The sequence below is a fragment of the Halomonas sp. SL18_1 genome, from assembly GCF_055755715.1.
On the sequence record NZ_JBVTRK010000001.1, the window covers coordinates 564677 to 621583 of the forward strand.

Below are 56907 nucleotides of genomic sequence, written 5' to 3' on the forward strand. Positions count from 1 at the left end.
CGGCGTGGCCAATCGCACCCTGATCTTCGCCATGCCTGGCTCGCCCAAGGCCTGCGCCACCGCCTGGGACGGCATCCTGGAAAGCCAGCTCGATGCCCGTACCCGGCCCTGCAACTTTGTCGCCATGGTCCTGCCCGAGGCGTCCGGCTGCGACTCCCGCGACCCGGAGACGGCGCCTGACCATGGTCAAGGAGTGCGCGCATGAGCTGTGCCAGCCTTGCCAAGGGACTGCTCGATCTGGAGGAGGCGCGAACGCGAATCATCGCCGCGGCCAGGCCGCTGACCGGGGAGGAGCGCCTGCCCCTGGAGCGGGCCGCCGGACGGGTGCTGGCCGGTGACCTGGTAGCGCGGCTCGATATGCCGGGCATCGACAACAGCGCCATGGACGGCTACGCCCTGCACCTGGCCGAGCTGAGCGAAGCGGGGCTGCCGGTGGTCATGCGGGTGCCGGCGGGCGCCGGTGCCCAGCGGCTTCCCGAAGGGGGCTGTGCGCGGATCTTCACCGGCGCGCCGGTGCCCGAGGGGGCCGACTGCGTGGTCCCCCAGGAGCGGGTGCGGCTGGATGACGACGGGCGGATGCACGTGGTGGGCGAGGCCAGGCCCGGGGCCAATATTCGTCGCCGCGGTGAGGAGTACCGGGTCGGCGACACCCTGCTGCCGGCCGGGACGGCGCTGAATGCGCCGGCGCTGGCGATGCTGGCCAGCCAGGGCATTGCCGAGGTGCCGGTGTTGCCGCGTTTGACGGTGGCGCTGATATCCACCGGCGATGAGCTGATTGAACCAGGGATACCCTACGAAACCGGTCAAGTATACAATAGCAACCGGGTGATGTTGCAGGCACTGCTGGAACAGGCCGGCTGTGACGTGCTGGATCTCGGCATCATCGCCGATACGCCCGAGGCGTTGCACGACGCCTTCATCGCCGCCCGCGATGGGGCGGATCTGGTGATCTGCACCGGCGGGGTCTCGGTGGGCGAGGAGGATCACGTGCGTCCGGTGCTGGAGCGCCTGGGTGGGCTGGACTTCCACGGCGTGGCCATGAAGCCGGGCAAGCCGTTTGCCTTCGGCCATTTGGACGATGGAACGCCGGACGGCGTGCCGCTGATCGGCCTGCCGGGTAACCCGGTGGCCTCCCTGGTGGGCTGGCAGCTGCTGGCCAGGCCCTTCGTGCAGGGCTGCCAGGGGCGTGAGGTATCACCGCTGCAGCAGTTCGCCGTGCGCGCGGGGTTTTCCCGGCGGGCGAGTCCCGGGCGGCGAGAGCTGCTGCGGGTGGTACTCGACTGGCGGGGCGGCCAGCCGGTCGCTCTGCTGGCCGGCGGCCAGGGGTCGCACATGCTGCGGGCCGCCAGCCAGGCACACGGCTATCTGATGATGGTCGCTGACAAAGACGTGGAGGAAGGTCATGACTACCCCTATCTGCCCGCCGGACAGTTCGTCGGCTGACCTGCTGTTCAAGCCCAAGCAGCTGCGCGAGCTGGTGCTGGGCATCCCCTGGCTGGGTCAGCTCGAGGACGACGAGGTCGAGTCGCTGCTGGAAGACTCCGAACTTCTCGAGCTGAAGAACCGCGAGTGGCTGTTTCGCCAGGACGCCCCGGCCTACTGGCTGTATATCGTCATCAACGGCGCCGTGCGCCTGACCCGCTCTGCCGGCGATGGCCGGCTGGCGACCATCCGCTGCGTGGAGCGCGGCGGTACTCTCGGCGAGCTGAGCATGGTCTCCAGCGCCGGGGTCTATCTCTATTCGGCCGAGGCGCTGCGGCGCACCCATGTGCTGGCGATTCCCGCCTCGCGCTGCCGGGAGATCATGGATCGTCAGCCCGCCTGCCGCGCCGAGTTCATGAGCCGGCTGGCGCTGGAGCTCACCGAGCGCCTCGAGGACCTGGCGCTGCTGACCCAGGCCGATGCCATGTCACGGCTGGTCAGCTATATCCTGCGCCAGCTGCCCTCGGGCCGCGCCAAGGGGCCCCGGGTGGTGCGTCTCTCCATCCCCAAGCGCTGGCTGGCCTCCCAGCTGGCGATGACGCCGGAGACCCTGTCGCGCCTGCTGGCCAAGCTGCGCGACAGTGGCGCCATCAATATCGATCGCCAACGGCTGACCGTGCTCGACGAACAGAAGCTGCGCGACGCCATGGTCACCGACGACTGACGCCACGCGGCGACAGCGCGCTACGCAACACTGCAACCGGGAGGCACCTATGCCCCGAACCGCTGACAAACCGCGCACCCTGGTCTACTCCTGCTCGGGCTGTTCGGACGTGGCCCAGCTTGCCAACGATGTGGCGCTGCGCCTCGACCACGGCGGCGTCGCGGAGATGTCGTGCATCGCCGGCGTCGGCGGCGGGGTGCCGGGGCTGGTCAAGGTCGCCCGCTCCGGGCGCCCCATCGTCGCCATCGACGGCTGCCCGATGCACTGCGTCAGCCACTGCCTGGACAGGGCCGGCGTCACCGCCACCGAACACGTCAAACTCTACAAGCGCGGCCTGCGCAAGCGCCGCGGCCAGCGCTACGGCGAGGACGTCGTGGCCGAGGTGGCCGAGGATGTCGGCGAGCTGATCGCTCGACTGCCCCTGCATGCCGGCGCTAGCGTGGAGGCGCGTCGATGACCGCGCTGATCGACGGCTTCGGCCGCACCGTCCGCTACGTTCGCCTCTCGGTCACCGATCGCTGCGACTTCCGCTGCGTTTACTGCATGGCCGAGGAGATGACCTTCCTGCCCCGCGCCCAGGTGCTCACCCTGGAGGAGATGGCCACCCTGTGCCGGGCCTTCGTCGAACTCGGGGTGGAAAAGATTCGCCTCACCGGCGGCGAGCCGCTGGTCAAGCGGGGCATCGAGACCCTGGTCGCCGAGGTGGGCACGCTGCCGGGGCTTTCCGACTTCGCCATGACCACCAACGGCGCCGGCCTGGTCAAGCACGCCCGCGCCCTGTATGAGGGTGGGCTCAAGCGTCTCAACGTCAGCCTCGACACCCTGGACCCGGCGCGCTTCCGCGCCCTGACCCGCACCGGCGAGCTGGCCAAGGTGATCGACGGCATCCGCGCGGCCCGGGAGGCCGGGTTCGCGCGCATCAAGCTCAACGCGGTGATCCTCAAGGGGCGTAACGACGATGAGGTCCTCGACCTGGTCGAGTTCGCCCGCCGGGAGCGGGTCGACATCAGCTTTATCGAGGAGATGCCGCTGGGCCAGGCCATCGGCCACGACCGCGCCACCACCTTCTGCTCCAGTGACGCGGTGCGCGCCATCATCGAGACCCGCCACGCCCTGGTGCCCACCACCGAGACGACGCTCGGGCCGTCGCGCTACTTCCGCATGGCCGACAGCGACTCGCGGATCGGCTTCATCTCGCCCCACAGTCACAATTTCTGCGACGCCTGCAATCGGGTGCGGGTCACCGCCGAGGGGCGCCTGCTGCTCTGCCTGGGCAACGAGCACTCGGTGGACCTGCGCGCGGTGCTGCGCCGCCACCCCGGCGACAGCGAGCGCCTGAAAGAGGCCATCGTTGCCGCCATGGCGAAGAAGCCTGAGCGCCACCACTTCACCACCGATGGCGATGTCCAGGTGGTGCGCTTTATGAACATGACGGGGGGGTAGGCGAGACGCCTACTCACCGATCAGCCTCCTCAGCTCTTCCAGAAAGCCCTCCAACACCAGGTTGGGCTGGGCCCCCTTGCGGGTGATGGCGCTGTAGTGGGTGTCATAGCGCCACCGCTCGGGATCCAGGGCGCGCATCCGACCGTCACGGACCCAGCGTTCGGCGTAGTGGGTGGGCAGATAGCCGAGATAGCGGCCGGAGAGGATCAGGAAGGCCACCCCCTCGCGGTCGCTGGCCGAGGCGGCGGTCCTGAGGGGCTCGTGAACGCCCTTGATCTCGGGGGTCTGGGCATAGGCGGGAACCACGGCATCGTGGCTGGCCAGCGCCGCCTCGTCCACTTTCTCCACCGCGAACAGCGGGTGCTCATCCGAGCAGTAGAGCCGTGATGCCTCCTCGTAGAGGGAGAGGTAGTTGAGCCCCGGCAGGACCTTGAGGTCCGGGACGACGCCGGTATGCAGGCGTCCATCCAGCACCGCCAGCTCGATATCGCTTGGCGGGATCATGCGAATATTGATGCGCACCTCGGGCCCGCGCTCTTTCAGAGCACTCAAGGCGTGGGTGATATGCATCTCGGGCATGGTTACCAGGTTGTCGGTGATGCCGATATTGAGTTCGCCCTTGAGCTGGGCGTGCAGCGCATTGACTCGAGTGCGAAAGCCTTCCACCGCGGCGAGTAGCTGAAGCGTCGACTCATAGACCTCGGCGCCCTCATCGGTCAGTGAGAAGCCGCTGCGGCCGCGCTGGCAGAGGCGCAGCCCCAGGCGCGTCTCCAGGTCGTTCATGGCCATGCTGATGGCGGCCCGGCTGATGCCCAGCTCCACCTCGGCGGCGGAGAAACCGCCGCACTCCACCACCTTGCGGTAGATACGCAGCAGACGCAGATCGGCGTCGCCCAGCTGCCCCATCGTGACCCCCTTGCCCATGCCCCGCTCCCGGCCAGAAAATTAACCCTGAGTTTACATGAAAGTAAGTTTTTAAAAATTTAACTGACTCATGGGGCCGCCTAGCCTGTGGCTATCAGCACCGCGAAGCGACCCGCCGCGGCATATCCACAATGACAAGCTTATGCGAGGCCCTACCATGACCGCCCAGGCATTTCCCTATGCGGCCGGCTTGAGTGCCGATCAGTTGGACGCCTACTGGATGCCCTATACCGGCAACCGCCAGTTCAAGCGCGACCCGCGCATCATCGTCGGCGCCCAGGGCAGCTATCTGATCGATTCGGAGGGGCGCCGGGTCTTCGATGGCCTCTCGGGCCTCTGGACCTGCGGTGCCGGCCACTCGCGACCCGAGATCGCCGACGCCGTGAGTCGTCAGCTGCGCGAGCTCGACTATGCGCCGGCCTTCCAGTTCGGTCACCCCAAGGCCTTCGAACTGGCCCACCGCCTGCGTGAGCTGACGCCAGCGGGGCTCGATCATGCCTTCTTCACCGGCTCCGGCTCCGAGAGCGCCGACACCTCCCTGAAGATCGCCCGCGCCTACTGGCGCAAGAAGGGCAAGCCCACCAAGACCAAGCTGATCGGGCGCGCCAAGGGCTATCACGGGGTCAACTTCGGCGGCATCAGCCTGGGTGGCATTGGCGCCAACCGCGCCCTGTTCGGCCAGGGCGTCGATGCCGACCACCTGCCCCACACCCTGATGGCCGAGAACGCCTTCACCCGCGGGATGCCCGAGCGCGGCGCCGAGAAGGCCGAGGAGCTGTTGGAGCTGATCGCCCTGCACGACGCTTCCAACATTGCGGCGGTAATCGTCGAGCCCCTGGCCGGCTCCGCCGGGGTGATTCCGCCGCCGGTCGGCTACCTGCAGCGGCTGCGCGAGATCTGCGATGCGCACGATATCCTGCTGATCTTCGACGAGGTGATCACCGCCTTCGGGCGCATGGGGGCCATGACCGGCGCCGAGGCCTTCGGCGTGGTCCCCGACATGATGAACTTCGCCAAACAGCTGACCAACGGCGCCGTGCCCATGGGCGGGGTGATGGTCAAGGGCGAGATCTACCACACCTTCATGGAGCAGGGCGGCCCCGACTACATGCTCGAACTCCCCCACGGCTACACCTACTCCGGCCACCCGGCGGCCTGCGCCGCGGCCCTGGCCTCGCTCGACATCCTCGAGCAGGAGCAGCTCATCGAGCGCGTACGCCAGATGAGCCCGCTCTTCGAGGAAGCGCTGCACGGCCTCAAGGGCAGCCGCTATATCAGCGACATTCGCAACTACGGGCTCGCCGGGGCGCTGACCATCGAGGCCTATCCCGGCGAGCCGGCCCGCCGGCCCTTCGAGATCGCCATGAAGTGCTGGGAGAAAGGCTTCTACGTACGCTACGGCGGCGACACCATCCAGCTCGGCCTGCCCTTTATCGTCGAGCGCGAAGAGATCGACCGCCTCGTCAACGCCTTGGGCGAATCCATCGGCGAACTGGACTGAATTCCCCCTGTAACCGAGCTATCAAGAGGAACCCAATGACAACACTCGGCCATCTGATCAACGGCGCACGCGTCGACCGCGAAGGACGCTCCCAGGAGCTCTTCAATCCATCCACCGGCGAGGTCAAGGGGCGGGTAAGCCTGGCGTCCAAGGCCACCGTGGAGGAGGCCATCGCCGCCGCTCAGGCCGCCTTCCCGGCCTGGCGCGATACGCCGCCGGCCAAGCGGGCCAGGGTGATGTTCCGCTTCAAGCAGCTGCTCGAGGAGCGTGCCGACGAGATCGTGCGCCTGGTCGGCGAAGAACACGGCAAGATCGTTCACGACGCCCAGGGCGAGCTGGCCCGCGGCATCGAGAACGTGGAGTACGCCTGCGGCGCCCCCGAGCTGCTCAAGGGGGAGCACAGCAAGAACACCGGCCCCGGCATCGACTCCTGGAGCGAGTTTCAGCCTCTGGGCGTGGTGGCCGGCATCACTCCCTTCAACTTCCCCGCCATGGTGCCGCTGTGGATGTATCCCATGGCCATCGCCTGCGGCAACACCTTCGTGCTCAAGCCCTCCGAGCGCGACCCCTCCTCGGCCCTGTTCGTGGCCGAGCTGGCGTTAGAGGCGGGGCTTCCCGCCGGGGTGCTCAACGTGGTCAACGGCGACAAGGAGGCCGTGGACACCTTGCTCGATGACCCCCGTGTCCAGGCCGTCAGCTTCGTCGGCTCCACGCCCATCGCGGAAACCACCTATTCCCGCGCCAGCGCCAACGGCAAGCGCTGCCAGGCCCTGGGCGGCGCCAAGAACCACGCCATCGTGATGCCCGACGCTGACATGGACAACGTGGTCAGCTCCCTGAACGGGGCCGCCTTCGGCTCCTCCGGCGAGCGCTGCATGGCGCTTTCGGTGGCGGTGGCGGTGGGCGACGAAGCCGCCGACACCCTGATCGCCAAGATGCAGGAGCAGATGACCTCCCTCAAGGTCGGCCCTTTCCACGATGCCGGGAACGACTTCGGGCCGGTGATCACCCAGGCCCACCAGGAGAAGGTGTGCGGCTACATCGACAGCGCCGAGCAGCAGGGGGCCAGCATCGTGGTGGATGGTCGCGGCGTGCAGGTCCCCGGCCATGAAGGGGGCTTCTATGTGGGCGGTACCCTCATCGACCGCGTGACGCCCGAGATGACCTGCTACCGGGAGGAGATCTTCGGCCCGGTGCTGCTGGTGGTGCGAGTGGACACCATGGAGCAGGCGATGCGGCTGATCGATGACCACGAGTACGGCAACGGCACCTGTATCTACACCCGCGACGGCGAGGCGGCACGCTACTTCAGCGACCGCATCCAGGTGGGCATGGTGGGCATCAATGTGCCGCTGCCGGTACCGGTTTCCTATCATAGCTTCGGTGGCTGGAAGCGCTCGCTGTTCGGCGACCTCTCCGCCTATGGCCCCGATTCGGTGCGCTTCTATACCCGACGCAAGACCATCACCCAGCGCTGGCCCTCGGCCGGCGTACGCGAGGGGGCGCAGTTCTCCTTCCCCTCATGAGCAGCCGAGCGGGAACGTAAAGCAGTCATCAGCGGGCGCCCAGAAGGGCGCCCGCGGTGTTAGCGTGTCAGTCATCAGCACCACCGTGCGGCAGTTGGGGTGCCGGGCGTCATCCCGGCACCTGTGCGATCAGCTCGTGGGAGAGGGCATGTCTGGCAGGAGGTCCTCCAGCAACTGCGCGGCATGAAGGACCTTGAGATCCTGAAAGCGTGGGCCAACCAGATGCAGGCCGACCGGCAAGCCTTGGGCATCCAGGCCGCAGGGCAGCGAGGCTGCAGGCTGTTGCGTCAGGTTGAAGGGGTAGCTGAAGGGTGTCCAGTCCATCCATTCACGATAATGACCACCTGGTGGGACGTTATGCCCCGCCTCGAACGGGGCGATGGGCATGGTGGGCGTTACCAGCAGGTCATAGCGCTCATGGAATCCCTGCATCTTCGCGATGAGTTGCTCCCTGGCGCGGCAAGCGGTGAGGTAGTCGCGCAATGGAATCGCGGCACCTCGCCGGGCGATAGCCAGAAAGTCCGGATCCAGCAGTGACTGCTGGGCACTATCCAGGCGCTCCAGTACCTGGCTCGCACCGGCAAACCAGAGGGTATTGAAGACCTCCAGCGGAGAGTCGAAACCTGGGCCCACCTCTTCGATCGTGGCGCCCAGCGCCTGCAGCGCTTCCACGGCTTCCCTGACGCGGGCCGCAATGTCCGGCGCGACATCCACATAGCCCAAGTCGGGGCTAAAGGCGATTCTCCATCCTGCCAGCGAGTCGGGAGGCGGGCTCAGCCAGTCATCGGCGCGCGGGTTGCCCAGGTAGCCGTCTCGGGTATCGGGTTGAGCCATGACACTGAGCATCAGGGCGCTGTCGGCGGCGGTACGGGTCATCGGGCCCAAGTGTGAGAGCGGCCCCATGACGCTGGCCGGCCACTGGGGCACCCATCCAAAGGTCGGCTTGAGGCCGAAGGTGCCGGTGAAGCTGCAGGGGATGCGAATCGAACCGCCCGCGTCGCTGCCCTGGTGGAGAAGGCCGAGGTTGAGCGCTGCCGCTGCCGCAGCGCCGCCCGAGGAGCCGCCTGGCGTCAGGCGGTGATCCCAGGGGTTGCGGGTGACACCGTGAAGGGGGTTGTCTGTCACGCCCTTCCAGCCAAACTCCGGCGAAGTGGTCTTGCCGATAATCACCGCGCCGGCTTCACGCAGGTGGCCGCTGATTGGGGCATCGGTCTCCCAGGGGCCGTCCGGGCTGCTGGTGGCTGAGCCGAATCGGGTCGGCAAGCCAGCTGTCAGCGTCAGATCCTTGATGGTGGTGGGGATGCCGTCGAGAGGGCCGCTGGGCGTGCCGGCCTGCCAGCGTGACTCGGAAGCGCGAGCAGCGGCTAGTGCGCCCGCTTCGTCTACATGGGCGAAAGCGTTGACGGCGGGGTTGTCGCGGCGGAGGCGCGCCAGGCAGTCCTTGGTCAGTTCCACCGGCGAAAGTTCTCGGTGGCGAAACAAGCTGAGCGCTTCAACGGCGCTCAGGTCGGCGAGTTGTGTCGGAAGGGCGGTCATGGTCATCGCATTTCACTCCACGGCTTCGCCTGCGATTCCGGCCTGCTCCAGCATGGCGTGAAGCAGCACGTTGCAGCCGTCATTCAAGTCGCTAGCCTTGGCATTCTCGATTTCGTTGTGACTGATGCCGTTTTCGCAGGGGACGAAGATCATGCCAGCCTGGGTGACACGCCCCATGAAGATGGCATCGTGACCGGCACCGCTGACGATATCCATGTGCGCACAGCCGATGGCTTCGGCAGCACGACGTACCGCCCCCACGCAGCTGTCGGCAAAGTGTTCCGGTAAGAAATCCGCCGTAGGCGTCAGCTCGAACGCCAAGCCATGGCGTTGGCTCGTCTCCTGGATCACCTGGTGGAGTTCCTCGGCCATGGCGGTGAGCCTCTCGCTCTCGAAGTGGCGCAGGTCAATCGTCATCGTTACCTGGCCGGGTATGACGTTGCGCGAGCCTGGGTGCAGGTTGACGACCCCGACCGTGCCACGGCCGTGGGGCTGATGCGCGTTGGCAATGCGGTTGACCGCTTGGGTAATGTCAGCTGCCCCGACCATCGCATCGCGGCGCAGCGGCATCGGGGTCGGGCCAGCATGGGCCTCCAGCCCGGTCAGGGTAAGGTCAAACCACTTCTGGCCTAGGGCCCCCACGACGACTCCTACGGTGTTGCCGGTGTCTTCCAGAAGCGGTCCTTGCTCGATATGGCACTCGAAATATGCCTTGATGTGGTCAGGAGTGACGCAATCTTCCCCTCGGTAGCCAATGGCCTCAAGGGCGTCACCGGCGCTGATGTTCTCCGCATCGGTGCGGGCCAGCATCTCCTCCAATGCTAGTTGGCCGGTGAAGGCCCCGGAGCCCATCATGCAGGGCGCGAAACGGCACCCCTCTTCATTGCTCCAGGCGACGACCTCTATGGGGGATCGTGTTTGGATATCATGTTGATTCAGGGTGCGAATCACCTCCAAGCCGGCCAGCACCCCGTAAACGCCGTCGAACTTGCCGCCGGTGGGCTGGCTGTCGAGGTGGCTGCCGGTCATGACGGCTGGGCTGTCGGGCTCCTGGCCTTCTCGGCGAGCAAAGATATTGCCAATGGCATCAATCCGGATGGTGCACCCCTCGGCGCGGCACCACTCGATAAACAGGTCTCGTGACAGGCGGTCAAGGTCGGTGAAGGCCTGGCGGTTCACGCCCCCCTTTGGGGTGGCGCCAATCTTGGCCATTTCCATGAGTGCCTGCCAGAGGCGTTCACGGTCGGTACGTAGCTCGGTAGCGGGGCGCAGAACGTTAGCAATCGTCATGAGTCGCCTCTTTGTGATTGTGTGATAGGCACGGCTTGTCGCGCTGTGCTCAGCGGGCTTGCTTGATAAGATGCAGCAGTGGTGAGTCTTGCTCTGCGTCGAACAAGGTTTCCTGGGAGATCAGCATCTGGTCGGCCATTTCGGCCTCCAGGGCTGACATATGGGCCTCGGCATCCCGCATGTGCTCATCCATCAGCTGGCGAACCCGCTCCTTGTCCTCATCGCGGTACGCCTCGACCAGCTCACGGTGGTAGCGGTGGTTGGCCTCGTCGAACTGCTTGCGCTCCGGTATATAGGCCTTCTTGACTACCACCAAGTCGCGGAGCATGTCGTTGAGAAAACGACACATGAAGGCGAGCAGCGGGTTGGGGCAGGCCTTGGCCAGCAGGTTGTGAAACTCCAGCTCGAGAAAGCGCTGGCGTCGCTGATCTTCCTCGCCTGGATGATGGCATTCGCAGGCGTCGATATTGACGGCAAGGCTCTCCAGCGCCTCGGGACTTAGCTTCCCCACGACGGAGACCGCCAGTTCCACCTCCAGCAGGCGACGCAGCTGATAGACCTGGTGGCCATCTAATGAGCGGAAGTGCAGGAAATTGCGCAGCATGCGGCTGGCTGGTTCCATGCTCGGGGTATGTAAGATTGCCCCGCCGCCCGGCCCCGTTTTCAGGGTCACTAGCCCTTCGACCTCGAGGATCTTCAGGGCCTCGCGCACCGTGCCTTTGGCACAGCCGTAGAGTTCCATGAGGGTCTTTTCGTTGGGAAGGCGGTCGCCTTCGGTCATTCCCTCGGTCGCGATCCAGCGCTTGATATCGTCGCTGATCAGCTCAGCCAGCTTCTGTCGACGACGCGGTGTCGGGGTCTGGACCATGGATGGTTCCTTGTAAAAATGGGGCCTGCTGGGCAGGCCCCGTGAGATGGATCAGCGCGCCGTAGCCGCCTCGCCAACAGGCTGGGAGGCGCCCTCCAGACGCTCCGGGTGATATTCAGCGTCGTACTCTTGACGAGCCAGGGCAAAGCGCTCTACTACCTCGTGATCCTTCCGCTTGAGCACCAGGCTCAGACCAACGAAGAGCCCACCGTTGAGTAGCAGTCCCCAGATGCCGGCATGCAGTCCCAGCGGGTTACTGACGGTAGGACCATAGGTAAGCACCAGCACACAGAGTACGCCTGTCAGCAGGCCCCAGAAGGCTGCCATCGGATGGGCGCGACGCCAGGTGATGGCACCGATAGTCGGCACAATCAGCTGGGCGGTGCCCGCCAGGGCGGCGATGCCGATGGTCACCAGCAAGCCAGGCACGGTCAGGGCCAGGATATAGGCGGCCAGCGAGAAACCGACCAGCGACAGACGGCCGATGGTCACGATGCGTGCCTGGCTCGCCTTGCGGTTCACATAGCGCTGGTAGATATCCATGGTGACCACGGTAGAGACTGCGTGAATCTGCGAGTTGGCGGTGGACATGGCGGCGGCGGCACCGGCAGCCATGATCAGTGAAGCGAGCAGATATGGCGCATAGTTCATCAGCATGACAGGCAAGATCTGGTCGGCATTCTCAAGGCCTGGTTCGAGAATCACGCCGGTGTAGCCGGTCAGCACGGAGCCGAAGTAGGCGAAGGCCGCCAGCCCCAGCAGGAAGGGCATCAGGTTGAACAGACGGCCGCTTTTCACCGAGTACATGCGCAGCCAGATCTGTGGTCCCATGAAAGCCCCGATGGCCACGATCACGAATAGCGAGAACCACATGCTGTAGCCCATGTTGCCGTTCGGTCCCGGCATGGTCAGGTGGTCGGGTGAACTCTGCTGAAGCTGTGCGAACAGCGCCGCTGGCCCCCCCACTTGCAGCGAGATGTAGTAGCCGGCAAACATCATGCCGAAGAACAGTAGCGCACCGTAGATCACATCGGTCCAGGCGATTGCACGGATGCCGCCAATCCACACGTAGACGATGATGATGAAGTAGAACAGCAGGGCCGCCAGCCAGAAGGGAACGACGCCACCCGAGGCAACCTCAATCAGGTAGGCACCGCCGGTCAACTGGATCTGCAGATAGGGCACCGTAAACACCAGCGTGATCAGGACGACCAGAATACGCAGTGCTTCGCTGTTATAGAAGTCACCCATCAGATCGGACGGGGTGAGGTAGTTGAAGCGCTTGCCCAGGAACCACACGCGCTTGCCGACCCAATAGTACATGAAGCCGAACAACAGGTTCCATGCGAGTGCGGTTAGGTAGACGGGGCCGCTGGTATAGAACGTTGCGTTCGAGCCCAGAAAGGCAAAGGCGCTCCACCAGGTAGCAGCCACCGTGAAGAATACGGCGATGCTGCCCATGGCTCGACCCTGCACGAAGAAATCTTCGCTGGTGTCCTGAGACTTCCTTGCGGACACAACCCCCACGAGCAAGGGGATGATCATGAACGCTGCGATGATGAAGATGCTACCAGTCATGGTGTGGCCTCCTTAACGGCTGCGCTGGGTGGCGGGCACGCTGCCGCTTCCCCAGTTGGTCAGGTAAGCCACAAGGAACAGACCGGTGAGGAAGCTCCACCAGACGAGGTTCCAGACGAACAGAAACGGTACGCCCATGATCATGGGGTCGACCTTGTTGGCAATCATGATCATCGGGCTTTCGAGCATCAAGAAGCCCAGTAGCATGCCACCGTATATGGCAAGTTTGCGTGGAGGAAGGGTCTTTCTCATCGTTACATCCCCTTATTGTGGTTGGTGGGGCGGTCGCTCCTCCTGGTCGATGCCAGGAGGGGAGGTGCTCGTGCTGGCGAGCCAACAATTATTATATTTATGCGAATAAATAGACCATAGAAGCCGCCCTCCAAACCTGTCAAGCAATCTTCCCAGGGCGGGAGAGTACCGGTGGGGGCATAAGTGGAAGATGGGATTCGGGTGGCCTTTAAAAGTCCTTCGTTAGTCGTTTGATTTTATGGGTTTTTTGGTCGGGGAGGAGTTGTTGGTCGTCCCCCGTCTGAGCAGGCTCTTAATTCTGTTTAAGGGTCTGCCGGGCTCCTCTTTCAGGTTGTCGAAGTGCTCGCGCATGGCATCGATATGTTCGGCTTCTTGAGTGCAGGGCAGTGCCCGGTATTGTCCGGCCATCACCCCATCTACCGCCGCCTGATGTGGCCGCTCGGGCAGGACAGTCCTGGCAGCCATGGACATTTTTCGCCTTATGGATACTGTTGACGCCTGATGGGGAGTGTTTGTCGTTTTATGTGTTAAAAAAGTCGTCTAGTGTATGGTTATCTCCTCAGCGTCGGGCAGGATGTCGGCACTGTCGCTTCATAGGAGATACCCATGACCGATTCGCAAGGGCCTGTTCCCGGCGCCGAGGCTGACTCCCATCGCTACTATGCGCTGGTGGAGCAGCAGGGCCTGTTTCGTGGCAGCCACCGCGGCATGACGCTCTGGGCCGCCGGCATCATTCTCGCCTTCGTGCTCTTCTCGGCGCTGGACACCGAGCTTGCCGGCAGCGTCTTCGGCACCGCCAGGGCCTGGATCGAGAGCACCTTCAGCTGGTACTACATCATCACCCTGGTGTTTCTCATCGCCGTCTGCTTCGGCCTGCTGCTCAGCCCCTTCGGGCGCATCCGCCTGGGCGACGATGACAGCCGCCCGGAGTTCTCCACCTTCGCCTGGATCGCCATGCTGTTCTCGGCGGGCATCGGCATCGGCATCCTGTTCTTCGGCGTCGCCGAGCCGCTCTTCTACCTGGATGACCGCGGCGCCTTCGGCTACCCCAACAGCCCCTATGCCGACCTGGCCGGGGCCACCGAGATCGGCCACGAGCGTGCGGTGACCGCGCTCTCGGTGACCTATTTCCACTGGGGGCTGCACGGCTGGGCCGTCTACGTGCTGGTGGGGCTGTCGCTGGCCTACTTCGCCTACCGCAAGAAGCTGCCGCTGGCGCTGCGCTCCTCGCTCTACCCCTTCATCGGCAAGCGCATCTATGGCCCCATCGGCCACCTGGTGGACCTGCTGGCGGTCTTCGGGGCGGTGTTTGGCGTGGCCACCTCCCTGGGCCTGGGGGTGAGCCAGATCGCCACCGGCCTGGAGCGGCTGTTCGGCATCGATCCGGGCAACCCGACCCAGCTGACGCTGATCGCCGGCATCAGCGCCCTGTCGATCCTGTCGGCGGTCTCCGGGGTGGGTCGGGGCATCAAATATCTCTCGCAGTGGAACATCGTGATGTCGCTGCTGCTGCTCGGCTTCTTCCTGTTCGGCGGCCCCACCGCCTGGCTGCTGGGCATGTTCGGCGAGTCGCTGGGCCACTACCTGGGCAACTTCGTGCAGATGGGGCTGTGGTTCCCCCAGGAGGAGGGGGCGGCCCAGTGGCAGGGTGACTGGACCATCTTCTACTGGGGCTGGTGGCTGGCCTGGGCTCCCTTCGTGGGGCTGTTCATCGCCCGTATTTCCCGGGGCCGCACCCTGCGCGAGTTCATGCTCTGCGTGATGCTGATTCCCACCCTGATCATCATCGGCTGGCTCAGCGTATTCGGCGGCGTGGCCATTCACCAGGAGCTGACCGCCAAGGGCGGCGCCGGCAGCGCCGGGCTGATCGAGCTGGTGCGCAACTGGAACCTGCCGGCGGCGCTCTACGCCACCATCGACGGGATCAGCGCCACCCCCTGGCTCTCCTGGGCGGTGTCGGCCCTGGCCACCTTGCTGCTGGCCAGCTGGTTCATCACCTCCTCGGACTCGGGTACGCTGGTGATCACCACCATCCTGTCCCTGGGCAACGATGATCCGTCCAAGCCGATGCGCATCTTCTGGGGGGCGGTGATCGGTGCGGTGGCCGCGGTGCTGCTGGTCGCCGGCGGCCTGGGGGCGCTGCAGACGGCGTCGATCGCCGCGGCGCTGCCGCTCAGCGTGGTGATCATCCTGATGACGCTGGGGATCCTCAAGTCGCTGTTCCAGAATCCCGCGGCGGTGCGTCTGCCCGCCGGGGCGGGAGCCTCCCGCAAGGTCGGTTGAGGAGACGTCGATGCGCCTGGAGTACCGGGGCCCACTGCCCGAACGGGTCGGCTTTCTGCTGGTGCCGCGCTTTTCGATGATGGCGTTCTTTGCCGCGGTGGAGCCGCTGCGCATCGCCAACCGCATCAGCGGCCGACCGCTGTTCGACTGGACCCTGATCAGCGAGGACGGTGGGCCGGTCACCGCCTCCAACGGCATGACCCTGCTCGCCGACCAGGCCATCGGCGAGGTGCATCACCTGCCCTCGCTGGCGGTGTGCAGCGGCTTCGAGCCCGAGGCTCATCTGAGCCGGCCGCTGATGGCCTGGCTGCATCGCCTGGACCAGGCCGGCTGCACCCTGGGCGGGCTCGACACCGGCGGCTTCCTGCTCGCCGCCGCAGGCCTGCTCGAGGGGGAGCGGGTCACCCTGCACTGGGAGAGCCTGCCTGCCTTCCAGGAGCGTTTTCCCGGCATCGAGACCTCCGATGAGCTCTTCGAGCTGGGCGAGCGGCGCTTCTCCTGCGCCGGCGGGGCGGCGGCCATGGACATGGCCCTGGAAGTGATCGCCCGGCGCCACGGCGCCCGCCTGGCCATCGACGTCTCCGAGCAGCTGATCCACGAGCGCATCCGCACCCGCGGCGATCAGCAGCGCATGACCTTGGCCCGGCGGCTGGGCACCCACAACCGCCGCCTGGTAGAGGCGGTGGCGCTGATGGAGCAGCATCTGGAAGCGCCGCTGCCGCTGGCCGAGGTGGCCAGCCGCAGCGGCGTCTCGCTGCGCCAGCTGCAGCGTCTCTTCGAGCAGCACCTGGGCACCTCGCCGCGTCAGTGGTACCTGCAGCAGCGCCTGGCGCGGGCCTGGCGGCTGCTCACCGAGACCGACCTGGACGTGCTCTCGGTGGGGCTGGCCTGCGGCTTCTCCTCCAGCTCCAGCTTCGCCCGTGCCTTTCGTGGCCAGTACGGTCAGTCGCCGCGCCAGGCGCGGCGCAGCGATGGCAGCGGGTAGAGCACGCCGCCGGTGTCTGACCGCAACGACGAGGGAGGTGGCCGGGTCACCGTGTCAGGCGCGCTGCCAGCCAGGGAAGCAGGCTGGCGATGGCGATAAAACGAAACAGGTGGTGGAAAACCACGAAGGCCGGGTCGACGTCCAGCGCGGCGGCGAGCAGGACCACCTCCGACAGTCCGCCCGGCACGAAGGCGAGAAAGAGGGCGGCGGTATCGTGCGCGGTGACCCGCGACATCAGCAGGGTCATGGCCAGGGCCAGCAGCAGGGTGATCAGCATCGCCACCAGGCCGTGGCCCAGCATGATGCGGGTATCGCGCAGCGAGAGGCCGACGAAGTAGGCGCCCAGCGAGGTGCCCAGGCAGAACTGGACCACCAGCAGCGACGCCGGGGGCATCTCCATCGCCGGCTGTCCCAGCAGTTGCACCAAGCCCACACCGAGGATCGGGCCGACCAGGATGGGGAGCGGCAGCCGCAGTTGGCCGGCCAGCCACCAGCCCGCGGCCCCGGCCGCCAGGGTCACCAGCAGTGCCTGGGGGTCGGGCAGTGTCAGGCCGAGCCCGATCTGACGGACGGTAGCGTCGCCGTCGGGCTCACGGGGAAGGAACTGGGTCAGCAGCAGCGGGACCAGATAGATCACCGCGATGATGCGGCTGATCTGGCCCAGCAGCACCTGCCGGCGGTCGGCGCCATGGGCGTCGCAGGTCAGCAGCACCACCGACTGCGCGCCGGGTACGGCCGCGAACATCGCCGTAGGCCGGTCGAGTCCTGCCCGCCGTTCGAAATAGCGGGTATTCACGAAGGTGGTCACCGCTACCAGCAGCAGCATACCCGCCAGGGTTAGCGGCCAGCGGCGCGCTTCGGCCAGCAGCTCGGCGTCGACAGAGCTGCCTACGTGCAGACCCAGCAGGGCCAGGGCCACCGGCTTGAGCCAGGCGGGCGGAAGGTGGGGCCAGCCCAGGGCGCCGGCCAGCAGCACGGCGGTGAGGCTGCCCAGCAGCCAGGGCAGTGGCACGCCGAGCAGCGCAAAGGCCGCTGCGCCCAGGGCGGCAAACAGCAGGGTCACGGCTGCCATGCTCAACGTTTGGCATCGTCATCGGCGGCGCCTTGGCTATCCTGTTCGTGGGCCATGGCCTCGAGCCGCTCCGAGAAGCGCATGCGGTAGGAGAGCACCAGCACCAGCACGGCGAGCCCCATCAGGATAAGGCTCAGCGGACTGTTGAGCAGGCCGCCCAGCCAGTCGCCGCCGCTGATCAGCACCGCCCGGCGCATGCTCTCCTCGAGCATGGGGGCGATCAGGAAGGTGATGATCAGCGGCGCCTCGGGGATACCGAAGCGGCGCATGAAGAAGCCGACGAAGCCGAAGAACAGCATGACCCCCACGTCGTAGGGGTTGCCCTGGGTGGCAAAGCTGCCGATCACCGCCAGCACCATGATGGTCGGCACCAGCACCGGCTTGGGCAGTCCGCCCAGCTTGGCATAGAAGAAGGCGAACCCCCGCCCGATCACCAGATTGAAGAGGTTGGCCAGGATCAGGATGGTGAAGAGGGCATAGATGACATCGGCATGCAGTTCGAACATGCGCGGGCTGGGCGTAATGCCCTGCAGCAGCAGGGCACCGCCGATCAGCGCCGCGGTAGCGCTACCCGGGATGCCGAAGGCCAGCAGCGGGACCAGGGTGGGGCCGGCGGTGGCGTTGTTGCCGGACTCGGCGGCGGCCACGCCCCCCATCACCCCGGTACCGAGCCGCTTGTGGGGCAGTAGGCGCTTGGCGATCCCGTAGGCGAGGAACGAGGCCACCGTGGCGCCCAGCCCCGGGAGCATGCCGACAAAACTGCCGACGCCCAGGCCGATGCTCATCTCGCGCCAGTTGCTCAGGTATTCGCGAAAGGTCAGGGTGTCTTCCTTGTTGCTGAACAGGTCGTTCATCTTGCGCTCGACCTTGTGGCCCAGGCGCGACTCATGGATCAGCTCGACGGCCTGCTCCAACATGCGGCTCATGGCGAACAGGCCGATGATCAGTGGCACCAGGCTAATGCCGTCGCGCAGCCAGGCCAGGCCGAAGGTGTTGCGTGAAGCGCCGCCCATGGGGTCGGAGCCGATGGTGCCGATATAGAGCCCGATGGCGGCGGCGAACAGGCCTTTGGCCACGTGCTTGCCCGAGAGGGCCCCCAGTAGGGCGATGGCCACCACCATCAGCCAGGTGCGCTCGGCGGGGCCGAACTGCAGCGCCGCCAGTGCCATCATCGGGGCGATCAGGATCACCAGCACGTCGGAGAGGGAGTCGGCGGTCACCGAGGAGTAGAGCGACGTCAGCAGCGCCTTGCGTCCCTGGCCCTTCTGGGTCATGCGGTAGCCATCGAAGACCGTGGCGGCGGAGTCCGGTGCGCCGGGGGTGGCGAAGCTGATGGCCGAGATCGAGCCGCCGAACAGTGCGCCCTTGTAGAGGCCGATGACCAGGCCGAGGGCCCCGGTGATGTCCAGGGTGAAGGTCAGCGGCAGCATCAGGGCGACCCCGGTGGAGGTAGTCAGGCCGGGTATCGCGCCCAGGCCCACCCCGACGAACACGCCGATGGTCAGCCACATCAGGGTGTTCCAGTTGAGCACCAGGTATAGGGCCTCGATAAAGGCATCGGGTTGAAACATGGATCGGCTCCGTCGGGGCGGCCCCTTGGCTGCCGGAGATCAGATCAACAGCGGCAGGAAGGCGCCGGGGAGGCGGATACCCAGCAGCGTGAACACGGCCAGGATGATCAGCGCGATGGCGGCGGCCAGACCCGCCGCGAGGTACCAGGGGCGAAGCCCCAGCAGCAGCATCATCAGCGCCAGGAACAGGGCGATGGGCAGCAGCATGCCCAGCGGTTCCATCAGCGCATACATGGCCAGGGCGGCGGCGCTGAGCACCACTGCCCAGAGCAGGTCGCGCCAATCCAGCGTGGCGATTTCTTCGACCACGGTGTGGCGCCACCGGTCGAGGGTGAGCGCCAGGGCGGTCACCAGCATGGCGGCAAGCCCCAGCCCAGGAAAAAAGCCGAGGATGAACCCATCACGCTGTTCGCGGTGATACCAGTCCTGCTGCCAGAGATAGGCGAACAGCAGGGCAACGGCGATCGCAATGCCGAGCCCCACCGCCTGGTTGGTACGCCACCATCCTGCCGGCGCCCGGCGGCTTGGCTTGCGCTGCATGGCGTGGCTCCCGAAAGTGCGGCAGAGACTCACCCGGGGTCACTGCCGCGTTACCTTGGATCAGTCGAGTAGATCGATGGCGGTGCGCATGCGCTCGACCAGCCGAACGTAATCCTCGTTGGCTTCGGGGAAGCCCATGAAGATGACCTCCTCCCCATTCGGTCGAGCATGGCGGGAACGCTCTCGTCCTCGGTCAGCAGCGTTTCCAGCCGGCGCGAGAACTCGGCGACGACTTCGTCGGGGGTATCGGGATGAAAGCCGATCGGGCGCGGGAAGCGCATGCCCTCAAAGTCGAAATCGGCGGCGATGGGGACATTGCCACCCAGCTGCTCCTCGACGTCCTCGGGCAGCGCAATATCGCTGGTATTCATTACCACGGTGCCGCTTTCAGGGACGATACCGAGCGCCGTAGACGCGGTGGCCGCGAGCAGGTCGACATGACCGCCCAGAAAGTCGCTGACCGCTTCGCCGGTGGAGCTGTAGGGCACATAGACGGCCTCGAGACCGGCCTGGTCGAAGATATTGGCCACCCCGGCCAGCAGGGCGTTGGTACCGGCGATCACCACCGGGCTATCCTCGGCGGCCGCCTTGAGCCCTTCCCAGTCCGCCATGGGGCTGTCGTTGCTGGCAACGATCAAGGAGCGAAAGGCAGAAATATACGCGGCTGCCTTGAAGTCCAGGGGGTCGACCAGCGGGTCGTCTTCCATCAGCGCCGTCATCACCGGCGTCGGGCTGGAAAGCATGGCGGTGTAGCCATCGGCGGGCTGATCCAGAAGGTATTCCCAGGCGAGGGTGGCGCCGACGCCGGGGCGATTCTGCAGATTCCAGCCGACGCCGAAATGCTCCTGGGCGCCGGTAGAAATGGTGCGTGCCCAGGCGTCGCTGCCTCCCCCGGCACCAAACGGGATGATGAAGTCGATATCGCGCTCGGGCCAGTTGCCGTGGCCATCGGCCTGGGCCATGGGAGAAAGCGCCAGGCCGGAGGCCGCCAGGGCGAGCAGGCCGGTGCGCAGCAGTGACGAAAAGCGCGTGGCGTAAGCAGGCATGATCTTCTCCGTTTCTTGTCGATTGGAGGGCCCTGCCGTTCGTACAGGCAAACGGCAGCGGCTGCCTGCTTCAGGCTAGTCAGCCACGCAGGGGTTGGCCAACTCTCGTCGAGTCATGCGCTATTCATCGCCTTGCCTACCGATGGTGCGTTGGTGGCGATCTCCGGCCAAGCCGGGCAGGGTAGCGCACCCCCGCCGCGCAGGCAGCAGGGGCGCGGAGGCGGCTAGCGCCGGATGCCGATGGTGCGCCCGGCGAGCTCCGGCCAGGCGTCCGTCTCGACGTGGGGCAGGGCGGCCAGTGCCTCGGCCACCGGCGCCGGGAAGGCGTCGGGGCGGCCGCTCTCCCGGTTCATGCCCATCAGCATCTGCTCGCTGGTGGCCAGCAGGTTACGCTCCGCGTCGAACAGCTCGAAGAAGAGGTGCAGGCGCTTGGCGTCGCGGTCCAGCAGGGTCACCGTCACCTCGAGCGGCTGGTCCTCGTGGGCCTCGCGGCGGTAGCAGAGGTGGGTCTCCAGGGTATAGATCGTATAGCCGTGGCGGCGGCGCCCCTCGGCGTCCAGGCCGATCCGGTCCATCAGCGCCTCCACCGCCAGGGAGAAGACCCTGGCGTACTCGGCGTCGTTCATATGGCCGTTGTAGTCGACCCACTCCGGGGCGACACGGGTCTCCAGAATTACCATCAGATGCGTCCCTCCAGGCCTTCCGCTTCCGGCCAGTATTTCTGCACCAGGTCCAGCAGTTCAACCAGGAAGTCGTCCCGGCGACGGTCGAGTTCGCTGACGGACCGGCCGGCGGCCTGGTGGTCGCAGCCCTCCACCACTTTGTCGATCAGCTCCTCGGTGAGCTCGGGGGCCTCGAGCTTGGTCCAGGGGAGCTTCAGGGCGGGGCCAAACTGCTCCAGCATATGGCGCATGCCCGACTCGCCGCCGGCCAGGTGGAAGGTGAGGAAGGTGCCCATCAGCGACCAGCGCAGGCCGCAGCCGTAGACCACCGCGGCGTCCACCTCCTCGGTGGTGGCCACGCCGTCGTTGACCAGGTGCAGGGCCTCGCGCCACAGCGCCTCCATCAGCCGGTCGGCGATATGCCCCTCGATCTCCCGGCGCACCACCAGTGGGCGCATCTCGAGGGCCTGGTAGAGCCCCCGGGCCCGCTCGGTCTGCTCAACGGCCGTGGCCTCGCCGCCGACGAGTTCGACCAGCGGCAGCAGGTAGACCGGGTTGAAGGGGTGGGCGACGATCACCCGCCCCGGCGCCTTGGTGCAGTCCCGCTGCAGGTCGCTGGGCTTAAAGCCGGACGTCGACGAACCGATGATCACCGCCGGTGCTGCCGCGGCGTCCAGGGCGGCAAGGATCTCGCGCTTGAGGTCCAGCCGCTCCGGGACGTTCTCCTGGATCAGGTCGGCGCCGGCCACGGCAGCCTCGAGGCTGTCGACGAAGGTGAGCCGCGCGGGGCTGGCGCTCTCCGCCAGGCCCAGGCGCTCCAGAGACGGCCAGGCGTTGTCGACGAAGGCGCGGGTGCGCGCCGGTGCCTCCGGGGCCGGGTCGAAGGCCACCACGTCCCAGCCTCGGGCCAGGGCCCGGGCGATCCAGCCGTTGCCGATCACCCCGGTGCCGATCACAGAGAGCTTGCGGCTCATGCCTCACCTCCGGCGACTTCTCCAGAATCCGGCCGGTGCGCGGGTCGCGCAGCTCCAGGTGGGCGCGGGTCTCGGCGGGGTCATCACCCGGGCGCCGAGGTTCTCGATCAGGCCGGCGGCGTGCTCCACCAGCTGGGCGTTGGTGGCCAGCACGCCCTTCTTCAGATAGAGGTTGTCCTCCAGGCCGACCCGGGCATGGCCGCCCAGCAGCACCGCCTGGGCGGCCATGGGCATCTGGTGGCGACCGATGCCGAAGGCCGCCCAGTTGGCGTTCGCCGGCAGCTTGTTGCGCATGGCCAGCAGGGTCTCGGTGTCCGCCTCGGCGCCCCAGGGAATGCCCAGGCAGAGCTGGTAGAGGGGGTCGCCATCGATCAGGCCCTCCTGCTGCAGCTGGCGGGCGAACCACACATGGCCGAGGTCGAAGCACTCCAGCTCCGGCTTCACGCCGGCGGCCTGCACCAGCCGGGCATGCTCGCGCAGCCAGTCGGCGGGGTTCACGTAGACCATGTCGCCGAAGTTGAGGCTGCCGCAGTCCAGGGTGCAGAGCTCGGGCAAGAGCTCCCCCACGGGTTCGTGGCGCTCGGCCGGGGTCTGGATATCGGTGCCCGGGCCGCCGCGGGTGGGGTCCTCGGCGTCGGGGATCCAGTCGCCGCCGCCGCCGGCGGTGATGTTCATGACGATATCCGCGTCCGCCTCGCGCACGCGCTCCATCACCTCGCGGAAGTGCTCGAGTGAATGGCTGACCGCGCCGGTCTCGGGGTCGCGCACGTGGATATGCGCCACGCTGGCCCCGGCCTTGGCGGCGGCGATGCAGTCTTCGGCGATCTGCTTCGGCGTGACCGGCACATGGGGGCTCTTGGCGGTGGTGTCGCCAGCGCCGGTTACGGCGCAGGTGAGGATGACGTTGCGGTTCATGGTCGGCTCCTGTCGTTCAAGGGCGTGACGTCAGGAGCAGTGTGGGGGAGAGGCAGCGGCGACAGTTGACGACAGGCGACGTCGTGTCGTCGTGGGGCGACGTGTCCCACTACCTCTGCCCGGCGGTGTAGGGCTGTTGGGGCTTGGTCACGGCCGGTGGTCGTCCGGGTTCCGGTTGCGTGCACCCGGTGTGGCCTGGGGCGGCTCATCCAGGGGAGCCGGCCCCTGGGCCCGGTGCCGCTGGGGGCGGCTGGCCCGCCCCGACCGTGGGGGGTGAACCCCCACGGCCGCCGCCGGTAAACATGCGGTAGAGCCGCATCAGGCGGCGCATACGCAGCAGGGTGAAGAGCAGTCGCATCATGGTTCTTTGCCTCCGGCAGTGAGGATCAGGGGGGACGCGCTCTGGTTTTGGATCGGCCACCAGTCGGTCCCTGAGCATATAGCAGTGAGCCTCGCCCAGATCGCCGGCATCCTCAAGGGTCAGCTCGCCATCGGACAGCGCGTACGCCAGTGACGCTGACCACATCGTCCGCAGGGCGGTGAAAGAACACCCCCTGTTTGATCTCCAGCTGTTCGCCGTCGTCGATGTAGTGCGAGCCGTCTTCAACATGTTTTCTGTAGTAGGGGCCCCGGGAGCTCGATGGGGTATGCTGGCGGTCTGGAATCAAACCTTCGGGCGGTAATCCGATGTCAGCCGTAACACTCAATTGCTCCTCACAAGGCGAGCCCCTCTCCGTGGGCTTCGTCCTGCTGCACCGTTTTACGCTGCTGCCCTTCGCTGCCTTCGTCGACTGCCTGCGCCTGGCCGCCGACGAGGGCGACCGCAGCCGCCAGCTGCGCTGCCACTGGACCTTCATGACCAGCGTCGGCCAGGAGGCCCACTCCAGCTGCGGCGCCACCGTCTCCCCCTGCCAGTGCTATCGAAACCCCACGGCGTTCGACTATATCGTGGTGATCGGCGGGGTGCAGGACGAGCGGGATCGGCCCGACACCGCCGCCCTGGCCTACCTGCGCCAGGCGGCGAGTGCCGGAGTGCCGCTGGTGGGGCTCTGCACCGGTGTCTTCGCCCTGATCCAGGCGGGGGTGATGAAGGAGCGTCGCTGCTGCGTCAGCTGGTATCACCATCGCGACATGGTGCAGCGCTTCCCCACCATCCAGCCGGTGGCCGACCGCCTGTTCGTCGACGACGGCGACCGGCTCACCTGTGCCGGCGGGGCGGCGGCGGCCGACCTGGCGGCCTATCTGGTCGAGCGCCACCTGGGCAAGGCCTGGGCGATGAAGAGCCTGAACATCATGCTGCTCGACGAGGCGCGGACGGGGCCCACCCCCAGCCCCAGCCGGTGGTCTTCGGCAAGATCGAGGATCGCCTGGTGCGCCGCGCCATCACCGTGCTGGAGCAGCATCTGGGGAGGCGATCTCGATGGAGGCGCTGGCGGAGCGGGTCGGTACCTCGCGCCGCAACCTGGAGCGCCGCTTTCGCGAGACCCTGGGGGTGGGGCCCCGGAAGTTCGCCCGCGACCTGCGCCTGCGCTACGGGGTGTGGCTGCTCCACTACACCGGCAAGAGCATCACCGAGATCGGCGAGCGCTGCGGCTTCGCCGATACCGCCCACTTCTCACGCCACTTCCGCAGCGCCTTCGGCATGACGCCGTCGGAGATGCGCAAGCGTGTCGCCGAGCCGGGCGGCGACCGGGTCGACCCCTTCTTCCTGCATGTCGAGAGCCTGCCGGGGCAGTGAGCGCTAGGTTTTGTCCGAAAAGTCGGCGAGCGAAGGCCAGACAAGGCAAAAATCGGCGTGAAGACGGACCGGGCTCGCGTTCGAGTTTACGTGGTGTAAATGAGTACTTTGATCGGACTCGCGCACGAGCCGATTTTTAACGCCGTATGGTCGAGCGCAGCCAGTTTTCAGACAGAGCCTTGTGTCTCTCCGGGCTTGTTGATTAGCTACCAGCAGGCCTGGCATCAGGGTGAGCATCCACAGAGCCTGAGGCGCAACAGCCTGGGATTTAGATTATGCCCCCTGATGCCCTCTATCTCGATAGCTTGAATGGTATCCAAGCCCCTCCCAACCCGGAGTGAGGCTGCACGAACAAGGAAAGGCGACGAGAGCATGGCAGTGATCGGTATCGACGTCAGCAAGCAGAAGATCGACTGCGCCTGGCTGCGCGATGTGGCGAGCGGCAAGGTCAAGACCCGTGTATTCCCTAATCGTCGGCAGGACTTTCCTCGCTTGCTTGAATGGCTCGAACACCAGACCGGGGAGCCACAGGATCAGTTGCATGTGTTGATGGAGGCCACCGGCATCTATCACGAAACGCTCGCGTATTGGCTGCATGCTGCCGGCATCCAGGTTTATGTCCTCAACCCCGCGCAGGTGCGCGACTTCTCCCGAAGCCTGGGAGTACGCGGCAAAACGGATAAGAAGGACAGTGTGGTGCTGGCACGCTATGGCGCGACGCAACGACCTGAGGCTTGGAAGCCGGAGCCCGAGGAAGTGCGCAAGCTCAAGGCGCTGGCAGCGAGACTCGACGCGCTGGACAAGGACATCCAGCGTGAGCGAAACCGGCGCGAGAAAGCCGAGTTCGCCATGGCAAGCGATATCCTCCGCTCGATCGATGACATCCTGTTGGCATTGACTCGTGAGCGGGATCGCCTCCAACAGGAGATCGATGACCACCTCGATCAGCACCCTGGCTTGAAGCAGGATCGCGCCTTGTTGCAAACAATTCCCGGCATTGGCCCTGCGGTATCTCTCCGACTGTTGGCGATGCTGCGTAGCCGCGCTTTCGAAAGCGCCCGCCAGGCCGCGGCGTTTGCGGGGCTTGTGCCTGTTAGTTGGGAATCGGGCAGCTCCGTACGTGGGCGGCCTCGCTTGTCGAAAGCCGGCAATCCGAAACTGAGGCAGAGCCTGTACATGGCAGCCGTTGTCGGGCTGAGGCGGAATCCGGATATCTCCGCGCTATACCAGCGGCTTACAACAAACGGCAAGAGCAAAATGGCGGCCTTGGGGGCGGCGATGCGGAAGCTAATCCACATCGCCTACGGTGTCCTCAAGACCCAGACCGAATATCGGCCACAAACCGCCTGATGGAATGTTTGTGGCCGGTTAGGAGAGATGGTATCTAAACGAGCAGCCGGCTCGACATCTGGAAGCGGGAAGTCTGGTGACGCAATGGCGCCTGCCGCGGGACCACCCCGCGGCAGGCGTGCCACTCGAAGAGAAGAGCCGCTCCTCCTAGCGGATAAAGCCCAGCTGGCGCGGCAGGAACAGCGAGAGCTCCGGCACGAAGGTGGTGATCAGCATCACCGGGATGCCCACCACGGCGATCAGCATCAGCGCCGGCGAGAAGGTCTTGTGGATGGAGACCCGGCCGATGCGACAGGCCATGTAGAGGATCGGCGCCACCGGCGGGCTGTTGGCGCCGATCACCACCGAGCAGGCGACGATGGAGGCGTAGTGCACCGGGTGCACCCCGGTCTCCACCATCAGCGGCAGGAACAGCGGCGCGATCACCACGGTCACCGAGACGTCGTCGAGCATGGCTCCGGCCAGGATCAGGAAGGCGTTCACCGCGATCAGGATCAGCAGCGGGTCGCTGATCAGCAGGGTGATCAGCTCGGTGAGCTCCTGGGGCACCCGCTCGGCGGCCAGGATCCGCCCGATCATGAAGGAGAAGAGCAGGATCAGGATGATCGAGCCGGTGGTCTCCGAGGCGGCGATCACGCTGCGGTAGAAGCCCTTGAGGGTCTGGTCCCGGTAGATCAGGAAGCCCACGACGATGGCCGCGAAGGCCGCCACCGCCGCCGCCTCGGTGGGCGTGAAGACCCCACCGTAGATGCCGCCGAGGATGATCACCGGCAGGCAGAGCGCCGGGAAGGCGTTGAGGCTCGCCCGGGTTCGCGACACCGGCTTGGTACCGCTGAGCCCCCTTGCCCCGCCACCTCCTGGAAGAGGCGCCCGCAGGCAAAGCGATTGACCAGGATCAGGCCGACGATCAGCAGCAGCGCCGGCCCCACGGTGGCGGCGAAGAGCGCGGCCACCGACTGGCGGGTCACCACCGCGAAGAGGATCATGGTGATGGAGGGCGGGATCAGGATCCCCAGCAGCGAGGAGATGCCCAGCAGGGCCGAGGAGTAGCCCCGTGGGTAGCCGCGCTGCTCCAGCGGGCCGACCATGATGGTGCCGATGGAGGCCACCGCCGCGGTGGCGGTGCCAGCAATCGCCCCGAAGATTCCCGAGGCCAATACCAGGGAGGCCCCCATGCCGCCGCGCCGGCGCCCCACCAGGGTCTCGATGAACACCACCAGGCGTGCCGCGATGCCGCCGCTCTGCATCAGATAGCCGGTCAGCACGAAGAGCGGCAGGGCGATGAGGATCACCGAGTCCACCGAGCGGAAGCCCTGCATCATCAGGGTATTGAAATTAGCGTCATAGACCAGCGCCAGATAGGCCAGCACCCCGGCGAAGGACCAGGCGATCGGCACCCCCAGCCCCATCAGCACTACCAGCAGCCCGATCGCGAATAGACCCGCCATCAGCCTTCTCCTTCACTGGCCAGGGGGGCAGTGGCGCCGGGCTCGGTGAACTGACGCAAGCCGCCGACGATATCGCGCAGGGCATAGCAGAAGCAGCCGATGCTCGCGACCATGATCGAGGCCTGGGAGATCCACAGCGGAATGCCCAGCTCCGGGGTGCGCTGAGGGCGCACCATGCCCAAGCGAGCATCCGGTAGGCCCAGTAGACAAAGCAGGCGCTGATCACCGCCACGATGCAGGCGACCAGCAGCCTGTGCACGGCCCGCGTGCGGGAATCGCGGATCTGCAGCTCGAGGAAATCCACCACCAGATGCTCGTTACGCCGACTGGCGATCAATGCCCCGCTCATGTAGAGCCACATGCCGGCCAGCATGACCAGCTCGAGCGTGCCGACCAGCGACCAGCCGAACACATAGCGCGCCAGGATCAAAAAAATCATCAGCCCGACCACCAGCAGGCTGGCGGCGAAGGCAACGAGGTCGAGCACCCCGCCGATCACCCGATCCAGCTTCGACCAAAACCCGTTCATTGCTCCCCCTTGGTATCCCCGTGATGCCTTGCCCGGTCCCCCGGGACAGAAACGTCGCGTCCCGACAGACCACCCCCACCGGGGGCCTGTCGGGACAACGGCGACGCGGAACGGTTACAGCGGCGAGGCGTTGGCGCGAATCACCTCGACGATCTCCTCGCCGAGCTCGCGCGCCATCAGCGGCCAGACCTCTTCCCGGGCTCGCTGGGCGAACTCACGCAGTTGATCATCGGCAAGCTCGAAGTACTGCATGCCATCGGCCTGGGCCTTGGCGATGTAGTACTCATCCTGCTCCTGGGCAGCCACGAATTGCTGGTTCATGATCTCCTCGGCCGCCTCGGCCACCACCTGCTGGTGCGCCTCGGGAAGCGACTCGTAGACATCCAGGTTCATGGTCAGGATGCCGGTCATGAAGAAGTGCTTGGTGTGGACGTAATAGTCGAGGATGTCGCGGAAATATTCGTAGGGCCAATAGATGACGTTGCCGGCCTCGCCATCCACCACGCCGGTCTGCAGGGCGGTGTAGACCTCGCCCCAGTCAATGGCGGCGGTGCGATAGCCCAGCGCCTGCATGGTCTGGGGGGCGGGGAAGACCGTCATGGTGCGCACCATCAGGTCGCCGGTCTCTTCCATGGTCAGGGCGTATTTTCCCGGGACGCCACGCCGTTGAAGCCTTCCGGCCAGGGCCCGAAGAACTTCAAGCCGATATCAGCGTAGATATCGCCGAGCAGCTCGTTGACCCAGCCGCCCGGGCTGTAGGCGTCGAAAGCTTCGTCCCAGGAGAGGGTCATGTAGGGGGTGTAGATCACCCCGATGCGCCGATCGTAGGAAGTCATCGGCCAGTTGAGCATCATGTGGACATCGCCCGATACCAGCAGATCGAAGACCTCCTGCTGCCCGCCCAGCTCGTTCTGGAAGAAGACATTGACCTGGATCTCGCCGTCGGACTTCTCCTCGATCAGCTGCGCCCAGCGCTCCAGGGCATCGCCGGCGGGCGAGCCCTTGGTCCCGGAGTCGGTGGCCAGGCGCAGGGTAGTGGCACTGGCGGAGAAGGAAGCCCCCAGCAGCAGGGCGGCTGACAGGGCGGTGACGACGGGGAGCGTGGCTCCCTTGCGGCGCTCGAATGTCATGACAGGCTCTCTCGATTGTTGTGGTTGGCCTGCTCTGTTTATCCCCGGCGCCGGCAGCGGTCAAATGCCATGCCCATGGCGCAAAATTGGGCGATTCAGCCATTCAATGACAACAATTAAGTAAAAATACTCGATTATAATTGAAAAAAAGGAATTAATATCTCCTTACGACCAGCAAGCTAGCACACGCCCTGTTCGCGCCGAATTCGAGGATGTCGCCCCTGCTTTTCCAAAGGTCGCATCGAGATAGGGTTCTCTCCTGCCCAAGACGGTACAGCGGAAAAATTGATCTGGATCATTGAAACCAGGCCGACTTTTCGGTAATGCCCCGCGCCTGGATAGGGACTGAAGTCGCTTGGGACGCCAGCAAAAAAACCCCGGCCGAAGCCGGGTAGAGAGAATCAGGAGTGGTCTCAGCGCGCGCCGGCCAGGGCCAGGTCCAGCTGTTCCTCGCGCAGGCCCTTGACCAGGCTGAAGGCCATCACCAGCAGCACCAGGGTGAAGGGCAGGCCGGTGGCCACGGCACCGGCCTGCAGGGCGCCGAGTGCGGTGCTGCCGCCGCCGTAGAGGAGCACCCCGGCGATCACCCCGACCAGGGTGGCCCAGAAGACCCGCTGACCCTTGGGCGCGTCGGTCTTGCCGCCGGCGGTGATCTTGTCGATCACCAGGGATCCCGAATCCGAGGAGGTGATGAAGAAGATCAGCACCAGCAGGATCGCCAGGGAGGACGTGAGGGTGGTCAGCGGCAGCTGTTCGAGCATCTGAAACATCGCCAGGGAGACGTCGCCGATGCCGTTCGCCAGCTCGCCGACCCCGGCCGCCGACTGGCGCAGGGCGGTGCCGCCGAAGGCGCTCATCCAGACGATGGTGACCAGGGTCGGCACCACCAGCACGGCGGTGAGGAACTCACGCACGGTGCGACCCCGGGAGACCCGGGCGATGAACATGCCGACGAAGGGTGACCAGGAGATCCACCAGGCCCAGTAGAACACCGTCCAGCCGTGGTACCAGGTGGTATCGTCGCGGCCGACCCAGTTGGAGAGCGGCACGATATGGGCCACGTAATCCAGGGTGGTGGTGGCCAGGCCGTTGATGAACAGCAGGGTGCCACCGGTGATCACCACGAACAGCAGCAGGACCAGGGCGATCACCATGTTGATGTTGGAGAAGAGCTTCACGCCGCCGTCGATGCCGCGCCAGACCGAGAACAGCGCCACGGCGGTGACCAGCACGATAATCGCGATCTGGGTGCCCAGGGTATTGGGAATATCGAACAGATAGGTCAGGCCGCCGGCGGCCTGGGAGGCGCCGAAGCCCAGGGAGGTGGCCAGGCCGAAGATAGTAGCCAGCACCGCCAGGATATCGACGGTATGGCCGATCCAGCCCCGGGTATGCTCACCCAGCAGGGGTGTGAAGGCGGAGCGCAGCGTCAGCGGCAGGCCGCGGTTATAGACGAAGAAGGCCAGCGACAGCCCCACCACGCCGTAGATCGCCCAGGGGTGCAGCCCCAGTGGAACAGGGTCGCTCCCATGGCGGCGCTGGCGCCCTCGGCGGTGCCGGCGGCGGCATTCAGGGGCGTGCCGTACCAGTCGGTGTAGTAGGCCACCGGCTCCGCGACGCTCCAGAACATCAGGCCGATGCCCATGCCGGCGGCGAAGAGCATGGCGAACCAGGAGAGCCGGGAATACTCCGATCGAGCCTGGGCACCCCCCAGGCGAACCTTGCCCAGCGGCAGCACGATCAGCATCAGGCAGAGGAGCACGAAGAAGTTGCCGGCGATCATGAACAGCCAGTCGAAGTGCTCGATGGACCAGCCGCGGGCGGTGCCCAAATGGCTGCTGGCGGCATCGGGATAGACCAGGGCGTAGAGGATGAAGGCCAGGATGGCCAGTGCAGAGAGGGGAAAGACGGGATTGTGGAAGTCCAGGCCCAGCACCTGGGTGTTGTCCTGCCCCGGCGACAGGACCGGGTCGTCATCTCGGGTCATGGGGGTTCCTCGGGGTTGTTATTGGTGTCCTGCTCGGTGGCCGGGTGTGGCGACACACCGCGGCCCCGGCATTCTTGGGCCCGTCGGATGCGAGCAATGTCGTGAGAGCGACCCGGAAATATCCGACAGCTCCTGAAAGGCAAGGGATGTCTCGAATGGACATCCGGATGTCTCTGTGGAGCACGCCTGCGGTGGGGGACGGGACTAGGCTGACTCACTGGCGACAGGCCAGTCAGCTTCCCGGCCGCCGTCGGGACATGAGAACAACGCATAAGGAGCCAGCCATGAGTGCAGCCAATCGCGGCGTCGTCTACAAGGGCCCGGGCAAGGTCGACGTCGAAGCCATCCCCTACCCCGAACTGGCGCTGGGCAATCGCAAATGCGACCACGGCGTGATTCTCAAGGTGGTCACCACCAATATCTGCGGCAGCGACCAGCACATGGTGCGCGGGCGCACCACCGCGCCCTCCGGCCTGGTGCTGGGCCACGAGATCACCGGCCTGGTTATCGAGTGCGGCCGCGACGTCGAATTCATCAAGCCGGGCGATCTGGTCTCGGTGCCCTTCAATATCGCCTGCGGGCGCTGCCGCAACTGCAAGGAGGGCCGCACCGGCATCTGCCTCAACGTCAATCCGGCGCGCCCCGGCGCGGCCTACGGCTATGTGGACATGGGCGGCTGGGTCGGCGGCCAGACCGAGTACGTCATGGTGCCCTACGCCGACTTCAACCTGCTGAAGTTCCCGGACGCCGACCAGGCCATGGAGAAGATCAAGGACCTCACCCTGCTCTCCGACATCTTCCCACCGGCTTCCACGGCTGCGTCACCGCCGGGGTCGGCCCGGGCAGCACCGTCTATATCGCCGGCGCGGGGCCGGTGGGCCTGGCGGCGGCGGTCTCCGCCCAGCTGCTGGGGGCGGCCTGCGTGATCGTCGGCGACATGATCGAGGAGCGCCTGGCCCAGGCGCGCAGCTTCGGCTGCGAGACCCTCGACCTGACCCAGGAGGGCGACATGGCCGACCGGCTCGAGGTGATCCTCGGCGAGCGGGAAGTCGACTGCTTCGTCGACTGCGTCGGCTTCGAGGCCCATGCCTGCGGCTGCAACCACGGCAAGGAGGCGCCGGCCACGGTGCTCAACTCGGCCATGCAGCTGACCCGCGCCGGCGGCCAGATCGGCATCCCGGGGCTCTACGTCACCGAGGACCCGGGGGCGGCCGACGACGCCGCCAAGCAGGGCGCGCTGAGCATGCGCTTCGGCCTCGGCTGGGCCAAGTCCCACTCCTTCCACACCGGCCAGTGCCCGGTGATGCAGTACCACCGCCCGCTGATGCAGGCGATCCTGTTCAACAAGGTGAAGATCGCCGATGCGGTCAACGTCCAGCTGATCTCGCTGGATCAGGCCCCCCAGGGCTACGCCGACTTCGATGGGGGAGCCGCCAAGAAATTCGTCATCGATCCCCACGGCAGCGTGGCCGCTTAAGGAGCCGCCCGAGCTGGCCGCGGCTGGCGCCAACAGGCGGCGCGGCCAGCTAATTCGGGGTATCGATCCCCACGGCAGCGTGGCCGCTTAAAAGTAGCCGCCTGCCGGCTCAGCAGAGCCGAATCGGCCTGATCGCCGCGGCGCCGATTGCCGGCGCCGCGACCCACCGCTGGAGGACCTTACGATGATGATTGCCGAGTTGATCGACGGTGACGACTTCCGTCAACGGCTGACGGCACTGGGCATCCATATCCCCGAAGGGGCCAGTCCCGATACCTGTGCGCGGCTGGCGCGGCGCTGTCGCGCCGAGGGCGAAGTGCCTGGCCTCGATGAACTGCTGCGCGAGCTGGAGGAAAAGCGCGAGGTACTGCTGCCGTCGGTCAGGACGGCGCTGGACACCCATCTGCGGTAGTCGGGGCTCCCGAATGAAGGACGCCCCTGCCGTCGACGGACAGCAGGGGCGTTGCTCAGCCCTGCACCACCTTGAGGTGCGGGGCGCTGTGACCCAGGTTCTCCAGCATCCGCTCGCCGTACCAGTCGATGAAATCGATCACCCCGAACTCGTAGGTCTCGGAGTAGGGACCCGGCTCGTAGGCATGGGAGTTGATGCCACGCTGATTCTCCTCGGCCAGGCGGCGATCCTGGTCGTTGGTGGCGTCCCACACCCGGCGCAGGGTCTCGGTGTGGTAGTCGACCCCCTCCTCGGCATCCTTGTGCACCAGCCACTTGGTGGTGACCAGGGTCTCCTGGGGGCCCAGCGGCAGCACCCGGAAGACGACGGCGTGATCGCCCATGAAGTGGTTCCAGGAGTTGGGCAGATGGAGGATACGCAGCGAACCCAGATCGGCGCTCTCGATCCGCCCCATCAGCTTCTGACAGGCCGGCTTGCCGTCCAGGGTCATGGAGACCGTGCCGTCGAGCAGGGGGGTGCGGGTCAGGCGGTTGCGCTTGCCGAAGCGCGCGAGCTGCCAGGGCACCCGCTGGGCGTCCCAGTCGGCCTGCTTCTTGGCCACCAGAGCCTTGTAGGCGGGAGTGGCGCGAGGGTCGTCGGTGTCGTCGAACTCCTGCAGGGAGTTGAGCAGCTCCGGATGGGAGCCGTTGCAGTGGTAGCACTCCCGGTTGTTCTCGATCACCAGCTTCCAGTTGGCCTGCTCGACGATGGAGGACTCCACCGCCACCTTGGTGTTCTCCATATCGTAGGGTTCGAGGTAGTGATCCAGGCTTTCCAGGAAGTCGTCGATGGCCGGGGGCTCGTCGGCCAGACTGATGAAGATAAAGCCGCCCCCGGTCTTCACCTGTACGGGTTTCAGGCCGTACTGAGTCAGGTCGAAGTTCTCGCCCATGTCAGCGCCGGCGAACAGCAGGCGGCCGTCCAGCTCGTAGGTCCACTGATGGTAGGGGCAGACCAGCTTGGCGACCTTGCCCTTCTCACTGACGCAGAGTCGGGAGCCGCGGTGGCGACAGACGTTGTGGAAGCCGTGCACCTGGCCGTCGTTGCCGCGCACCAGGATCACCGGGTTGTCGCCGATCGCCACGGTCATGTAGTGGCCCTTGGCGGGAATCTCGCTGGTCATGCCGGCGAATAGCCACTCCTTGCCGAAGATCTCCTGCATGTCCAGCGCGAAGAGACGCTCATCGTTATAAAAAGGCTGGGGCAGCGAGAAGTGGCGCTGACGGCTGCGCAGCATCTCCGCGGTGGCTTCCCGGGCGGGGGCCAGGGGATCATCCAGACGAGCGATGGACTTGGATTCCATGGGGCACTTCCTCATTACAGGCGGCAGGGCACGCCGAGTCATTGTTGATTGTGGGTGTCGTCAGCGGTTGGGAAGGGGACGCGCTGCAACGGCGCGTTCCTGATTTTCGGCGAGTGTGGAGCAGAGCTTCAGAAGACAATTGCCTGGCAGCGACGCCGGACGATACGCTGGCGACGCTAGGCACCACGTCTCGCCTACCCGCTGGACCCCATGGATATGCCCGCGTCGTAAACAGGCATGTGGTGACGCTATGCATTGGCGCAGAATTCGCTCAACGGCAGGCGGTGGCACCGCGGTCGGAGATAGCCCCCATGGTGCAGCCAGGCGAATCGACAATGACAACCAGCTTCCTCAATCCCGTCACCACCCAGACCTGGACCAACGGCCGCCACCTGGTGCGCTGCGTCAAGGTGATTCAGGAGACCTGGGACGTACGCACCTTCTGCTTCATGGCCGAACAGCCGGTGCTCTTCTTCTTCAAGCCGGGGCAGTTCGTGACCCTGGAGCTGGAGATCGACGGCGAGCAGGTGATGCGCTCCTACACCATCTCCAGCTCCCCCTCGGTGCCCTACAGCTTCTCGATCACCGTCAAGCGGATGCCGGGCGGCAAGGTCTCCAACTGGCTCCACGACCACCTCAAGGTCAATGACGAGCTGGCGGTACATGGCCCGGTGGGTAACTTCAATGCCATCGACTACCCGGCGGAGAAGATCCTGATGCTATCCGGCGGCGTGGGCATTACGCCGCTGATGTCCATGGCGCGCTGGTTCTTCGATACCAATGCCGCGGTGGACCTGGAGTTCGTGCACAGCGCCCGCACCCCCAGGACATCATCTTCCACCGCGAGCTGGCGCATATGTTCTCGCGAATCCCCGAATTCAAGCTGCACATTATCTGCGAGCGCAGCGACGAACTGGGCGAGGCCTGGTCGGGCTTCCGCGGCTACCTGAGCCAGGCCATGCTGGAACTGATGACCCCTGACTTCATGGATCGCGAGATCTTCTGCTGCGGCCCCACCCCCTATATGAACGCCGTCAAGAACCTGCTCCAGAACAGCGGGTTCGACATGAGCCGCTACCACGAGGAGTCCTTCGGGGCCACGCCGGTGGACGTGCAGGAGGAGGTGCTGGAGCTGGCCGAGCAAGCCGAAGCCGAGGCCGAGGAGCTGGACGTCGCCGAAATGATCAGCGTCGAGTTCTCCACCACCGGGAAAAGCGTTCGCATCCAGCCGGGCGAGACGGTCCACAACGCCGCCGCCAAGCTGGGGCTGCATATCCCCAAGGCCTGCGGCATGGGCATCTGCGGTACCTGCCGCGTTCCACTGACGTCGGGGCGGGTGGAGATGGAGCACAACGGCGGCATCACCGAAGAAGACGAGGCCGAGGGCTATATCCTCTCCTGCTGCAGCAAGCCGCTGGGCAATGTAGTCGTCAGCTACTGAGCTTCTCGACGATAACGCCGTGCTATCTAACAGACATCACCAGGACCGAGGAAGGGGAGCGCGATGAGCGAGTCTCGAGAGTGGACGCCGCAGTCGATCCAGGCGGAGATCGACGCCCTCAAGCACAAGCCGGGGGCCCTGCTGCCCATCCTCCACGCCATTCAGGATCGCTTCGGCTTCATTCCCGAGGCGGCGGTGCCGATCATCGCCGAGGCCCTGAACCAGACCCGCGCCGAGGTGCACGGGGTGATCGGCTTCTACCATCACTTTCGCACCACGCCCCCCGGGCGGCATGTGGTGCAGCTCTGTCGCGCCGAGGCCTGCCAGGCGGTGGGCGGCCGGGCCCTGGAGGCCCACGCCCGGGCGCGCCTGGGCATCGACTACCACGCCACCACCGCCGACCGGGAGATCACCCTGGAGGCGGTCTACTGCCTGGGCAACTGCGCCTGCGGCCCCGCCGTGCGGGTGGACGATCGGGTGCTGGGCCGGGTCACCCCCGAGCGCTTCGACGCCCTGGTCGACGAACTGCAGACCCGCCCCCTGGAGGTGATCGCATGAGCGTGCGCGTCTTCGTCCCCGCGATACCACCGCCCTCTCCCTGGGCGCCGACGCGGTGGCCGCCCGCCTGGAGCGGGAGGCCCGCGCCCGCGGCCTGGCCCTCACCCTGGTGCGCAACGGCTCCCGCGGCGCCGCCTGGCTGGAGCCCCTGGTGGAGGTGGAAACGGCCAACGGTCGCCTGGGCTTCGGGCCGGTGGCCGCCGAGGATATCCCCGGCCTGCTCGACGCCGGCCTGCTCGATGGAGCTCTTCTCGCGGGCGATACCGGCCATCCCCTGGCCCTGGGCCCCACCGAGGCGCTGCCCTGGTTCGCCCGCCAGCAGCGTTTCACCTTCGCCCGGATCGGCCTCACCGACCCGCTCTCCATCGCTGACTACCTGGCCCACGACGGCTTCCGCGGCCTGGAGCTGGCCCTGACCCGCCCCCCCAGGACATCGTCGAGGAGGTCAAGGCCTCGGGGCTGCGCGGCCGCGGCGGCGCCGCCTTCCCCACCGGCATCAAGTGGCAGACGGTGCTCGACACCGCGGCGGACCGGAAGTACATCGTCTGCAACGCCGACGAGGGCGACTCCGGCACCTTCGCCGATCGCCTGGTGATGGAGTGCGACCCCTACCTGCTGATCGAGGGCATGACCATCGCCGGCCTCGCCGTGGGCGCCACCCAGGGCTATATCTACCTGCGCTCCGAGTACCCGCTGGCCAAGACGATCCTCGACGCGGCCATCGCCCGCGCCGAGGCCGACGGCTACCTGGGCGAGGACATCCTCGGCAGCGGCCGCGCCTTCCAGCTGGAGGTGCGCCTGGGTGCCGGCGCCTATATCTGCGGCGAGGAGACCTCGCTGCTGGAGAGCCTGGAGGGCAAGCGCGGCCTGGTGCGAGCCAAGCCCCCGCTGCCGGCCATCGAGGGCCTCTTCGGGCGCCCCACCGTGGTCAACAACGTCCTCTCCCTGGCCGCCGTGCCCTTCATCCTCGCCGAGGGGGCCGCGGCCTATGCCGAGGTCGGCATGGGCCGCTCCCGGGGCACCCTGGCGCTGCAGCTGGCCGGCAATGTCCGCCGCGGCGGCCTGGTGGAGCTGGCCTTCGGCGCCAGCCTGCGCGACCTGATGGAAGCCTTCGGCGGCGGCACCGCCAGCGGGCGGCCGCTGCGCGCCGTCCAGGTGGGCGGCCCCCTGTGCGCCTATCTGCCGGAAAGCCAGTGGGACCTGCCGCTGGACTACGAGGCCTTCGCCGAAGTGGGCGCGGGGTCGGCCACGGCGGGGTGGTGATGTTCGACGACAGCGTCGACATGGCGGAGCAGGCCCGCTTCTCCATGGAGTTCTGCAAGGTGGAGTCCTGCGGCAAGTGCACCCCCTGCCGCATCGGCTCGACCCGCGGCGTGGAGGTGATCGATCGCATTCGCGCCGGCCGCGACCGCGAAGCCAACCTCGACCTGCTCCGGGATCTCTGCGACACCCTGGATGATGGCTCCTTGTGCGCCATGGGCGGCATGACCCCCTTCCCGGTGCGCAGCGCCCTGACCCATTTCCCCGATGACTTCCGGCGACCGGCGGAGGGAGCCTGACCATGATCGAGCATTTCGACCCCCGACAGCATGCCAAGGACCTCGGCACTCCTTGCCCAACCCGAGCCGCAGGCGCTGCCCCCGCGGCGGGTGCCGCCCCGGTCAGCTTGACCATCGACGGCGTGGCGATCCGCGTGCCCGAGGGCACCTCGGTGCTGCGCGCCGCGGCCCTGGCCGATATCAATATCCCCAAGCTATGCGCCACCGACAGCCTGGAGGCCTTCGGCTCCTGCCGGCTGTGCGCCGTCCAGGTGGAGGGCCGGCGCGGCACCCCCGCCGCCTGCACCACGCCGGTGACCGAGGGCATGCAGGTCACCACCCAGAACAAGCGCCTGGCCCGGCTGCGCCGCAACGTCATGGAGCTCTACATCTCCGACCACCCCCTGGACTGCCTCACCTGCCCGGCCAACGGCGACTGCGAGCTGCAGGACATGGCCGGCGCCGTGGGGCTGCGCCAGGTGCGCTACGGCTTCGAGGGCGAGAACCACCTGCAGGCGGCCAAGGACGAATCCAACCCCTACTTCAGCTTCGACCCCAGCAAGTGCATCGTCTGCTCGCGCTGCGTGCGCGCCTGCGACGAGGTCCAGGGCACCTATGCCCTGACCCTCGACGGCCGCGGCTTCGACTCCAAGGTTACGGCGGGCCAGGGCGAGGCCTTTATGGACTCCGACTGCGTCTCCTGCGGCGCCTGCGTCCAGGCCTGCCCCACCGCCACCCTGATGGAGAAGAGCGTCATCGACGCCGGCCAGCCGGAGCACAGCGTGATCACCACCTGCGCCTACTGCGGGGTGGGCTGCTCCTTCGAGGCCCAGATGAAGGGCGACCAGCTGGTGCGCATGGTGCCCTACAAGGGCGGCGACGCCAACCACGGCCACTCCTGCGTCAAGGGGCGCTTCGCCTTCGGCTACGCCACCCACCCGGACCGACTCACCGCGCCGAGGATCCGCGACGCCATCGACCAGCCCTGGCGGGAGGTGAGCTGGGAGGAGGCGATCGCCTTCGCCGCGGCACGCCTCCAGGCGATCCAGGCCGAGCACGGCCGCGAGAGCATCGGCGGCATCACCTCCTCGCGCTGCACCAACGAGGAGACCTACCTGGTGCAGAAGCTGGTGCGCGCCGCCTTCGGCAGCAACAACACCGATACCTGCGCCCGGGTCTGCCACTCTCCCACCGGCTACGGCCTCAAGACCACCCTGGGCGAGTCCGCCGGCACCCAGACCTTCGACTCGGTGATGCAGGCCGACGCCATCCTAGTGATCGGCGCCAACCCCACCGACGCCCACCCGGTGTTCGGCTCGCTGATGCGCAAGCGGCTGCGCCAGGGCGCCAGCCTGATCGTCGCCGACCCGCGGCGCATCGACCTGCTCAAGACCCCTCACCTGGCGGACGCCCAGCATCTGCCGCTGCGCCCGGGCACCGATGTGGCGCTGATCAATGCCCTGGGGCACGTCATCGTCACCGAAGGCCTGGAGGATCAGGACTTTATCGCGGCCCGCTGCGACACCGCGGCCTACCGGGCCTGGCGCAACTTCATCTCTGAAGAACGCCACTCCCCGAGGCGACCGAGGGGATCACCGGGGTGCCCGCCGAGGCGGTGCGCCGGGCCGCGCGCACCTACGCCAGCGCCGGTAACGGCGCCATCTACTACGGCCTGGGGGTCACCGAACACAGCCAGGGCTCCACCATGGTGATGGGCATCGCCAACCTGGCCATGGCCACCGGCAACCTCGGCCGCGAGGGCGTAGGGGTGAACCCGCTGCGCGGCCAGAACAACGTCCAGGGCGCCTGCGACATGGGCTCCTTCCCCACGAGCTGCCGGGCTACCAGCACGTGGCCGACCCCGTCGCCCGCGGGCGCTTCGAGGCCGCCTGGGCGTGACCCTGGACGACGAGCCGGGGCTGCGCATCCCCAACATGTTCGACGCCGCCATCGATGGCAGCTTCAAGGCGCTCTACGTGCAGGGCGAGGACATCGCCCAGTCCGACCCCAACACCCAGCACGTGGAGGCGGCGCTCTCCGCCCTGGAGTGCCTGATCGTCCAGGACATCTTCCTCAACGAGACCGCCAAGTACGCCCATGTGCTGCTGCCGGGCGCGAGCTTCCTGGAGAAGGACGGCACCTTCACCAACGCCGAGCGGCGCATCAACCGGGTTCGCCGGGTGATGCCGCCGCTGGCCGGCAAGGCCGACTGGGAGGTCACCCAGGACCTGGCCCGGGCGCTGGGCTACCCCATGGACTACGCCCACCCCTCGGAGATCATGGACGAGATCGCCCGGCTCACGCCGAGCTTCGCCGGGGTCAGCTACGCGCGGCTCGAGGAACGCGGCAGCCTGCAGTGGCCCTGCAACGACGCCTACCCCATCGGCACCCCGACCCTGCATGCGGACGACTTCCCCATCGGCCGCGGCCGCTTCGCTATCACCGAGTACGTGGCCACCGAGGAGCGCAGCAACCGCCGCTTCCCGCTGCTGCTGACCACCGGGCGCATCCTCTCCCAGTACAACGTCGGCGCCCAAACCCGGCGCACCGACAACCAGGTGTGGCACGACGAGGACGTGCTGGAGCTGCACCCCGCCGACGCCGAGCTGCGCGGCATCCGCGACGGCGACTGGCTGGGCATCACCAGCCGTGCCGGCCAGACGGTGCTGCGCGCCCGGCTCAGCGAGCGCATGCAGCCGGGGGTGGTCTACACCACCTTCCACCACCCGGGCAGCGGCGCCAACGTCATCACCACCGACAACTCCGACTGGGCCACCAACTGCCCGGAGTACAAGGTCACGGCGGTGCAGGTGGAGAAGGTCAGCCAGCCCTCCGCCTGGCAACAGCGCTTCGCGGCCTTCGACCGGGCCCAGCGCGACCACCTGGCCGGGGCGGCGCAGCGGGAGTCCGCGCCATGAGCGGCGGCGATAACGTCTCGACGGGCGCCGTCACCGCCCTGGCGCGTCACCCGGTGGAGGTGCGCCGCGGCGCCACCGGCTGGTACGCCGATGCCCAGGAGGACGCCCTGGCCCTGGAGGTGCCGGTGGCCCTGGTCTACAACGGCATCTCCCATGCGGTGATGATGGCCACGCCCGCCGACCTGGAAGAGTTCGCCCTGGGCTTCAGCCTCTCCGAGGGGATCCTGGCGCATTCCCACGAGTGCTACGACCTGGAGGTTGGCGAGGAGGCCCATGGCCTGGCGGTGCGGCTGACCATCAGCAGCCAGCGGCTGGCGGCCCTCAAGGCCCGGCGCCGCAGCCTGGCCGGGCGCACCGGCTGCGGCCTGTGCGGCACCGAGGCCCTGGAACAGGCGATTCGCCCGATCCCCGGGTCACGGCGCCGGCGCTGGGCGACGGCGCCATCCAGCGCGCCCTGGTGCAGCTGACCGAGCACCAGGCCCTGCAGGCCGTCACCGGCGCAACCCACGGCGCCGCCTGGTGCGACGGCCGGGGCAGATCCAGCTGCTGCGCGAGGATGTGGGGCGCCACAACGCCCTGGACAAGCTGATCGGCGCCCTGGCCCGCCGCGGCGGGCCCGCGCCGGACGGCTTCGCGCTGGTCTCCAGCCGCGCCAGCTACGAGATGGTGCACAAGAGCGCCAGCGCCGGCATCGGCGCCCTGGTGGCCGTCTCGGCGGCCACGGCGCTGGCGGTGGAGCAGGCCCGGGCGGCCGACCTGCTGCTGGTGGGCTTCGCCCGACCGGGCCGCCACCTGATCTATCACCGCCCCGCCGCCCCGCGGCGATCCGGGCCCATGGCTGAGGAACCCACGATGTCACTGCACCACGACACGCACCTGGTACGCATGGTCAACCAGATCGCCGCCAACCTGGGCGGCGGCCGGGACGAGGAGGAGGCCGTGGCGAGCATCTGCCGCCACCTGGAGACCTTCTGGGCCCGGCCGATGAAGCGGCGCCTGATTGCCAGCCTGGCGGAGGAGACCCCCGAGCTGACGCCCCTGGCCCGGCGCGCCGCCCAGCGGCTGGCCGAGCGGCTGGGAGAAGCGGCCTCGGCCGCCAAGCCGGGCGCCTAGATACCATCTCTCCTAACCGGCCACAAACATTCCATCAGGCGGTTTGTGGCCGATATTCGGTCTGGGTCTTGAGGACACCGTAGGCGATGTGGATTAGCTTCCGCATCGCCGCCCCCAAGGCCGCCATTTTGCTCTTGCCGTTTGTTGTAAGCCGCTGGTATAGCGCGGAGATATCCGGATTCCGCCTCAGCCCGACAACGGCTGCCATGTACAGGCTCTGCCTCAGTTTCGGATTGCCGGCTTTCGACAAGCGAGGCCGCCCACGTACGGAGCTGCCCGATTCCCAACTAACAGGCACAAGCCCCGCAAACGCCGCGGCCTGGCGGGCGCTTTCGAAAGCGCGGCTACGCAGCATCGCCAACAGTCGGAGAGATACCGCAGGGCCAATGCCGGGAATTGTTTGCAACAAGGCGCGATCCTGCTTCAAGCCAGGGTGCTGATCGAGGTGGTCATCGATCTCCTGTTGGAGGCGATCCCGCTCACGAGTCAATGCCAACAGGATGTCATCGATCGAGCGGAGGATATCGCTTGCCATGGCGAACTCGGCTTTCTCGCGCCGGTTTCGCTCACGCTGGATGTCCTTGTCCAGCGCGTCGAGTCTCGCTGCCAGCGCCTTGAGCTTGCGCACTTCCTCGGGCTCCGGCTTCCAAGCCTCAGGTCGTTGCGTCGCGCCATAGCGTGCCAGCACCACACTGTCCTTCTTATCCGTTTTGCCGCGTACTCCCAGGCTTCGGGAGAAGTCGCGCACCTGCGCGGGGTTGAGGACATAAACCTGGATGCCGGCAGCATGCAGCCAATACGCGAGCGTTTCGTGATAGATGCCGGTGGCCTCCATCAACACATGCAACTGATCCTGTGGCTCCCCGGTCTGGTGTTCGAGCCATTCAAGCAAGCGAGGAAAGTCCTGCCGACGATTAGGGAATACACGGGTCTTGACCTTGCCGCTCGCCACATCGCGCAGCCAGGCGCAGTCGATCTTCTGCTTGCTGACGTCGATACCGATCACTGCCATGCTCTCGTCGCCTTTCCTTGTTCGTGCAGCCTCACTCCGGGTTGGGAGGGGCTTGGATACCATTCAAGCTATCGAGATAGAGGGCATCAGGGGGCATAATCTAAATCCCAGGCTGTTGCGCCTCAGGCTCTGTGGATGCTCACCCTGATGCCAGGCCTGCTGGTAGCTAATCAACAAGCCCGGAGAGACACAAGGCTCTGTCCGAAAAGTCGGCGAGCGAAGGCCAGACAAGGCAAAAATCGGCGAAAAGACGGAGTTTACGGGGTGTAAATGAGTACTTTGAGCCGATTTTTAACGCCGTATGGTCGAGCGCAGCCAGTTTTCAGACAGAGCCTAGGGCAGGGTGGTCGCGAGCGCGACGTGACTCGCCAGACGCAAAACCCCGGCCGGGGCCGGGGTTGCGGGGTGGGGGAGTGAGTAGGGAGTAGCAGAAGGGCAACGCCTATCTCAGCACCCCCTCCTCGTTGAGCAGCTTGAGGATCGCCTCGGCGCCCTGCTCGGCGGACACCCCCTCCAGCACCTGGCCGCTGCCGCCCTCCGCCTTGGCGGCGGCGGCCTTGAAGCGGTCCCGGGCCGAGGCGGCCTTGACGATCTTGAGTCGCTTGGGGCGCTTGCGGGCCGGGGCCAGCTGCCACTCGGCCAGCTCCCGGTCCGGCTCGGCGGACACCGGCGTCGCCGCCAGCTCGCCCCGGCGGGCCGGGCCGAAGGCGCTCTGGCGGGCCGCCGGCGCCGCCCCATCCACGCTGACGATGGCCGGCAGGCGTACCTTCAAGCGCCGCCGCTGACCCCGGGGCAGGGCCTGGAGCAGGGTCGCCACGCCGTTCTCGACCTTCTCCACCGCGGCCAGGCCGTTGACCAGGGGCCAGCCCAGGCGCTCGGCCAGGGCATAGGGCAAGAGTCCCGAGCCCTCGCCGCGCTCCGCCCGGGCGCCGGTGACCACCAGCTGCGGCGGCGCCGCGGCCAGGTGCTCGGACAGGGCCGGGATGGCATCGCTGCCCTCGGCCTGCTCCAGCAGGGTCAGGGTATCGAGCCCCATCCCCAGGTAGCCGCGCAGCGCCGCTTCGCTCTCCTCGCTACGCGGGCCGGCATGCAAGAGGCTGACCCGGCTGCCGGGCAGCCGGCGCTCCAGGCCCAGGGCCAGCTCCAGGCCCCGGGCATCCTGATCGGCGTGCCGCGCGCGCCCGGTGATGGGGTGACGCCCCACCGAGACCAGTACCGCCACCTCGATTCCCTGCTGCTCAGGCCGCATCGCGCTGCCCTCCTCGCTGCTGTTCCACCATGGCCACCAGGGCGGCGAGGATCTCGGCGCTATCGCCGATCACCGCCAGGTCGGCGCGCTTGATCATGTCGCATCCCGGGTCGAGGTTGATGGCCACCACCTTGTCGCAGGTCTGGATACCCTGCAGGTGCTGAATGGCGCCACTGATGCCCACCGCCAGGTAGACCCGGGCGGTGACCCAGGTACCGGTGGCCCCCACCTGGCGGTCGCGGGCCATGAAGCCGTCGTCCACCGCCACCCGGGAAGCGCCTTCCGTCGCTCCCAGGACCTTGGCGGCATGGTGGAAGCCCTCCCAGTCCTTGACGCCGTTGCCGCCGGAGACGATGAACTCCGCCTCGGCCAGCGCCACCCCGGCGGGGTCCACCGCCACCTGGCCCAGGTCCTCGATTCGCGAGAAGGCGCTGGGGATCGTCTCCGCCAGGCTCAGCGGCTCGGCGGCGTGACGGGTCTCGTCCACCGGCTCGGCGCACTCGGCCAGCGCCAGGGCGACCCGGGGCAGGGGACGCTGGATATCCAGGCGCTCCGCCGCGCCACGGGCGGTGCAGCGCCAGCCCAGCGGCGCCTCGCTATCGGCCTCGAGCTGCCAGACCCCGGTGGCGGGGCGCTCGCCCAGGCGCAGCGCCAGGCGCCGCCCCAGGTCGGCCCCGCCCAGGGGCGAGTCGGGGAGCAGCCAGTGGCGCGGCGCCAGCTCCCGCTCCACGGCGGTGAGCGCCGCCAGCCGCGCCTCGGGGCCGAAGCCGGCGTAGGCGTCGTCCTCGAGGTGCAGCAGCCGATCGATGCCCGCCTCGCCGAAGGCCTGCTCTTAAGCTCGCCGCCCCCCTCGCCTTTGTGCTGCCCAAATATCACCGCCAGCACGGCGCCGGGACGCGCCGAGTCGGCATCGGCCAGGCGCCGGGCCAGCCCCAGCAGGTCCTTGTCGTGACCGGAGAGCCGCCCGCCGGAGAGCTCCGGGACCACCGCCACCAGAAAGGCCGGTTCGGGAATCTCCACCTGGCGACGGCTATCCTGGGCCGCCTGGCGGGCCGCGCCCGCCGCCTGGCCGCCCTGCTGGGCGCCGCTGCGGTCGATGCGCTTGACGCCATCGGGGCCGATAAAGCCGATGGCATGGGGGGCCTTGCGCATCACCCCATTGGGGCCCATCCACTCTACCGCGGCAGCCCCCTCTCCCAGTTCAGCCAGCGCGCTGGCGTGCTCGGGGTGCAGACGGTTACGGGCGATCCACTCGCGGCGTGGATCGCGACGACGAATCTCGCTCATGCGCTCACCTCCTCGGCAACGGCGTGCCCCTGCGGGACTGGGTCTTGGCGTCGGCGGGGACAACCAGAGCGTCGGCCACCAGCTCGGCGATATCGCGCACCTCGGCGGGGCCGTCCACCACGCCCTCGAGCATGGCGGTGCACTGGGGACAGCCCACCGCCACCAGCTCGGCGCCGGTCTCCTTGACGTCGTTCATGCGCATATCGGGAATCCGCCGCTCGCCGGGAACATCGGTGATGGGGGCCCCGCCGCCGCCGCCGCAGCAGCGCGAGCGGAAGCCGGAACGTTCCATCTCCTTGACCTCGATCCCCAGCGCCGCCAGCACGCTGCGCGGCGCCTCATACTCGCCGTTGTAGCGGCCCAGGTAGCAGGGGTCGTGGTAGGTGACGCTGCCGCCCTTCCAGTTCGCCAGCTCGAGGCGCCCGGCCTCCAGGAGCTCGGCGATATAGGTGCTGTGGTGTCGGACGTCGTACACGCCTCCCAGCTCGCCGTACTCGTTGCCGAGCACATGGAAGCTGTGGGGGTCGCAGGTGACGATATGCTGGAAGCGGTACTTGGACAGGGTGGCGATATTGCGTTTGGCCAGCGACTGGAAGGTCGCCTCGTCGCCCAGGCGCCGCGCCACGTCGCCGCTGTCGCGCTCCTCGTTGCCGAGCACCGCGAAGTCGACCCCCGCCGCGCGCAGCACCTTCACCAGCGACCTGAGCGTCCTTTGATTGCGCATATCGAAGGCGCCATCGCCGAGCCACAGGAGGACATCGACCTGCTTCAGTTCGGCGATTATCGGCAGCTCGAGGTCCGCCGCCCAGTGCAGCCGGGAGCCGGGTTCGAAGCCGCCGGGGTTGTCGGTAGCGATCAGGTTGTCGAGCACCTCGGCGCCCTTGCCCGGGGTCTGGCCCCGTTCCAGGGTCAGGTGGCGACGCATGTCGACGATGGCGTCCACGTGCTCGATCATCATCGGGCACTCTTCCACGCAGGCGCGGCAGGTGGTGCAGGACCAGAGGGTCTCGGCATCCACCAGGGCGGTGCCTTCCCGCGCCACAATGGGCCCTTGGGGGAGCCAAAGTGTTCGCCCACGGGTTTTCCGGGGTAGGGAGAGCCGGCATAGTTGGCATCGCTGCCCCGGCCAGGCCCACCACCATGTCCTGGATCAGCTTCTTGGGGTTGAGGGGCTGGCCGGCGGCGAAGGCCGGACAGACCGCCTCGCAGCGACCGCACTGCACGCAGGCGTCGAAGCCCAGCAGCTGGTTCCAGGTGAAGTCGGCGGGCTTCTCGACGCCCAGCGGCGCCGACTCGTCCTCCAGGTCCAGCGCCTTGAGGCCGGTGGAGCGGCCACTGCCCCCTTCTTCGTGGAAAAGCGCTCGGGGCGACGGTGGAAGGCCAAGTGCAGGGCGCCGGCGAAGGCGTGCTTCATCGGCCCGCCCAGGTCATGCCGAAGAACATTTCGCCCAGGCCCCACACCAGCACCGTGGCCAGCGCCAGGGCAAGGATCACGCTGCCCGTTCCGGCAGGCAGGATGCCCAGCGTCGGCAGGGTGAGCAGGAACACGCTCGCCGAGAACGCCATCAGGCTCTTGGGCAGGCGCATCCAGGGCCCCTTGGAGAGGCGCGCCGGCGGGTTGCGGCGGCGCCGCGCCACGAACAGGCTACCCACGAACATGGCGGCGCTGGTCGCCAGCAGCGGCCAGCCCAGCACGCCCCCAGTGCTTCTGAAGAGCCCAGCCCCAGGCCATGCACCAGGATCATCAGCACGGCGGCGGCCACGAAGCCGCCGGCGGTGGCCACGTGGGTATTGGACATCACCTTGTCGCGCTCCACCACATGGTGCAGGTCCACTAGGTAGCGACGCGGCAGGGCGGCCAGGCCCTTGAACAGCGGCACGGCGGCGGGGCGCCCCTGACGCCACAGGCGGATACGGCGTACGGCACCGATCGCCGCCAGGCCCAGGGCGGCGAAGATCAATATCGGCAGCAGAGTCTCGAGCATCTCGGCTTCCTCGATGAAAAGCCGTAAGCCTTGAGCTGTAAGCGGTAAGTTACCTCCCCACTTACAGCTTCCGGCTTACAGCTTATGGCTGGGGTTAAAAGTCCTTGCAGATCCGCAGGGCGTCGTAGATGGCCGCGTGGGTATTGCGCGGCGCCGTGCAGTCGCCCAGGCGGAACAGCAGGAAGCCGTCGCCCGCTTCGCTCAGGCACGGCTGGGGCTGGGCGGCGTAGAGCGCCTCCAGGTCCACCTGGCCCTTGTTGCGGGACTGCCCCTTGAGGGCGTAGTAGAGGGCCTCGTCGGGGCGCACGCCGTTCTCCACCACCACCTGGTCCACCACCCGCTCCTCCAGGGCGCCGGTGTACTCGTTCTCGAGCACCGCGACCAGGCCGTCGCCCTCGCGGTAGACCTTATGCAGCATCAGGTCGGAGGTCATGATCACCTCCTTCTCGTAGAGGCTGCGGTAGTAGGTGGGGAAGGTGGTGCCGCCCACCGCCGCGCCGGGCTTGATGTCGTCGGTGACGATCTCCACCTTGGCGCCCTTGTCGGCCAGGTAGTCCGCCGCCGAGACGCCGGAGAACTCGCAGATGGCGTCATAGATCAGCACGTTCTTGCCCGGGGCGACCTTGCCGGAGAGCACGTCCCAGGTGCTCACCACCAGGCTCTCCTCGGCCTTCTCCGAGTAGCCCCACTCCGGGTACTGGCTGAGGAAGGGCTGACCGCCGGTGGCCAGCACCACGATGTCCGGCTTGAGGTCTAGGATCGTGGCCTCGTCGGCGCGGGTGCCCAGGCGCAGGTCGACCTTGAGGCGCGCCAGCTCCAGCTGATACCAGCGGGTGATGCCGGCGATCTGGTCGCGCTGCGGGGCCTGGGCGGCGATGGTGATCTGGCCGCCGAGCTGCTCCGCGGCCTCGAAGAGGGTGACGTCATGGCCGCGCTCGGCCGCCACCTTGGCCGCCTCCATGCCGCCGGGACCGCCGCCCACCACCACCACCTTGCGCTTGGGCCCCTCGGACTTCTCGATGATGTGCGGCAGGCCCATGTACTCCCGGGAGGTGGCGGCGTTCTGGATGCAGAGCACGTCGAGGCCCTGGTACTGGCGGTCGATGCAGTAGTTGGCGCCCACGCACTGCTTGATCTGGTCGATCTGGCCCATCTTGATCTTGGCGATGATGTGCGGGTCGGCGATATGGGCCCGGGTCATGCCCACCAGGTCCACATAGCCCCCTCGAGGATACGCTGCGCCTGATTGGGATCCTTGATGTTCTGGGCGTGGATCACCGGGACGCTGACCACCTCCTTGATGCCCGCCGCCAGGTGCAGGAAGGGCTCCGGCGGGAAGGACATGTTGGGGATGACGTTGGCCAGGGTGTTGTGGGTGTCGCAGCCGGAGCCGATCACGCCGAAGAAGTCGAGCATGCCGGTGGCGTCGTAGTAGGCGGCGATCTGCTTCATGTCCTCATGGGAGAGGCCGTCCGGATGGAACTCGTCGCCGCAGATGCGCATGCCCACCGCGAAGTCGTCGCCCACCTCGGCGCGCACCGCCTTGAGCACCTCCATGCCGAAGCGCATGCGATTCTCGAAGCTGCCGCCCCACTGGTCCTCGCGCTTGTTGACCCGCGGGCTCCAGAACTGGTCGATCAGGTGCTGGTGCACGGCGGACAGCTCGACGCCGTCGAGGCCGCCCTCCTTGGCCCGGCGCGCGGCCTGGGCGAAGTCGCCGACGATGCGCCAGATCTCCTCCTCCTCGATGGTCTTGCAGGTGGAGCGGTGCACCGGCTCGCGGATCCCGGAGGGCGAGAGCAGGGTGGTCCAGTTGTAGCCGTCCCAGCGGGAGCGGCGCCCCATGTGGGTGATCTGGATCATGATCTTGCCGCCGTGCTGGTGGACGGCGTTGGCGAGGTTCTGGAAGTGCGGGATGATCCGGTCGGTGGCGAGGTTCACCGAGCTCCACCAGGCCTGGGGACTGTCGATGGAGACCACCGAGGAGCCGCCGCAGATGGCCAGCCCGCAGCCTCCCTTGGCCTTCTCCTCGTAGTACTTGACGTAGCGTTCGGTGGTCATGCCGCCGTCGGTGGCGTGGACCTCGGCGTGGGCGGTGCTGACGACCCGGTTGCGGATGGTGAGCTTGCCGATCTGGATCGGCTGGAAGATCGCGTCGAATGCCATGGTTCTCTCTCCTCGTTCCGGGATCAGCGGATGGCGCCGGTCAGCGGCTTGGTCTCGAAAATGCCCACCTCGCAGCCTTCCTCGGCGGCGCTCTGGGTCTGCTCGGCGACGGTGCGCAGGTCGCTGCCCCGGGCGGCGAGGATCTGGTCCATGGCCCCGGCGAACCAGCCGGTGAACATGTACTCGATCTTGCGACCCACCTTGCCGAGCTGATAGACGAAGGCGCTGTGTTCCAGGCGCACCCGGGCGGTACCGGCATCGAGGTCGATGGCCTCGGTGACGAACTTGCCCAGCCGCGCTGGGAGAGGCGCTGCATGTAATGCTCGAACACCTCGACGCCTTCCAGGCCGTGCAATTCGGCCTCCTTCTCGCACCAGTGCCAGGCGCTCTTGTAGCCGGCGTGGTAGAGGATCTCGGCGTACGTTTCGGCGCCCAGCGCCTCCTCCACGGCCACATGGTTATTGATAAAGAAGTGCCGCGGCACATAGAGCATGGGCAGGGCGTCGGTGGTCCAGACGCCGGTTTCGCTATCCACGTCGATGGGCAGTTCGGGGGCCATCTTGGTCACGGTCTCATTCCTCAATAATCGTTGTTCTCGCACCAGTGCCAGGCGCTCTTGTAGCCGGCGTGGTAGAGGATCTCGGCGTACGTTTCGGCGCCCAGCGCCTCCTCCACGGCCACATGGTTATTGATAAAGAAGTGCCGCGGCACATAGAGCATGGGCAGGGCGTCGGTGGTCCAGACGCCGGTTTCGCTATCCACGTCGATGGGCAGTTCGGGGGCCATCTTGGTCACGGTCTCATTCCTCAATAATCGTTGTTCTTGGCAGTCGCCATCTGGCTTGGCGGTTTCGGGGGCTGTTCCGGCGGCAGGCCTGCGAGGAGGCGCTGTAAACCCATCCCTGGGCGCTACATTTGCCATCCATGGCAAATGACCTCCTCTTCGGCCTGCCCCGGCGCCCCGAATGCATCCGGTGTCGGCCTTTGCTAGATCAGTTTCCCCAAACGTCCTTCAGTACTCGGACCCAGTTCTCGCCCATGATCTTGCGGGTCTGGCGCTCGCTGAAGCCGCGACGCAGCAGCGCTTCGGTGAGGTTGCCGAATTCGCCGATGGTGCGGATGCCCTCGGGGTTGATGATCTTGCCGAAGCTGGTCAGGCGGCGGGCGTAGCCCTTGTCGTGGGTGAGCCACTCGAAGAAGTCCTGGCCGTGGCCCTGGGTGAAGTCGGTGCCGATGCCGATGGCGTCCTCGCCGACGATGTTCATCACGTACTCGATGGCCTCGACGTAGTCGTCGACGGTGGCGTCGATGCCGGCGCGCAGGAAGGGGGTGAACATGGTCACGCCGACGAAGCCGCCGTGGTCGGCGATGAACTTCAGCTCCTCGTCGGACTTGTTGCGCGGGTGCTCCTTGAGGCCGGAGGGCAGGCAGTGGGAGTAGCAGACCGGCTTCTCGGAGGCGAGGATCACCTCCTCGGAGGTCTTGCCGCCCACGTGGGAGAGGTCGCACATGATGCCGACACGGTTCATCTCGGCGACGATCTCGCGGCCGAAGCCGGAGAGACCGCCGTCGCGCTCGTAGCAGCCGGTGCCCACCAGGTTCTGGGTGTTGTAGCACATCTGCACGATGCCCACGCCGAGCTGCTTGAAGATCTCCACGTAGCCGATCTGGTCCTCGAAGGCGTGGGCGTTCTGGAAACCGTAGATGATGCCGGTCTTGCCCTCCTCCTTGGCCCGGGTGATGTCCGCGGTGGTGCGTACCGGCCGCACCAGGTCGCTGCACTCGGCCATCAGCTGGTTGGTCCTGACGATGTTGTCCACGGTGGCCTGGAAGCCCTCCCAGACCGAGACGGTGCAGTTGGCGGCGGTGAGGCCGCCACGGCGCATGTCCTCGAAGAGCTCACGGTTCCACTTGGCGATGATCAGGCCGTCGATGACGATGGCGTCGTTATGCAGGTCGGACGGGGACATGTTGGCTGCTCCGGCAGTGCTGTTGATTTGCCGGCAGCATAGCGCCGCCCTGAAGCGGGCCGACGCTTGGAAACGACAGGGGGAATTCCAAAAGCGTCACGGCTGTCGTGATCTCGACAAGCAGGCCGTGCAGACCTCATCGGGGCCGTGAAAAGAGTCGCGTGCCCCGAGGGCCGGGGCACGCGCTCATGCAAGGAAAGGTGAAAGACCTAGATCTAGATCGGCACGCTGGCGTAGGTGGGTTCGCCGCGCGCCTGGGCCAGGGCCAGCACCGCGCTCGAGACCGGTTCCTGGGGCACGCTGGCTGCGGCTAGGGGCAGCGCTACCGTCACCTCGGCGCGCTGTTTGGGACGCGAGGTCCCCAGCCGCTCATCCCGGGGCGGTATGCCAAAATACTCGCGATAGCGCTTGGAGAAGTGCGGCGTGGAGACGAACCCGCAGGCCGAGGCGACCTCGATGATCGACATGGGTGTCTGCTTGAGCAGCTGGCGGGCTCGAGTCAGCCGCAGCTTGAGGTAGTAGCGCGACGGCGAGCAGTGCAGGTGCTTATGGAACAGCCGCTCCAGCTGGCGCCGAGAGATATCGACATACTGCGCCAGTTCGTCGAGGCTGATGGGCTCTTCCAGGTTGGCCTCCATCAGGGCGACGATCTCCAGCAGCTTGGGCTGGGTGGTACCCAGCACGTGCTTGAGGGGCACCCGCTGCTGGTCCTGCTCGTTGCGCACCCGGTCGTAGATGAACATCTCCGAAATCCCGGCGGAGAGGTCACGGCCGTGGTCGCGGCCGATCAGGTTGAGCATCATGTCCAGGGGGGCGGTGCCGCCTGAGGCGGTGGCCCGGTCACGGTCGATGGAGAACAGCCGGGTGGTCAGCGCCACCCTCGGGAAGGCCTCCTGCATGGCCGCCAGGCACTCCCAGTGGATGCTGCACTCGTAGCCGTCAAGCAGCCCTGCACTGGCCAGCGCCCAACTGCCGGTGCACACCGCGCCGAGGCGCCGCGACTGGCGTGCCTGGGCCTGAAGCCAATGGACGTGCTCGCGATGGACGCTGCGGCTGGGCCCGACGCCCCCGCAGACGATCACCGTATCCAGCGCCAGCGGGATACCGGTGGCGGCATCCGGGGTCACCTGAAGGCCATCGCTGGCGCGCACGGGCGCCCCGTCCGGGGTCAGGGTGTACCAGCGGTAGAGCTCACGACCGGCCAGCTGATTGGCCATGCGCAGCGGTTCGATGGCCGAGGCCAGCGAGATCAGGGTGAAGTCGTCCAGCAGAAGAAATCCCAGGGTCTGAGGCGTCGCAGTAGGACGGGCTGTTTGAGGAGAGTCGGTCATGCATTACTCCGGCATTGTTGGCCTGGGGAGGCTGAGGAGTGGTGTTATCGTTATTGGATGTGCCAGCGCCGTGCCGCTGACATAGGTCGCTAACGGGCATGCCATCGAAAGGTAATCGTTCTGTCGGCGTCAGCGCAGCTCAAATTTGCCTATCGAAAAACCGGGATGCAGTAATTCACGACAATCGTGTCGCAAACTGGCATGCGGCGGTCGCTGTGAGTGTCGGTAACGAGACAGTGGCGCTGCTGTTGCGCAGCAGCGCCGTGATGAGATGGCACGCCTCCGTTCCTGAGCGGTGCTGCATGACTTGCTGATCGGCATGGATCAGCGAAGCGCATTTAATAATGCAGTACCGTACGAATGCTCTTGCCCGCATGCAGCAGCTCGAAGGCCTCGTTGATCTGCTCGAAGGGCATATCCTGGGTGATGAACTCGTCGATCTTGAGCTCGCCGGCCATGTAGCGGTCCACGTAGCCCGGCAGCTCGCTGCGCCCCTTGACCCCGCCGAAGGCGGAGCCCTTCCAGACCCGGCCGGTGACCAGCTGGAAGGGGCGGGTGGAGATCTCCTCGCCGGCCCCGGCCACGCCGATGATGATCGACTCGCCCAGCCCTTGTGGCAGCACTCCAGCGCCGAGCGCATCACGTTGACGTTGCCGATGCACTCGAAGGAGTAGTCGACGCCGCCGTCGGTGAGGTCGACGATCACCTGCTGGATCGGGTCGGCATGCTCCTTGGGGTTGACGAACTCGGTGGCGCCGAACTGGCGGGCCAGCTCGAACTTGTCCGGGTTGACGTCGATGGCGATGATGCGGCCGGCCTTGGCCATCTGCGCGCCCTGGATCACGGCGAGACCGATGGCCCCCAGGCCGAACACCGCGACGGTGGCGCCCGGCTCCACCTTGGCGGTGTTGAGCACCGCGCCGATGCCGGTGGTCACCCCGCAGCCCAGCAGGCAGATCTTGTCCAGCGGCGCCTGCTTGGAGACCTTGGCCAGGGAGACCTCGGGGAGCACGGTGTATTCGCTGAAGGTGGAGCAGCCCATGTAGTGGTGCAGCATCTTGCCGTCCAGCGAGAAGCGGCTGGTGCCGTCGGGCATCAGGCCCTTGCCCTGGGTGGCGCGCACGCTGCCGCACAGGTTGGTTTTGCCGGAGAGGCAGAACTTGCACTGGCCGCACTCGGCGGTATAGAGCGGGATGACGTGGTCGCCGACGGCCAGCGAGGTGACGCCTTCGCCCACCTCCTCGACGATGCCGGCGCCCTCGTGGCCGAGCACCGCCGGAAAATTGCCCTCGGGATCGGCGCCGGACAGGGTGTAGGCGTCGGTGTGGCAGACGCTGGTGGCCTTGATGCGCACCAGCACCTCGCCGGCCTTCGGCCCTTCGACGTCGATCTCGGTGACCTCCAGCGGCTGGCCGGGTTGCAGTGCGATGGCGGCGCGTGACTTCATTGGTGGACTCCTGTAGACCCATGCGTCGAGGCGTGGGTCGGCGGCTGCCGAGCGCCACGCCGGTGTCCCGCCAGTCTAGGGTAGCCGCGGAGGCGGGATAAACGGGGCTTGGCTCACAAGATTATTGCCACCTGGCAACAATCCCACGGAGAATCGACCGTCATGCAACGCTGGGATCGCATCGAGGCCTTCATCGAGGTGGTGCGGCTGGGCTCCTTCTCGGCCGCCGCCCGCCACCTCAGGGTGTCCACCTCGCATATCAGCCGCCTGGTCGGCCAGCTGGAGAATCATCTGGGCACCCAGCTGCTCTATCGGACCACCCGGCAGATCCGCCTCACCGATGCCGGCACTCTCTACTATGAGCACTGCCACCGCCTGTTCGACGGCTTTCGCGAGGCCGAGGCCGCCATCGACGACCTGCAGCACCGCCCCAAGGGGCTCCTCAAGCTGACCTCGGCCACCACCTTCGGCGAGCGCTTCGTGGCGCCGCTGGTCAATGACTTCCAGCGCCTGCACCCGCAGCTCGAGGTCCAGATGCACTTCACCAATCGCCAGGTGGCGCTGATCGAGGAGGGCTATGACATCGCCATCCGCATGGGCGTGCTCAAGGACTCGACGCTGATCGCACGACGCTTGTGTGAACGCCGGGAGTACGTGGTGGGCTCCCGGGAGTATTTCGCTCAGCATGCCCGCCCCCAGTCGCTGGCCGAGCTGTCCCGCCATCGCTGCCTGCTCGGCTCGCGGGACTTCTGGCTGTTCGATGTGCGCGGCTCCCGCCGCGAGGTGAGGGTCCAAGGGCGCTGGCAGGCCAACTCGGGGTCGGCGCTGCTCGATGCGGCCCTCAAGGGGCTCGGGCTGGCGCAGCTGCCGGACTACTACGTGGCGCCTTACCTGACCTCCGGCGAGCTGGTCTCGGTGCTCGGCGACTTTCAGTATCGCGATACCGCGGTGTGGGCGGTCTACCCGCGCCACCGACACCTGTCGCCCAAGATCCGGCTGCTGGTCGACCACCTGGTCGCGCATATCGGCGAGCGTCTCCAGCGCTCGGGATAGCGGCGGGCAGGAAAAGAGCGCCATTCTTTCAAGGTTCTTCGCACTTTAGCGTGAACATGTTTGGCAGGTTTTATGGTGGGAGGCCGGCTCTGCCGGGCGAAGGCGCCGCAGGCGCCCCATGGGTAGCGCTGCGCGCTACTTCGCGAGCTGAAGTCGAGGCGTCGAACCGTCCCTCCCACAGAGCCAGTTCACGCCAGTCTGCGATGAACCCATTCTTACAAGGCCTTAGGGGAGCCTTGGTGGCTTCGCCTCCCCGACCCGGATCCTCGGCATGACGCCGCCGGAAGAGACGCAGAGTGCCGGCGTTCCCGCGGCGTACGTTCAGCAAGCCTGTCGCATTTGTTCAATTCATTCTTGCCCCCCTGGCCTTTAATCGACCTGTGAGCCCGACAGGCTGCGCAGCGGTTATCTGCGCATAAGGATTTCAAATTTTTCACGTGGGCGGGTCGCCGATAGATTCGAGGAACAGCCTGCCACCCCCGATAACAACAGGAGTCAGTCATGAACCCGATGTCTCTCGCCGCCTTCGATGCCCAGATCGCCGCCGCCATTGCCGATGAGGTGGTGCGCCAGGAGGCCCACGTCGAGCTGATCGCTTCCGAGAACTACGCCAGCCGGGCGGTGATGGAGGCCCAGGGCACCCAGCTCACCAACAAGTACGCCGAGGGCTACCCGGGCAAGCGCTACTATGGTGGCTGCGAGCACGTCGACGTGGTGGAGCAGCTGGCCATCGACCGCGCCTGCGACCTGTTCGGCGCCGACTACGCCAACGTCCAGCCGCACTCCGGCGCCCAGGCCAACGCCGCGGCCTTCATGGCGCTGGTCAAGCCGGGCGACACCGTGCTGGGCATGAGCCTGGCCCACGGTGGCCACCTGACCCACGGGGCGGCGCCGAACTTCTCCGGCAAGCACTACCACGCCGTGCAGTACGGCCTGAACCCGGAGACCGGCGAGATCGACTACGAGGAGGTCGAGCGCCTGGCGCGCAGCCACAAGCCCAAGCTGATCATCGCCGGCTTCTCCGCCTACGCCCGGGTCGTCGACTGGCGCCGCTTCCGCGCCATCGCCGACGAGGTGGGCGCCTGGTTCATGGTCGACATGGCCCACGTGGCGGGCCTGGTCGCTGCCGGCCTCTACCCGAGCCCGCTGCCCCACGCCCACGTGGTCACCACCACCACCCACAAGACCCTGCGTGGCCCCCGCGGCGGCCTGATTCTCTCCGCCCACGGCGATGCGGACCTCTACAAGAAGCTCAACGGCGCGGTCTTCCCGGGCCAGCAGGGCGGTCCGCTGATGCACGTCATCGCCGCCAAGG

42 protein-coding genes and 14 pseudogenes (2 of these 56 only partly in view) are annotated in these 56907 nt (G+C 66.8%); 22 read left to right on the forward strand and 34 right to left on the reverse strand.

Translation table 11 applies throughout. The annotated features are described in order from the left end of the window. The 5 genes in view from moaB to moaA are tightly spaced (at most 49 nt apart) and all read left to right on the forward strand, a layout consistent with a single transcriptional unit that may run on beyond the window. Positions 1-205, forward strand: the 3' end of a protein-coding gene (gene moaB, locus ACSJDS_RS02920; protein WP_473032036.1) for a molybdenum cofactor biosynthesis protein B. It extends 380 nt beyond the left edge of the window; 205 of the gene's 585 nt are visible here — the last part of the coding sequence; the start codon falls outside the window, past its left edge; it ends in the stop codon at positions 203-205. After that, on the forward strand, positions 202-1443 hold the full coding sequence (locus tag ACSJDS_RS02925) for a molybdopterin molybdotransferase MoeA (RefSeq protein ID WP_473032037.1): 1242 nt from the start codon (positions 202-204) through the stop codon (positions 1441-1443). The genes moaB and ACSJDS_RS02925 overlap by 4 nt, the downstream gene beginning before the upstream one ends. Further along, positions 1403-2146 carry a Crp/Fnr family transcriptional regulator gene (locus ACSJDS_RS02930; protein WP_473032038.1) on the forward strand — a complete coding sequence of 248 codons (744 nt, stop codon included), beginning with the start codon at positions 1403-1405 and terminating at the stop codon, positions 2144-2146. Before ACSJDS_RS02925 ends, ACSJDS_RS02930 begins: the two co-directional genes overlap by 41 nt. A gap of 49 nt (positions 2147-2195) precedes the next feature. Continuing rightward, entirely contained in the window at positions 2196-2603 is a 408-nt protein-coding gene (locus ACSJDS_RS02935; RefSeq protein ID WP_473032039.1) for a putative zinc-binding protein, read from the forward strand. Beyond that, complete coding sequence (gene moaA / locus ACSJDS_RS02940) at positions 2600-3589, forward strand: GTP 3',8-cyclase MoaA (protein WP_473032040.1); 990 nt, start codon at positions 2600-2602, stop codon at positions 3587-3589. The genes ACSJDS_RS02935 and moaA overlap by 4 nt, the downstream gene beginning before the upstream one ends. 9 nt (positions 3590-3598) lie before the next feature. Here moaA and ACSJDS_RS02945 read toward each other — a convergent pair whose 3' ends face one another. Continuing rightward, the gene (locus tag ACSJDS_RS02945; RefSeq protein ID WP_473032041.1) at positions 3599-4513 is read right to left on the reverse strand and encodes a LysR family transcriptional regulator; all 915 of its coding nucleotides are present in this window, start codon (positions 4511-4513) and stop codon (positions 3599-3601) included. Between the two features lie 157 nt (positions 4514-4670). Between ACSJDS_RS02945 and aptA the strand changes: the two genes are divergently transcribed. Together aptA and ACSJDS_RS02955 are read left to right on the forward strand one after the other, a co-directional pair. Continuing rightward, positions 4671-6014: an omega-aminotransferase AptA gene (gene aptA, locus ACSJDS_RS02950; RefSeq protein ID WP_473032042.1), complete on the forward strand. Its 1344-nt coding sequence runs from the start codon at positions 4671-4673 to the stop codon at positions 6012-6014. Between the two features lie 35 nt (positions 6015-6049). Next, entirely contained in the window at positions 6050-7540 is a 1491-nt protein-coding gene (locus ACSJDS_RS02955) for a CoA-acylating methylmalonate-semialdehyde dehydrogenase (RefSeq protein ID WP_473032043.1), read from the forward strand. 129 nt (positions 7541-7669) lie between these two features. Here ACSJDS_RS02955 and ACSJDS_RS02960 read toward each other — a convergent pair whose 3' ends face one another. The 6 genes from ACSJDS_RS02960 to ACSJDS_RS02985 all read right to left on the reverse strand — a co-directional run bounded on the left by ACSJDS_RS02960 (position 7670) and on the right by ACSJDS_RS02985 (position 13529). Continuing rightward, complete coding sequence (locus ACSJDS_RS02960) at positions 7670-9082, reverse strand: amidase (RefSeq protein WP_473032044.1); 1413 nt, start codon at positions 9080-9082, stop codon at positions 7670-7672. Positions 9083-9088: 6 nt separating this feature from the next. After that, entirely contained in the window at positions 9089-10366 is a 1278-nt protein-coding gene (locus ACSJDS_RS02965; protein WP_473032045.1) for a Zn-dependent hydrolase, read from the reverse strand. A gap of 49 nt (positions 10367-10415) precedes the next feature. Further along, complete coding sequence (locus tag ACSJDS_RS02970) at positions 10416-11234, reverse strand: FadR/GntR family transcriptional regulator (protein WP_473032046.1); 819 nt, start codon at positions 11232-11234, stop codon at positions 10416-10418. A 51-nt stretch (positions 11235-11285) separates the two neighbouring features. Next, the gene (locus tag ACSJDS_RS02975; protein WP_473032047.1) at positions 11286-12812 is read right to left on the reverse strand and encodes a sodium:solute symporter family protein; all 1527 of its coding nucleotides are present in this window, start codon (positions 12810-12812) and stop codon (positions 11286-11288) included. Between the two features lie 12 nt (positions 12813-12824). Then, positions 12825-13064, reverse strand: coding sequence for a hypothetical protein (locus ACSJDS_RS02980; RefSeq protein ID WP_473032048.1), 240 nt, complete (start codon positions 13062-13064; stop codon positions 12825-12827). Positions 13065-13286: 222 nt separating this feature from the next. Further along, on the reverse strand, positions 13287-13529 hold the full coding sequence (locus ACSJDS_RS02985; protein WP_473032049.1) for a hypothetical protein: 243 nt from the start codon (positions 13527-13529) through the stop codon (positions 13287-13289). 141 nt (positions 13530-13670) lie between these two features. Between ACSJDS_RS02985 and ACSJDS_RS02990 the strand changes: the two genes are divergently transcribed. Together ACSJDS_RS02990 and ACSJDS_RS02995 are read left to right on the forward strand one after the other, a co-directional pair. Then, entirely contained in the window at positions 13671-15347 is a 1677-nt protein-coding gene (locus tag ACSJDS_RS02990; RefSeq protein WP_473032050.1) for a BCCT family transporter, read from the forward strand. Positions 15348-15357: 10 nt separating this feature from the next. Further along, positions 15358-16332 (forward strand): GlxA family transcriptional regulator, encoded by a 975-nt coding sequence (locus tag ACSJDS_RS02995; RefSeq protein WP_473032051.1) that lies wholly within the window; start codon positions 15358-15360, stop codon positions 16330-16332. A 46-nt stretch (positions 16333-16378) separates the two neighbouring features. Here ACSJDS_RS02995 and ACSJDS_RS03000 read toward each other — a convergent pair whose 3' ends face one another. The 8 genes and pseudogenes from ACSJDS_RS03000 to ACSJDS_RS03035 form a co-directional block, all read right to left on the reverse strand. Continuing rightward, the gene (locus ACSJDS_RS03000; RefSeq protein ID WP_473032052.1) at positions 16379-17404 is read right to left on the reverse strand and encodes an AbrB family transcriptional regulator; all 1026 of its coding nucleotides are present in this window, start codon (positions 17402-17404) and stop codon (positions 16379-16381) included. 2 nt (positions 17405-17406) lie between these two features. Next, a complete protein-coding gene (locus ACSJDS_RS03005) occupies positions 17407-18975 on the reverse strand; it encodes a tripartite tricarboxylate transporter permease (protein WP_473032053.1) in 1569 nt (522 codons plus the stop codon). A gap of 39 nt (positions 18976-19014) precedes the next feature. After that, positions 19015-19515: a tripartite tricarboxylate transporter TctB family protein gene (locus ACSJDS_RS03010; RefSeq protein WP_473032054.1), complete on the reverse strand. Its 501-nt coding sequence runs from the start codon at positions 19513-19515 to the stop codon at positions 19015-19017. Between the two features lie 50 nt (positions 19516-19565). Continuing rightward, a complete protein-coding gene (locus tag ACSJDS_RS03015; RefSeq protein WP_473032055.1) occupies positions 19566-20561 on the reverse strand; it encodes a tripartite tricarboxylate transporter substrate-binding protein in 996 nt (331 codons plus the stop codon). Between the two features lie 224 nt (positions 20562-20785). Next, positions 20786-21241 (reverse strand): thioesterase family protein, encoded by a 456-nt coding sequence (locus tag ACSJDS_RS03020; RefSeq protein WP_473032056.1) that lies wholly within the window; start codon positions 21239-21241, stop codon positions 20786-20788. Continuing rightward, positions 21241-22197, reverse strand: coding sequence for an L-carnitine dehydrogenase (locus tag ACSJDS_RS03025; protein WP_473032057.1), 957 nt, complete (start codon positions 22195-22197; stop codon positions 21241-21243). The genes ACSJDS_RS03020 and ACSJDS_RS03025 overlap by 1 nt, the downstream gene beginning before the upstream one ends. Before the next feature lie 40 nt (positions 22198-22237). Next, positions 22238-23112, reverse strand: a pseudogene (locus ACSJDS_RS03030) (beta-keto acid cleavage family enzyme); the annotation flags it as partial. A 205-nt stretch (positions 23113-23317) separates the two neighbouring features. Continuing rightward, on the reverse strand, positions 23318-23473 hold the full coding sequence (locus ACSJDS_RS03035; protein ID WP_473032058.1) for a hypothetical protein: 156 nt from the start codon (positions 23471-23473) through the stop codon (positions 23318-23320). Between the two features lie 494 nt (positions 23474-23967). Between ACSJDS_RS03035 and ACSJDS_RS03040 the strand changes: the two are divergent. Beyond that, a pseudogene (locus ACSJDS_RS03040) lies at positions 23968-24303 on the forward strand (DJ-1/PfpI family protein); the annotation flags it as partial. A 47-nt stretch (positions 24304-24350) separates the two neighbouring features. On the opposite strand, the gene ACSJDS_RS03045 reads toward ACSJDS_RS03040, so the two are convergent. After that, entirely contained in the window at positions 24351-24515 is a 165-nt protein-coding gene (locus ACSJDS_RS03045; protein WP_473032059.1) for a hypothetical protein, read from the reverse strand. A 17-nt stretch (positions 24516-24532) separates the two neighbouring features. Between ACSJDS_RS03045 and ACSJDS_RS03050 the strand changes: the two genes are divergently transcribed. Next, positions 24533-24850 (forward strand): helix-turn-helix domain-containing protein, encoded by a 318-nt coding sequence (locus ACSJDS_RS03050; RefSeq protein ID WP_473032060.1) that lies wholly within the window; start codon positions 24533-24535, stop codon positions 24848-24850. A 372-nt stretch (positions 24851-25222) separates the two neighbouring features. Further along, positions 25223-26200, forward strand: coding sequence for an IS110 family RNA-guided transposase (locus ACSJDS_RS03055; protein WP_473032061.1), 978 nt, complete (start codon positions 25223-25225; stop codon positions 26198-26200). 147 nt (positions 26201-26347) lie between these two features. On the opposite strand, the gene ACSJDS_RS03060 is transcribed toward ACSJDS_RS03055, so the two are convergent. From ACSJDS_RS03060 to ACSJDS_RS03090, 7 genes and pseudogenes are all read right to left on the reverse strand, one after another. Then, complete coding sequence (locus tag ACSJDS_RS03060) at positions 26348-27019, reverse strand: TRAP transporter large permease subunit (RefSeq protein WP_473032062.1); 672 nt, start codon at positions 27017-27019, stop codon at positions 26348-26350. After that, the gene (locus tag ACSJDS_RS03065; protein ID WP_473032063.1) at positions 26965-27648 is read right to left on the reverse strand and encodes a TRAP transporter large permease subunit; all 684 of its coding nucleotides are present in this window, start codon (positions 27646-27648) and stop codon (positions 26965-26967) included. Before ACSJDS_RS03065 ends, ACSJDS_RS03060 begins: the two co-directional genes overlap by 55 nt. Beyond that, positions 27648-27824: a hypothetical protein gene (locus tag ACSJDS_RS03070; RefSeq protein WP_473035098.1), complete on the reverse strand. Its 177-nt coding sequence runs from the start codon at positions 27822-27824 to the stop codon at positions 27648-27650. Before ACSJDS_RS03070 ends, ACSJDS_RS03065 begins: the two co-directional genes overlap by 1 nt. A gap of 59 nt (positions 27825-27883) precedes the next feature. Continuing rightward, positions 27884-28177, reverse strand: a pseudogene (locus tag ACSJDS_RS03075) (TRAP transporter small permease); the annotation flags it as partial. Positions 28178-28291: 114 nt separating this feature from the next. Next, entirely contained in the window at positions 28292-28810 is a 519-nt protein-coding gene (gene dctP, locus ACSJDS_RS03080) for a TRAP transporter substrate-binding protein DctP (protein WP_473032064.1), read from the reverse strand. 2 nt (positions 28811-28812) lie between these two features. After that, positions 28813-29307 carry a type 2 periplasmic-binding domain-containing protein gene (locus ACSJDS_RS03085; RefSeq protein ID WP_473032065.1) on the reverse strand — a complete coding sequence of 165 codons (495 nt, stop codon included), beginning with the start codon at positions 29305-29307 and terminating at the stop codon, positions 28813-28815. A 413-nt stretch (positions 29308-29720) separates the two neighbouring features. After that, positions 29721-31294 (reverse strand): annotated as a pseudogene (locus ACSJDS_RS03090) (BCCT family transporter). 284 nt (positions 31295-31578) lie between these two features. Here ACSJDS_RS03090 and fdhA point away from each other — a divergent pair. Both fdhA and ACSJDS_RS03100 read left to right on the forward strand, forming a co-directional pair. After that, a pseudogene (gene fdhA, locus ACSJDS_RS03095) lies at positions 31579-32771 on the forward strand (formaldehyde dehydrogenase, glutathione-independent). A gap of 184 nt (positions 32772-32955) precedes the next feature. Beyond that, complete coding sequence (locus ACSJDS_RS03100; protein ID WP_473032066.1) at positions 32956-33183, forward strand: hypothetical protein; 228 nt, start codon at positions 32956-32958, stop codon at positions 33181-33183. Positions 33184-33238: 55 nt separating this feature from the next. Here the strand turns inward: ACSJDS_RS03100 and ACSJDS_RS03105 are convergent, their stop codons facing one another. Continuing rightward, positions 33239-34525: an aromatic ring-hydroxylating oxygenase subunit alpha gene (locus tag ACSJDS_RS03105; RefSeq protein ID WP_473032067.1), complete on the reverse strand. Its 1287-nt coding sequence runs from the start codon at positions 34523-34525 to the stop codon at positions 33239-33241. A gap of 335 nt (positions 34526-34860) precedes the next feature. On the opposite strand from ACSJDS_RS03105, the pseudogene ACSJDS_RS03110 reads away from it, so the two are divergent. From ACSJDS_RS03110 to ACSJDS_RS03135, 6 genes and pseudogenes are all read left to right on the forward strand, one after another. Then, positions 34861-35966 (forward strand): annotated as a pseudogene (locus ACSJDS_RS03110) (FAD-binding oxidoreductase). 63 nt (positions 35967-36029) lie between these two features. Further along, positions 36030-36524, forward strand: coding sequence for a formate dehydrogenase subunit gamma (locus ACSJDS_RS03115; RefSeq protein WP_473032068.1), 495 nt, complete (start codon positions 36030-36032; stop codon positions 36522-36524). Beyond that, positions 36521-38083: pseudogene (locus tag ACSJDS_RS03120) on the forward strand (formate dehydrogenase beta subunit). The gene ACSJDS_RS03115 and the pseudogene ACSJDS_RS03120 overlap by 4 nt, the downstream one beginning before the upstream one ends. Positions 38084-38085: 2 nt before the next feature. Beyond that, positions 38086-40980 (forward strand): annotated as a pseudogene (gene fdhF / locus ACSJDS_RS03125) (formate dehydrogenase subunit alpha). Further along, positions 40977-41447: a formate dehydrogenase accessory sulfurtransferase FdhD gene (locus tag ACSJDS_RS03130; RefSeq protein ID WP_473032069.1), complete on the forward strand. Its 471-nt coding sequence runs from the start codon at positions 40977-40979 to the stop codon at positions 41445-41447. Before fdhF ends, ACSJDS_RS03130 begins: the two are co-directional and overlap by 4 nt. Before the next feature lie 52 nt (positions 41448-41499). After that, complete coding sequence (locus ACSJDS_RS03135) at positions 41500-42093, forward strand: formate dehydrogenase subunit delta (protein ID WP_473032070.1); 594 nt, start codon at positions 41500-41502, stop codon at positions 42091-42093. 34 nt (positions 42094-42127) lie between these two features. Here ACSJDS_RS03135 and ACSJDS_RS03140 read toward each other — a convergent pair whose 3' ends face one another. The 10 genes and pseudogenes from ACSJDS_RS03140 to ACSJDS_RS03185 all read right to left on the reverse strand — a co-directional run bounded on the left by ACSJDS_RS03140 (position 42128) and on the right by ACSJDS_RS03185 (position 54539). Next, positions 42128-43105, reverse strand: a complete 978-nt coding sequence (locus ACSJDS_RS03140) for an IS110 family RNA-guided transposase (RefSeq protein ID WP_473032061.1) — start codon at positions 43103-43105, stop codon at positions 42128-42130. Between the two features lie 442 nt (positions 43106-43547). Then, on the reverse strand, positions 43548-44354 hold the full coding sequence (gene etfB / locus ACSJDS_RS03145; RefSeq protein ID WP_473032071.1) for an electron transfer flavoprotein subunit beta: 807 nt from the start codon (positions 44352-44354) through the stop codon (positions 43548-43550). Then, a pseudogene (gene etfA / locus ACSJDS_RS03150) lies at positions 44344-45641 on the reverse strand (electron transfer flavoprotein subunit alpha). The gene etfB and the pseudogene etfA overlap by 11 nt, the downstream one beginning before the upstream one ends. Before the next feature lie 4 nt (positions 45642-45645). Then, positions 45646-47626: pseudogene (locus ACSJDS_RS03155) on the reverse strand ((Fe-S)-binding protein). 94 nt (positions 47627-47720) lie between these two features. After that, a pseudogene (gene dgcA / locus ACSJDS_RS03160) lies at positions 47721-49792 on the reverse strand (dimethylglycine demethylation protein DgcA). 23 nt (positions 49793-49815) lie between these two features. Beyond that, a pseudogene (locus tag ACSJDS_RS03165) lies at positions 49816-50360 on the reverse strand (DUF5943 domain-containing protein). A gap of 26 nt (positions 50361-50386) precedes the next feature. After that, positions 50387-50587: pseudogene (locus ACSJDS_RS03170) on the reverse strand (DUF5943 domain-containing protein); the annotation flags it as partial. Between the two features lie 196 nt (positions 50588-50783). After that, complete coding sequence (locus ACSJDS_RS03175; RefSeq protein ID WP_473032072.1) at positions 50784-51761, reverse strand: dipeptidase; 978 nt, start codon at positions 51759-51761, stop codon at positions 50784-50786. Between the two features lie 215 nt (positions 51762-51976). Continuing rightward, positions 51977-53092, reverse strand: a complete 1116-nt coding sequence (gene gbdR, locus ACSJDS_RS03180; RefSeq protein ID WP_473032073.1) for a choline metabolism transcriptional regulator GbdR — start codon at positions 53090-53092, stop codon at positions 51977-51979. 338 nt (positions 53093-53430) lie between these two features. Further along, positions 53431-54539 (reverse strand): annotated as a pseudogene (locus ACSJDS_RS03185) (S-(hydroxymethyl)glutathione dehydrogenase/class III alcohol dehydrogenase). Between the two features lie 162 nt (positions 54540-54701). On the opposite strand from ACSJDS_RS03185, the gene ACSJDS_RS03190 reads away from it, so the two are divergent. Together ACSJDS_RS03190 and glyA are read left to right on the forward strand one after the other, a co-directional pair. Beyond that, positions 54702-55592 (forward strand): LysR family transcriptional regulator, encoded by an 891-nt coding sequence (locus ACSJDS_RS03190; RefSeq protein ID WP_473032074.1) that lies wholly within the window; start codon positions 54702-54704, stop codon positions 55590-55592. Between the two features lie 501 nt (positions 55593-56093). Then, a protein-coding gene (gene glyA / locus ACSJDS_RS03195) for a serine hydroxymethyltransferase (protein ID WP_473032075.1) crosses the window boundary here: on the forward strand, positions 56094-56907 show its 5' portion. It continues 488 nt past the right edge of the window; the window shows 814 of its 1302 coding nt (coding positions 1-814); it begins with the start codon at positions 56094-56096; its stop codon lies beyond the right edge, outside the window.

Bases quoted from the DNA above. Each gene is read 5' to 3' on its own strand.
- ACSJDS_RS02930 (WP_473032038.1), top strand. From the start codon at position 1,403: ATGACTACCCCTATCTGCCCGCCGGACAGTTCGTCGGCTGACCTGCTG.
- ACSJDS_RS02990 (WP_473032050.1), top strand. From the start codon at position 13,671: ATGACCGATTCGCAAGGGCCTGTTCCCGGCGCCGAGGCTGACTCCCAT.
- ACSJDS_RS02975 (WP_473032047.1), bottom strand. From the start codon at position 12,812: ATGACTGGTAGCATCTTCATCATCGCAGCGTTCATGATCATCCCCTTG.
- ACSJDS_RS03140 (WP_473032061.1), bottom strand. From the start codon at position 43,105: ATGGCAGTGATCGGTATCGACGTCAGCAAGCAGAAGATCGACTGCGCC.
- ACSJDS_RS03070 (WP_473035098.1), bottom strand. From the start codon at position 27,824: ATGGTGCGCCCTCAGCGCACCCCGGAGCTGGGCATTCCGCTGTGGATC.
- ACSJDS_RS03010 (WP_473032054.1), bottom strand. From the start codon at position 19,515: ATGCAGCGCAAGCCAAGCCGCCGGGCGCCGGCAGGATGGTGGCGTACC.
- aptA (WP_473032042.1), top strand. From the start codon at position 4,671: ATGACCGCCCAGGCATTTCCCTATGCGGCCGGCTTGAGTGCCGATCAG.
- ACSJDS_RS03115 (WP_473032068.1), top strand. From the start codon at position 36,030: ATGAGCGAGTCTCGAGAGTGGACGCCGCAGTCGATCCAGGCGGAGATC.
- ACSJDS_RS03100 (WP_473032066.1), top strand. From the start codon at position 32,956: ATGATGATTGCCGAGTTGATCGACGGTGACGACTTCCGTCAACGGCTG.
- ACSJDS_RS02925 (WP_473032037.1), top strand. From the start codon at position 202: ATGAGCTGTGCCAGCCTTGCCAAGGGACTGCTCGATCTGGAGGAGGCG.
- ACSJDS_RS03005 (WP_473032053.1), bottom strand. From the start codon at position 18,975: ATGTTTCAACCCGATGCCTTTATCGAGGCCCTATACCTGGTGCTCAAC.
- ACSJDS_RS03085 (WP_473032065.1), bottom strand. From the start codon at position 29,307: ATGACATTCGAGCGCCGCAAGGGAGCCACGCTCCCCGTCGTCACCGCC.
- ACSJDS_RS03045 (WP_473032059.1), bottom strand. From the start codon at position 24,515: ATGCTGCTCCAGCACGGTGATGGCGCGGCGCACCAGGCGATCCTCGAT.
- ACSJDS_RS03050 (WP_473032060.1), top strand. From the start codon at position 24,533: ATGGAGGCGCTGGCGGAGCGGGTCGGTACCTCGCGCCGCAACCTGGAG.
- ACSJDS_RS03055 (WP_473032061.1), top strand. From the start codon at position 25,223: ATGGCAGTGATCGGTATCGACGTCAGCAAGCAGAAGATCGACTGCGCC.
- ACSJDS_RS03000 (WP_473032052.1), bottom strand. From the start codon at position 17,404: ATGGCAGCCGTGACCCTGCTGTTTGCCGCCCTGGGCGCAGCGGCCTTT.
- ACSJDS_RS03020 (WP_473032056.1), bottom strand. From the start codon at position 21,241: ATGGTAATTCTGGAGACCCGTGTCGCCCCGGAGTGGGTCGACTACAAC.
- ACSJDS_RS02985 (WP_473032049.1), bottom strand. From the start codon at position 13,529: ATGGCTGCCAGGACTGTCCTGCCCGAGCGGCCACATCAGGCGGCGGTA.
- gbdR (WP_473032073.1), bottom strand. From the start codon at position 53,092: ATGACCGACTCTCCTCAAACAGCCCGTCCTACTGCGACGCCTCAGACC.
- ACSJDS_RS03175 (WP_473032072.1), bottom strand. From the start codon at position 51,761: ATGTCCCCGTCCGACCTGCATAACGACGCCATCGTCATCGACGGCCTG.
- ACSJDS_RS02935 (WP_473032039.1), top strand. From the start codon at position 2,196: ATGCCCCGAACCGCTGACAAACCGCGCACCCTGGTCTACTCCTGCTCG.
- ACSJDS_RS02960 (WP_473032044.1), bottom strand. From the start codon at position 9,082: ATGACCATGACCGCCCTTCCGACACAACTCGCCGACCTGAGCGCCGTT.
- ACSJDS_RS03190 (WP_473032074.1), top strand. From the start codon at position 54,702: ATGCAACGCTGGGATCGCATCGAGGCCTTCATCGAGGTGGTGCGGCTG.
- ACSJDS_RS03025 (WP_473032057.1), bottom strand. From the start codon at position 22,197: ATGAGCCGCAAGCTCTCTGTGATCGGCACCGGGGTGATCGGCAACGGC.
- ACSJDS_RS02995 (WP_473032051.1), top strand. From the start codon at position 15,358: ATGCGCCTGGAGTACCGGGGCCCACTGCCCGAACGGGTCGGCTTTCTG.
- ACSJDS_RS03065 (WP_473032063.1), bottom strand. From the start codon at position 27,648: ATGGCGGGTCTATTCGCGATCGGGCTGCTGGTAGTGCTGATGGGGCTG.
- ACSJDS_RS03015 (WP_473032055.1), bottom strand. From the start codon at position 20,561: ATGCCTGCTTACGCCACGCGCTTTTCGTCACTGCTGCGCACCGGCCTG.
- ACSJDS_RS02980 (WP_473032048.1), bottom strand. From the start codon at position 13,064: ATGAGAAAGACCCTTCCTCCACGCAAACTTGCCATATACGGTGGCATG.
- ACSJDS_RS02965 (WP_473032045.1), bottom strand. From the start codon at position 10,366: ATGACGATTGCTAACGTTCTGCGCCCCGCTACCGAGCTACGTACCGAC.
- ACSJDS_RS03105 (WP_473032067.1), bottom strand. From the start codon at position 34,525: ATGGAATCCAAGTCCATCGCTCGTCTGGATGATCCCCTGGCCCCCGCC.
- ACSJDS_RS03035 (WP_473032058.1), bottom strand. From the start codon at position 23,473: ATGATGCGACTGCTCTTCACCCTGCTGCGTATGCGCCGCCTGATGCGG.
- etfB (WP_473032071.1), bottom strand. From the start codon at position 44,354: ATGCGGCCTGAGCAGCAGGGAATCGAGGTGGCGGTACTGGTCTCGGTG.
- dctP (WP_473032064.1), bottom strand. From the start codon at position 28,810: ATGGAAGAGACCGGCGACCTGATGGTGCGCACCATGACGGTCTTCCCC.
- ACSJDS_RS02955 (WP_473032043.1), top strand. From the start codon at position 6,050: ATGACAACACTCGGCCATCTGATCAACGGCGCACGCGTCGACCGCGAA.
- ACSJDS_RS03130 (WP_473032069.1), top strand. From the start codon at position 40,977: ATGAGCGGCGGCGATAACGTCTCGACGGGCGCCGTCACCGCCCTGGCG.
- ACSJDS_RS02970 (WP_473032046.1), bottom strand. From the start codon at position 11,234: ATGGTCCAGACCCCGACACCGCGTCGTCGACAGAAGCTGGCTGAGCTG.
- moaA (WP_473032040.1), top strand. From the start codon at position 2,600: ATGACCGCGCTGATCGACGGCTTCGGCCGCACCGTCCGCTACGTTCGC.
- ACSJDS_RS02945 (WP_473032041.1), bottom strand. From the start codon at position 4,513: ATGGGCAAGGGGGTCACGATGGGGCAGCTGGGCGACGCCGATCTGCGT.